The sequence below is a fragment of the Salibacter sp. genome (assembly GCF_031581065.1).
Taxonomy (GTDB): domain Bacteria; phylum Bacteroidota; class Bacteroidia; order Flavobacteriales_G; family Salibacteraceae; genus Salibacter.
In genome coordinates this window covers 1-50160 of the sequence record NZ_JAVLBN010000014.1, presented here as the reverse complement: position 1 = coordinate 50160, position 50160 = coordinate 1, and the positions used below count along the sequence as shown (strand labels likewise).

Below are 50160 nucleotides of genomic sequence, written 5' to 3'. Positions count from 1 at the left end.
GTATTATGGGAATCGGTCCGGTTTACGCAACGGAAAAAGCGTTGAAAAAAGCCGGCTTGACCATGGACGACATGGATATCATTGAACTCAACGAAGCATTTGCTGCTCAATCACTGGCCTGTACCCGCAAATGGGGAATTGCTGATGACGATGAGCGCCTCAACCCAAATGGCGGAGCAATTGCAATTGGTCACCCACTGGGAATGTCTGGTCAGCGCTTGTTGCAAACCGCTGCAATCGAACTCAACAAAACGGGTAAAAAATATGCTCTTTGTACGATGTGTGTGGGTGTTGGACAAGGATACGCTACCATTATTGAAAATGTAAATGCGTAATTAACTCATAGCAAATAACATGGCGAATATATACGAGTTTAACGGATACAAACCGGTCATTCACAAATCGGCATTTATTCATCCCAACGCTACGGTGACAGGAAATGTCATCATCGGGAAGGATGTTTATGTGGGTCCCGGAGCAGCTATTCGTGGCGACTGGGGCGAAATTGTGATCGAAGACGGATGCAATGTGCAGGAAAATTGTACTATTCACATGTTTCCGGGTACAACGGTTACGCTTAAAAAATCGGCCCACATTGGCCATGGAGCTATTATTCATGGCGGTACAATTGGCGAAAACACACTCGTGGGCATGAATGCTGTCGTAATGGATGATGCAGAAATAGGGAAGGAATGCATCATTGGTGCTCTGGCTTTTGTTCCGGCAAAGACAAAGCTCGAAGACAGGAGTTTGGCTGTTGGAAATCCGGCTAAAGTCATCAAAAAAGTTACGGATGAAATGGCCGCCTGGAAAACGCGCGGAACCGAATTGTACCAAAAACTTCCTCAGGATTGCCGCGATTCACTAAAACCCTGCGAGCCATTGAGAGAAAAACCAAAATTCAGACCCAAACAGGACGACATTTACCAAACCTGGATGGACACAAAATCAACTGACAAAAAATGAAGCACACAATATTTTTCATCAACAAAAACCCTGAATGGAATCAGGAACTGGCCGATCGCAGATACAAAGGCGAAGAGAGTGAACACAACCTCCACATACTTTGGGAAGACGAAATCGACTTAGATGGCGAGCCCATGAGCTTTGAAATTCTTGAAGAGGAAACCTTCACGGTCAGAGCCGAAAAAGACGGCTCCCCAATCGAGATCAAAGTTCCGGAAACAACAATTTTCCGTTACAACTATGCAGATGGCAACTCGACCGATTTAGCTGTCTCTTCCTCTATCATAGAAGAAATAGACCGCAGGCGAATCAACAACGAAGAAGTTGTTTACGTGTACATGAAAGCTGAAAAAGAAATATTTAGGCCTTATGCAGGTTTGTATTTGGAGGAAGAGCCTGAGATTTAATCAGAATAATTCTCAAATATCTCTTCAATTTGGATTTGATTATCAGGGAGGTAATTTGTAGCAACATCCCAGATCACTTCGTAGTCTATTCCAAAATATTCATGTGAAATTTTGTTTCTCATGAGATACATTTCTGCCCATGGAACATCAGGGTTTGATTGTTTTATTTCAGTAGATAGGTTTTTTGAAGCTTCTCCGATAATCTCAAAATTCCTGATCACAGCATCAACGGTTTTGTGATCATTTTGAAATTCATTGAAAGACATTTCAAAAATGTACTCCTGAATTCTGGACATAGATATTAGCATATCCTCGAGATACATTTTATATGACCGTCTTTCTTTTTTCACCAGGCGTATTTGGCTTTCTCTAGAATCTGCTTTTTCATCTCTTTCCTAAGAGCTTTTTTGGTTACAAGATCAATATCCCGACCAAATACCTTTTCGAGATAAAGCTCAAGAGAAAAGAATTTCCAACCTATTGGTTTTTCGAGATCAATTATCAAGTCAATATCGCTATCCGCTGTATTGGTTTCATCGTTGAAAGAACCGAACAAACCAATTTTTTTCACTGCGTATTCACTACTCAAAGTTGGCTTGAGCTCGTTGAGTTTTGACAATATCTCTTTTTTGGATAGCATATCTTCAAAATTATAAAAATATAGATTTAATCTCACTAAAATTTAGTGATAGACCCCACATCACCTAATCCAACTAATAACAAAGTGTTTCTATCGATTTCACTATTTTTGAAACCAAACGTAGCGTTTCAACCATAATTAATAAATTGATTTCAATAACTTGCAACCCTATCAACTGATATAGAAATGAAGAAAGCATTATTACTCTTTGCAGCTGCTGCAAGTCTCGTAGCCTGCAATCAATCACAAAAACAGGAAAAAAAGGCTAAAGCCGAGTGGAAACAATTTGACGTGAAATATCCCGAAACAAAAAAGGTAGACACGGTAGATGAGTACTTTGGCGTAAAAGTGAAAGACCCTTACCGCTGGCTCGAAAACGATACCGCCAAAGACACCGAAGCCTGGGTGGAAAAACAGAATGAAGTAACTTTCGGGTATCTCGACAAAATACCTTACCGCGATTCTATTAAAAGTCGCTACACTGAGTTGATGAACTACCCAAAAGTATCGGCTCCCAGAAAAGTTGGCGATTACTTCTTTATCTATAAAAATGATGGACTACAGGATCAAAGTGTCATTTACTACAAAAAGGGTAAAGATGGCGAGGAGAAAGTGTTCATGGATCCCAACAAAATGAGCGAAGACGGAACTGTTACAGTTTCTCTCATGGGAGCCAGTGACGATGACAGGTACATGGCGTATCGATACTCTGAAGCCGGATCTGACTGGGGCGAAATTCGCGTTCGCGATATCGAAAAGAATGAAGATACTGGCGATATCCTCAAGTGGGTGAAATTCTCCGGTGCTGCCTGGTACAAAGATGGCTTTTACTACAGTCGCTACCCTGCACCAAAGGACGGACTGGAATTATCTGCTAAAAACACATTCCACCAGGTTTACTACCACAAACTGGGAACTTCACAGGATAAGGATAAATTGATTTATGCCAACAAAGAGAATCCGAAACTGTATCACAACATAAGCGTAACGGAAGATGACGAATACCTCATCCTCAATGTTTCTGAAGGAACAGAAAACAACGATATTTATTTCCGCAAAACAGCTAATGAAGGTGGCGAATTCAAACCACTAATCGATGGATTTAAAGCAAAGAGTTCTGTCACTGATCACAAGGACGGAAAGTTCTATGTTGTTACTGATCTCAACGCGCCAAACAATCGTTTCGTAGCCATTGACGTCAACAATGTTGATGAAGCTGGCTGGGAAAACATTCTGGATGAATCGGAGAGTAAACTGAATGGTGTTTCCAAAGGTGGCGGATACTTATTCGCTCAATACATGGAAAACGCTACCGATAAAGTTTACCGCATGAATTATGACGGATCTGACCGTGTTGAAGTAAAGCTTCCCGGAACTGGTAGCGCTGGCGGATTCTACGCTAAAAAAGAAGAAGACAAACTCTATTACACGTTTACCTCATTCACTTATCCTAACACGATTTTCGAGTACAATATCGAAAAGAACGAGAGCAAAGAATACTACCGTCCAGAATTGAAATTCAACCCTGAAGATTACGTTGAAAAACAAATCTGGTACAAGTCGAAAGACGGCACTGATGTTTCAATGTTCATCGTTCACAAAAAAGGAATTGAGCTAGATGGAACGCATCCAACGATGTTATACGGATATGGCGGATTCAACATCAGCCTTACGCCTTCGTTCAGCACTTCAAATATCATTCTGCTCGAGAATGGCGGTGTTTACGCTATGGCAAACCTCCGCGGAGGTGGCGAGTACGGAGAAAAATGGCACAAGGAAGGTATGCTGATGAAAAAGCAAAACGTATTTGACGATTTCATCGCTGCCGGTGAATACCTCATCAAAGAAGGCTACACAACGAAAGACAAATTGGCGATTGCCGGTGGTTCAAATGGCGGATTGTTAGTTGGCGCAAGCATGACACAACGTCCCGATCTCTTCAAAGTAGCTTTCCCTGCTGTTGGCGTGATGGACATGTTGCGCTACCACAAATTTACTGTCGGCTGGGGATGGGTACCGGAATACGGATCAAGCGAGCAATCGAAAGAAATGTTTGAGTACCTCAAAGGATATTCACCACTTCACAACCTGAAAAAAGGAACTGATTATCCCGCTACGATGGTTACAACTGCCGATCATGATGATCGCGTAGTGCCTGCTCACTCGTTCAAGTTTGCCGCAACATTACAGGAAAAACACGCTGGTACCGACCCAGTATTAATTCGTATCGCGGTCAGAGCCGGACACGGTGCCGGAAAACCGATCAGCAAAATAATCGAAGAACAAGCCGACAAGTGGTCGTTTATGTTCTGGAATATGGAATACGCTGATCTTCCGGGAGCAGAATAGTCCTTTTCAATAGTTTAAATTCTAAAGCCCAGATGTGAATTTCATGTCAGGGCTTTTTATTGGATTCACTCATATATTTAAGTCTGTCTAAAACAAGTCTTTTCCTTTCATTGGCTGTGTATGGGTTTATGTGGCATTCAATAATTTCATCTCTAGATGAATCTGAAAGTATTTCATTGCTCATTTTACTCAAAAACATCCTAACTCCCTCATGATCTGACTCATCAAAATGCTCGATTACATTTTTATTATTGTCGATCACATAAATAATATCTTCCAAATCGTGACTCATTCTGGGATCTTTACCTCTGCTTTTGTATGCCTCCCACTTTGTAGCTATATAAAATGGTAAAGGCAATATTTTTATTGATTCAGCTCCAACTTCAATATTTCTAGCATATTCAAAGCCCGGTTTCAACCATGAATTTGTAGGACCTAAAGAGGTCGATTCCCAGGGAATAAAGTCAATTTGTATCCCATCATATGAATAGCGATATAAGACACCTCCTTGTGAACTTGGGTATATTTTTCTTTTTCTGAGTTTTTCCTGAAACTTATTCATTTCAAGATATGAACCAATCTGAACCGAAATATCAATATCCTTAGTTGGCCTTGGGTGTTCAGCACCTTCATCTGTTGCATACAAGCTAACAACAGCTCCTCCAACATAAATAATCTCTTCGTTTAACTCTCCTAAAACACTTGCAACTTTTTCTATAACTTTTAGGTTAATCGTTTGATTCTTGAGCATTCCGCAGCATTTTTTTGAGTTTATCAACCGCCATTTTCTTTTCTCTTGCCCTACCCACTCTAATTGAATCGGTCAATGCAATAAATTTATAAAATAATTCATCCTTCATACATGCTTCTGGAACACTAGGATGGAGTGGTTCTATCATTTGCCCTCTAATATCACCTTTTGCATACGGAATTACATAATTCTCCTCGCTCATTATTAACTCATTAAGAGGTTCTGCAGAATGAGCTGTTGCAATTCCTCTTACGATTGCTCCGGGCCTCTGAGGGTAAATGTACATCAACCCATATTCAAGGAAATCTATTAAAGCCAGGTAGTTGAGTTTTTTCTTATCCCTCCCTATTAAACCTGAAAATGCTGATCTATTTAAACTCTCGCTTATTTCACTGGAACTAATTCCCAATTCATAAGCCAGGTCTTTCATGAACCACTCTCCTCCTCTTTTACTGGCTATCTTAAGAAGTACGACTATGTCATGGGGTCTCATCCCATTGTGTTTCTTCATGTCAAATTAATTTAACACAAAAGTATGTAATAATTTGCAATTCGCGAATCGCGAATTACGAATCAGCAATCACGCACTAATAATTTCACCACTCCGTCACTTTACTATAATTTAGTGCCTCCAATAGAAAAATTGCGAGGAGATGAAGAAATTACAAAACTACGCCCATGGTCAATGGGTTGAAGGTACAGGTGACGGAAAAACACTATATAATTCAATAACAGGTGAACCAATAGCAGCAGCTACGAGTGAAGGACTCGATTTTGGCGAGATGATGGACTACGGCCGCAGGGTTGGTGGTCCGGCTTTACGCAAAATGACTTTCCACGAACGCGGACTCATGTTGAAAGCGCTGGCCATGCACCTCATGAAAAAGAAGAAAGACTTCTACAAGCTCAGTTGGGCTACCGGGGCTACAAAACCAGACTCCTGGTTTGATATTGACGGAGGATTCGGGAACCTTTTTGCCAATGCGAGTTTGCGCAGGCAATTCCCTAACGAATCGTACTACGTGGATGGCGAAATGCACAACTTTTCACAAAGTGGTCAATTTGTAGGTCACCACATCATGGTTCCAAAAGAAGGGGTTGCAATTCACATTAATGCCTTTAACTTCCCGGTTTGGGGAATGCTCGAAAAATGTGCTGTCAACTGGTTTGCCGGAGTTCCTGCAATCGTTAAACCGGCAACGCTCACTTCTTACTTAACTGAAGCTGTTGTTAGAGAAATTATCGACTCAAAAATACTACCTGAAGGTGCGCTTCAACTTATTGCAGGTAGCGCTCGCGGAATTATCGATCACGTTGAATCGCAGGATATCGTGACATTTACCGGATCTGCCAGTACGGGCAAAATGCTCAAGTCAAATCCTAGATTGGTCGAAGAAGCTGTTCCGTTTAACATGGAAGCCGATTCACTAAACGCATCAGTACTTGGTGAAGATGCTGCTCCGGGAACTCCCGAGTTCGACATCTTTGTGAAAGAGGTTCGGAAAGAAATGACGGTAAAAGCCGGTCAAAAATGTACGGCTATTCGTAGAGCGATCGTACCGGAGAAATATGTCGATGACGTTCGCAAGGCTCTGACCGAGCAACTTCAAAAAACAACTGTTGGAGACCCGAATATTGACGGAACAAGAATGGGTGCCCTTGCCGGACAGGAACAACGCACTGAGGTTCGCGAAAAAGTAAATCAGTTACTCGCTGAGCAGGAACTCGCTTACGGAAGTCTCGAAACAGCTGAACTCAACGGAGCCGATTACGAAAAAGGTGCTTTCCTCTCTCCTATTCTCATGGTAAACAGCGATCCGTTCAATAAAAAAGCCTGCCACGATGTAGAAGCGTTTGGTCCGGTTGCTACGATTTTACCTTACAAAAACAACGATGAGGCAATCGAGTTGACGAGAATGGGAAAAGGTTCGCTTGTAACTTCTATTGCTACGGCTGATGACAAAACTGCGAGAGATTTCACACTCGGAACCGCAGCTTACAACGGCCGCATCATGATTCTCAACCGCGATTGTGCAAAAGAAAGTACAGGTCACGGTGCTCCACTTCCACTTCTCGTTCACGGTGGACCGGGAAGAGCCGGAGGCGGTGAAGAAATGGGTGGTAAACGCGGTGTTTTCCACTACATGCAACGTACAGCAATTCAGGGATCGCCAACAACGCTGACTGAAGTAACAAATCAGTATCAGTACGGAGCAAAACACAAAGATCCCGGTAAGCACGTGTTCCAAAAACATTTTGAAGAACTCGAAGTAGGTGAAACAGTTTTCACGCACAAACACACCGTTACAGAAACTGACATTACCAATTTTGCCAATGTAAGTGGAGATAACTTCTACGCTCACATGGACAAAACTTCACTTGACGGAACAATCTTTGAAGATCGCGTGGCACACGGCTACTTCATTCTTTCAAAAGCTGCCGGATTGTTCGTTGATCCTAAAAAAGGTCCGGTTCTTTTGAATTACGGAATCGATAATTGTCGCTTCACAAAGCCCGTTTATCCGGGAATGACGATCGGAGTTCGTTTTACGGTTCAGGAAAAAATCGAAAACGATAAACTGGGCGATGAAAATGTAGCCAAAGGAATCGTAAAATTCATGGTCGATATTTACGATGACGAGGACGAAACAGTTGGACTGGCAACAATCCTTACAATGGTGAAAAAACTCGATCAATCAGCTGCTGAGGAAGCTGCCAAAGAAGCTGAAAACGAAGAGTAAGATAATTTTATTAGTTAATTAGAGGGGCGTGTATCAAAACCGAAAAGTGAGATTTTTCGGTTTTAAAAGGCTAGCCTTAAAAAGTTTAAACAACTATAAATGTTGGCTAAAGCTCCTTCAATCATAAACTTATGATCTCGTAAACGCCTTTTGATACACCCCCTTTTATATTCACACACATGAAATCTGATATAGAAATTGCCAACAGCGTTGAGGCAAAAAACATTTCTGAGATAGCTGAAAAGCTCGGTATCGGTCAGAGCCAAATTGAGCCGTACGGTCACCACAAAGCCAAGCTCCCGCTCTCTTTGATTGATGACGAAAAAGCGAAGCAGTCAAAACTGGTGCTCGTAACCTCTATCAATCCAACTCCATCAGGCGAGGGAAAAACAACCAGCGCGATCGGACTGAATGACGGTTTAAACCTCATCGGTAAAAAATCAACTGTCGTGTTGAGAGAACCTTCACTTGGCCCGGTTTTCGGAATAAAAGGTGGAGCTGCAGGAGGCGGAATGTCACAGGTAATCCCAATGGAAGATATCAACCTCCATTTTACCGGTGACTTTGCAGCTATTGAAAAAGCGAACAACCTCCTCGCTGCTATCATTGATAACGATGTGCAAAAGAAAGATGGCGGACTCGGGATTGATCCGCGAACAGTTACCTGGAAACGCTGCATGGACATGAACGATCGCGCTCTGCGCAATATCGTTTCAGGACTTGGCGGAAAAGCAGGTGGTTTCCCAACTGAAACAGGCTTTAACATTACTGCCGCTTCTGAGATCATGGCTATTTTATGCATGAGCAACACATTTGCTGATCTCAAAGAAAAACTTGGAAACATCTACATTGGCGACACCCGAAAAGGCGAACCCGTTTTCGCGAAAGATCTTAAAGCAGAAAACGCGATGGCCATTTTGCTCAAGGATGCTATCAAGCCAAACCTCGTTCAAACGCTCGAAGGAAATCCGGCCATTATTCACGGAGGTCCGTTTGCGAATATCGCACAGGGAACCAACAGTATTATTGCAACCAAAACAGGATTGTCACTCAGCGATTACGTCATCACGGAAGCAGGATTTGGAGCTGATTTAGGAGCAGAGAAATTCTTCAACATCAAGTCTCGTCATGCCGGTGTTTCACCATCAGCCGTTGTGATTGTAGCTACGATCAGAGCCCTGAAATACCACGGAGGCGCAAAGCTCGACAACCTCACTGAGCCGGATTTTGAGGCTCTGACCGAAGGATTAAAAAACCTTCAAAAGCATATTCAAACGATACAGAGTTTTGGCATTAAGCCGATTGTGGCAATCAACAAATTCGTTGCAGATCAGGACAGCGAAATCAATAAGGTCTGTGAATTTTGCGAGAATGAAGAGGTTAAAGCTGTATTAGCCGATAGCTGGGGAAAAGGCGGAGAAGGAAACCGTGAATTGGCTAACGAAGTAGTAACACTTTGCGATGAAAATCCATCAACTTTCAACCCACTTTACAATTTAGATGATGATATAGAAAGCAAGATCAACAAGATTGCAAAAGTGGTTTATGGAGCTGGTGATGTGAAGCTGAGCGCTAAAGCTCAAAAACAAATGAACCGATTTGAAAAACTCGGCTTTGACAAATTGCCTGTTTGTATTGCAAAAACACAAAAATCTCTTTCTGATGACGCTTCATTAATCGGTCGACCCTCAAATTTCACTTTTAACGTGAGAGAATTTGAAATTGCAGCAGGTGCAGGATTTGTTATCCCAATTGCCGGGAATATGCTTAGAATGCCGGGACTGCCCTCTACTCCGGCTGCTGAGAAAATGGAAATCGATGGTGAGGGCAACATCTCAGGTTTATCTTAATTTTGACAACAAAAGCAACAAATTATGAGTGATATCACACAACAGGGATATGTTGAAACAACTGTAAAAGACGGAATTGGAACTATTGAATTCATGCATCCGGCCAGTAACTCATTGCCGGGGAAGCTACTCGCTGAATTAGCTCAAAACATTACCGATGCCGGTAAGAATGACGACATCAAAGTAATTGTACTCAAGTCTGCCGGTGAGCGCGCTTTTTGTGCAGGGGCATCATTTGATGAGCTACTAGCAATTGATGACTACCCAACCGGCAAAAAGTTCTTCATGGGATTTGCCAATGTGATCAATGCTGCTCGCAAATGTCCAAAACTCATTATCGGTCGGATCCAGGGTAAAGCCGTGGGCGGTGGAGTTGGAATGGCGAGTGCCGTAGACTATTGCCTGGCGACAAAATACGCTTCAGTAAAGTTGAGTGAGTTAGCGATTGGGATTGGTCCTTTCGTTGTAGGCCCTGCTGTGGAACGCAAAATTGGTTCAGCAATGTCTCAAATGGCGATCAACGCTACCGAATGGCGAGATGCTCAATGGGCTCAGGAAAAAGGTCTTTATGCTGATATTTACGAAACCACTGAAGAACTCGATGAAGCAGTAAATGAGTTATCAGGTAAATTAGCAGCTTACAATCCCGAAGCTATGCGTCACCTGAAAAATGTATTTTGGGAAGGTTGTGAAGACTGGGACGTACTTTTAGAAAAACGTGCTGAGCTCAGCGGTGAACTCGTTTTGGGAGAATTCACCAAAAACTTCATCAACAACTTCAAAAACAAATCGAAGAAATAAACTGAATTCGATTCAATATTCAATCCCGATTGGTTTCATCTATCAATCGGGATTTTTGTTTTAGTCCCAATATTTTTACGAAATTTACCAATTGATACCAGTAAAGTAATTTAGAATTTAATTTTCAGATAAAAGTTACTTACTTTTAAATCAGCTATTTTGCAACCTTATTTGGTGAACACAATTTGACGCTATGACAAAAGCCGATCTCAACAAACAGTTGGAAGAGCTCCTCGAGAAGGAGATGAACAATGAAACCGCTATATCTGCAAAAGATATACTGGCCAATTATCAAACCCTGGCCGCAGCCGATCACAAAGCCCAACTTGAAAAGCATCTCGAAGAAGGCGGTAAAAAAGAAGAGTTCTCCCCAAAGCGCGATACTGATGATGAACGCTTTGATGAATTGTGGGCGAAGTTTTCTCAAAAGAAAAAAACCTGGGAAAAGGAATTAGAAAATGTCCAACAGGATAATTACAAAAACAAACTCAGTATCATTGACGAGATCAGGGATCTGACCGAAAATGAAGAAAACGTAAAGCGTGCTTTTGAGCGCATGCGTGAGCTCGAAGAAAAATGGAAAGAAATTGGCTCTGTACCCTCACAAAAATTCAGAGAGTTACAGAATAAATACAGCAGAATGCGCGATGAGTTTTTCTACAACATGCGCATTTACAAGGAGCTCCTGGAACACGATCTCAAGCGCAACCTCCAAAAAAAGGAAGAACTTGCCGAAAAAATGGAGTCGCTCAAAGAGAAAAAGAATATTAAAGAAGTGGATACACTGCTCAAGACTTACCTTAAAGAATGGGATGAGATTGGGCCAACATTTCGTGAAGAATGGGAAAAAGTTCGCGATCGGTTTCGATCAGCACAGCACGAACTTTTTGATAAAATCAAGCAGCACTACCAACAACTCAAAGATCAGCACCTCGAAAATCTGGAACGTAAAAAGAAACTTGCTGATCAACTCGAAAAAATCAACGAAGAAGAAATTGAAACACAAAAACGCTGGCGTAAGCTCACTGATAAAGTTAAAAACATTCAAAAAGAATGGAAGACAATTGGCTTTGCACCTAAAGAAGAGAATCAGGAGGTTTGGGAAAGATTCCAAAAAGCGGGTGACGATTTCTTTGAAGCTAAAAGAGAATATTTCGCAAACCTGAAAGTTGAGCAGGACAAAAATAAAGAGCTCAAAGAGGAGATGATCAAAGAAGCTCAGGCTCTTGAAGACAGTGAAGACTGGAAAGAGACAAAAGACAAACTCATCAAACTGCAAAAGAGATGGCAAAAGGTTGGCAATGCACACCAGCGCGATGAACAACGACTTTGGAAAACATTTAGAGCATCGTGCAACAAGTTTTTCGACCGTAAAAAAGACTACTTCGCCAATAAAGACCAACGAGAAGCAGAGAATTTAGAAAAGAAAAAAGCGGTTATTGAGAAGATTGAAAAGTTTGAACCATCAGGTGATAACAATCAAGATCTACAATCTTTGGAAACCCTGACTCATGAATTCAATGAAATAGGGTTCATACCTATGAGTCAAAAATCTCACATAGCTAATGCCTACAAAAAAGCCTTGAAAAATCAATACGCTAAACTCGGGCTCGATGAGGAAGAAACCAAAGAACGACTCTACCAAAATAAGATCAAAGACTTAAGTCATTCCAGCAATAGCGACCAGGTTTTAGAAAGAGAAGAGCAAAAAATTCGCGAAAACATCGGGAGACTGAAATCTACTCTCAACAGGTACGAGACTAACATCTCCTTTGTAGAGAGTTCAAAAGGTGGAGAATCACTCCTCAAAGATGTGAAAGCGAAGATCGTGTCAACTCGTAAACAATTACAAATCGAAGAGAAAAAACTCGATATGCTCTACAGGGCGCAGGATGAAGAAGAAATCTCAGAAGAAGAAAAAGAAGGTTCTGACCAGTAAACAGCTACAATAAAATAGTTTTTATTTTCGCGCCCAAACTAAATCATATATGAAAAGAATCACACTTGTAGTCGTTATTGCGCTAACGACACAAATATCTTACGCTCAATTAGATTCGCTCGTGAAAGACACCGCCTGGACCCTGGAAGGCGTACTATCAATCACCGGATCACAAGTTTCTCTTACTAACTGGCAGGCCGGTGGTGAAAACTCAATATCAGGTAATGGTTTTTTCAATTTAACAGCCGATTACAACAAAGACAAGTTAACCTGGGAAAGTTACATTGAAGGAGCTATTGGTGGTACCAGAATTGGTGGAGATGACCTCCGTAAAACTGATGACCGCTTTGAAATTGGAACCAAATTCGGTTACCAACTCAGTAGAGATTGGCAGGCAACCGGCTTCTCAACATTCAGAACCCAATTTACCGAAGGTTTCGAACTGCTAGGTGACACAGCCCGAAGAAGAATTTCTCACATCATGGCTCCCGGCTATTTATTTGCCGGTCTCGGTGCTCAGTACTCACCTGTAAAATGGTTCAGAATAAACATTGCTCCACTTTCATCAAAAATGACTTTTGTTCGCGTTCAGAACCTCGCCAACCAGGGAGCTTTTGGTGTAGAGCCGGCAACTTATGATGAAAACGGTGAAATTATTTCTGAAGGCGAAAACACACGAGTTGAGCTAGGTGGTTACGTTAAAATTTGGGCGAAAAAGAAAATCATGGACAATGTAACCATGGAAACAAAAGCCGACTTCTTCTCTAACTACCAGGAAAACCCTCAAAACATCGATATCACATGGGATGTAATGGTTAACCTCAAAGTAAACAAATGGCTATCGGCTAATATCACAACCAACCTCATCTACGATGATGATATTATGGTTGAAACCGGCACAAACGAAATGGGCGAAACAACTACCGGCCCAAGAGTTCAGTTTAAAGAAGTATTTGGAGCCGGATTGAGCGTGAATTTCTAATCAAAAAAGCGAAAAAGCTATATCAAGCCAACTTTTATACTGAAGTTGGCTTTTTTTATGCCTCAAAATTCACACACCAGCAAAACAAACTTCTAATATATTCTGAATAAACAACAGTAAGCCAAAATATAATTCTAATACACTCTCATAAAACAATCCCATATTTCGCATTTTCACATTATTTCAAAAAGAGAAGTAGAAACCGTACATTTACCCGCTCAAATTAGAAGGCTATGAGTGAAGGAAAGTCTAAGGTTAAGAAAACGACAGTTTCTCAGGATATACTGAAGAAGGCGTGGAAACTGATGTGCGAAGCTCGCGCAATGAGCGACTTATTTGAAGAACACAAACAGGTCACATCAAAATACGTTCACGCCTGTTCGCGCGGTCACGAAGCCGTACAACTGGCTCTTGGCCTACAACTCAAACCCCAGGATTGGGTTGCGCCCTACTATCGTGACGATTCCATTTTATTGGGAATCGGTATGACTCCATACGATTGCATGCTACAGCTACTCGCTAAACGCGATGACCCATTTTCGGGTGGCAGGACTTACTACTCGCACCCATCTCTCAAGGATGATGACAAACCCAAAATCCCGCATCAATCCAGTGCTACAGGGATGCAGGCAATTCCAACAACAGGAGTTGCAATGGGCGTTCAATATCTCGAGAAACAGAAAATCGCTGAAGACTTTAATGGTCAGAACCCGGTGGTTGTTTGCTCAATTGGCGATGCTGCAATGACCGAAGGTGAGGTTTCTGAGGCTCTCCAAATGGCAGCACTCAAGCAGTTCCCCATCATGTATTTTGTTCAGGATAACGAATGGGATATCTCTGCCAACTCAAAAGAAACTCGTGCTCAAAACGCGGCCGAATTCGCAAGAGGATTCAAGGGAATTGAAGTCATTAAAATTGAAGGAAACGATTTTATCGAGAGTTACGAAAAACTCGAAAAAGCAATCCACATAATCAGAACCAAACGCAGGCCTGTTCTCATCCATGCGAGTGTTCCGCTGCTCGGGCACCACACATCTGGAGTGAGAAAAGAATGGTACCGCGATGACCTGGAAGAACACGAAAAGAGAGATCCGCTACCAAAATTCAGGGAAACGCTGCTGGGTATGGATCTGACCGAAAAAGAACTCGAAGAAATTCAAAATAAAGCAATCGAAAGTGTTCAGGAACAATACGACAATGCTACTGAAGCTGAAGATCCAAAGCCTGAAGATCTTTTCGATTACGACTTTGCTCCTACTCCAATTACAGAAGAAAAAGGAGAGCGCGAGCCTGAAGGAAAAGAAGCAACCGTAATGGTTGATTCTGCACTTTTTGCGATGCGCGAAATATTGAGTCAGCACCCTGAAGCACTGCTCTACGGACAGGATGTTGGCGGCAGACTTGGAGGCGTTTTTAGAGAAGCCGCTACACTCGCTCAACAGTTCGGTGACGATCGCGTATTCAACACGCCAATTCAGGAAGCTTTTATAATTGGAAGTACCGTTGGTATGGCAGCCACAGGCTGTAAACCAATCGTTGAAGTACAATTTGCCGATTACATTTGGCCGGGGCTCAACCAGCTTTTCACCGAATTGAGCAGATCGTATTACCTGTCTAATGGGAAATGGCCGGCTTCTTCTCTCATCCGCGTGCCAATTGGCGCATACGGAAGTGGCGGACCTTACCACAGTTCATCAATAGAGTCGGTATTGACTAACATACGCGGGATAAAAATCGCTTATCCATCAACAGGAGCCGATTTGAAAGGACTTTTAAAAGCCGGCTTCTACGATCCAAATCCCGTTGTCATGCTCGAACATAAAGGGCTTTACTGGAGCAAGATCAAAGGAACAGAAAAGGCTAAAACAATTGAACCGGATGAGGAATATGTCATACCATTTGGAAAAGGTAGAGTTGTCCTGGAAGCTGATGATAACCAGGTAGAAAAAGGAAAATCAATGGCGATCATCACTTATGGTATGGGCGTTTACTGGTCTACTCAAGCGGCTAAAAAATTCGATGGAGAAATTGAAATCATCGACTTGCGCACATTAGTTCCCGTTGATGAAAAGTTGATCTACGAAACGGCTAAAAAGCACAGCAAAATACTGGTTGTAACAGAAGAGCCTGAAATCAACACGTTTGCGCAGGCGCTTTGCGGATTGATTCAGCGCAACTGTTTTGAACACCTCGATGCTCCGGTTGAAATCATCGGATCTGAAAATATGCCTGCAATTCCGCTCAATAGCACACTCGAAGCTACAATGCTTCCAAACGCTGATAAGGTTGCAGAAAAAATCAAAGGAGTTCTCAATTACTGATGGCAATTGTCAACCTGGGAGATATCAGGCTGCACTTCAAGTGGGTAAACGAAAAAGCTCCCGGCTCTATCATCATCTATTTGCACGAGGCTCTCGGCAGCATTGGTCAGTGGAAAGATTTCCCTGAACTTTTGTGCAAAGCCACAAACTGTCGTGGCTTAATTTATGAGCGACAGGGCCATGGTCAATCGTCAGGTTTAAATTCGGTCAGAACCTCAAACTACATGCACGATTACGCATGGCAAGAGTTGCCGGCACTACTCAAAGCAGTTGGAATTGAAGAAAAAGTACATCTATTTGGCCACAGTGATGGTGGAAGCATTGCACTGTTATTCGCGGCTAAATTTCCTGAAAAAGTTGATAAAGTAATCACCGAAGCAGCTCACGTAATTGTTGAAGATGTCACACTTGAAGGAATAAAACCCGTTAGAGAATACTTTCTTTCAAATCCTGATTTCAAAGAAAAGCTTGCTCGCTATCATTTTGACAATACTGAATCAATCTTCTTTGCATGGTGCGACACGTGGCTATCTTCAAAATTCAAAAACTGGAACATTACTGAAGAAATCAAAACGATTAAAGCTCCTCTTCTCTCCTTTCAGGGATCAAACGATGAATACGGCACCTACAAACAGTTAGATCTGATTAAAAAATCAGTTGGTCAAAACGCTGAAATTAAAGAACTCGCTGGTTGTAAGCATATTCCACATCTCGAAAAAAAGGAGGAAGTCCTCGAACTAACTCGTGACTTCTTAGTTGAATAAAGCTGACTTTTAAAAAAACTTCATTCAAAACTCAAGATTCATCATCATTATAATCACTCCGCCTTCACAAAAGCATTTGTTTGTTTTTCAGTTCCAATAGTCGTTTCAGGGCCGTGACCACAGTAGACTTTATAATCATCTGGCAATTTGTACATCTTTTGCTGAATACTCTTAACCAACGTATCAAAATCACCACCGGGTAAATCTGTTCGCCCTATACCTCCGGCAAATAAAACATCTCCATTGATCACACTTTTACTCTCGTGATGAACTAATGCTATATGACCCGGAGCATGACCGGGGACGAAAAGCACTTCCAGGCTCTGACCGCCAAAAGAGATAACATCTCCTTCCTCCCAAAAAACCTGAGGTGCCGGGGAAGGTTTATACCCACCAAATCCGTACATATTAGCACTGGGCTCAGCCATTTGATAAGTAGGCAGTCCGGCTTTATGACCTTCTACTTTTAGATCGTACTTTTTCGCTACAAATTGATTGCCTAAGATGTGATCGAGATGAAAGTGTGTGTTGATGAGTTTTACCGGTTTGAGATTTTTTGACTCGATAAATGCAACCAATTCCCCCTCTTCAAACGTTTCATAACAACCGGGATCAATGATTACAGCTTCCTTAGAATCATCATATAGTACGTATGTATTTTCCTGAAATGGATTAAATGTAAACTTTTGTATCTTCAGCATCTTAAATTGTTAAGTATTCAACAATAGTTTACAGCCAAAAATGTTATTGTATTATAGTTTGTATTTTTGGCTTTCAACTAAAAAATATTGATCGACAAAACTAACATATACCTGACGAAGGGACTGTTTCTTCTATCGATTATCTCCCTTGTGCTATTTACTGCAATCCCCACAAAAGGGCAGTTTTACAGAGGGAGCTACCAAACGTTTGGAAAAAACAGAGTCCAGTACGACCCTAAACAGTGGGAGCATATAGATTTTGAGCATTTCAATGTTTATTTCTACGGTGCCGGTCGAAACCTGGCTGTTTATTCCTCACAAAGTGCAAAACGGAACCTCAAACAACTCGAAAGTTTTTTCGATTACCGCCTGCAGGGAAAGGTTTACATGCTTGTCTTCAATAATCTCCAGGAATTTAGAGCCAGCAACATTGGACTCGAACATACTGAAGAGCAAAATATTGGCGGTAAAATTCAAATTCAGGGAAATAAAATATTTGTTTACTACGATGGTGATCACTCGCATTTAGACAAACAAATCAGGGAGAACATAGCGCGTGTTCTCTTTTTTCAAATGGGCTACGGACAAGACTGGAAAGAGGTAATAAAAAACTCAGCCCTACTCACCATTCCCGATTGGTACTCTGAAGGACTGGTTTCCTACGCAGCAAGTCCATGGAATGTTGAAGTTGACGACCGTGTTCGCGATATCATTCTCAATGAAGAGTTTGAAAAATTCAATCACAGAACAGGTGAAGACGCCAAAAACATAGGGCACGCAATGTGGCATTACATCGCTCAAATTTACGGGGAGGATGTGATTCCAAACATTGTGTACATGTCTAAAATCAGCAGGAATATCGAAAATGGATTTCTTTATGTATTAGGCGTTCCGCTTGAAACGTTAATCAAAGAAGCCAGAGCATATTACCAACAGCGCTACGATTACGATGAAAAAGTAAGAACACTCCCGCGGTCAGAACCGCTCGACATCAAGAACCGAAGAAACAGAATCTACCAAAAGTTCACGACCAACAAATCCGGTGACATGGCAGCATATGTAACAAATAAAGCCGGTCAGCAAAGAGTTTACCTCTACGACATTGAAAACGATAAACGCAAGAAAATTCTCAAAATCGGTCATCGCCTTGATCGTATTCCCGAGCTAACTTATCCATTGATAGAATGGCATCCTACTGAAAATATCTTAACAGCTATATACCGCAAAAAAGGCGAGATAATCCTTGGAATGTATGATGTTGAAGAAAAAGAATGGGACAAACGCGAATTGAGACAGCTCGATAAAGTACTCTCATTCAATTATTCACCAACCGGCAAAGAACTCGTTTTTTCAGCTGTGAGCGAGGCCCAAACTGACCTTTATCTCTACAAAATGCTCACTCAAAGCCAGGTCAGACTCACAAATGACTTATTTGCCGATTTGGAACCCAGCTTCACGGCAGACTCATCTGGAATTGTCTTTACTTCTAACAGGCCTACTGACACAATTGGCAGTATTCGCGGCAAAAAAGAGAGACGTATTGAGAATGTTCAAATCATGCCTACTTACGATGTTTTCAGGTATGATTACCAAACAGAGAATGAGGTTCTGACCAGAATTACTGACACTCCTGAATTCACTGAAGAACAACCATATTCTACCAAAGGTGGTCAATACATTTATCTGAGTCCGAAAAGCGGAATAATGAATCGCTATATCGCTTCTAGAGATAGTGCAATTAGCCGTATTGATACAACTATACACTACCGCTATTTCACTAATTCAAAACCGCTTACCAACTACAAACGCAACATCATTCATCACGACATCAACCCTGAAGCAAATCAGGTACTCGATTTGCTCCAGTACGAAAATAAATATAAGTTCTACATCACTCCGCTCGAAAATCTATCGGCTCTGAATAAGTTAAAAGGATCAGCTTTCAACGAGGAAAACAAACAACAAAAAGAAAACGAAGAACTCCCCGAGAGAATTGTCGTTCAAAAGGTTGAAGTTATTGAAGAGGAAGAGGAAAAAGAGCGCGAAGTCGATATCAATAACTATCGGTTTGAGTCAGATAAACAACAGGAAAATCAAAAAGACGCTGACTCTACACAAACAAAAGTTGCTGATAACGGCAGGGAACCTCTCAAGAATTCGCGTTTCATCGAACTCAAAAAAGCTCCTACTCCACGTAATGGTAGCGGCAAACCGGGAGACTCAATCAAGATACCTATTGCAGAAATTTACCGTCCGGCATTTTTAGCTAACGATCTCACAATTCAGTTAGACTGGAATTTTGCTAATAACCTGTACCAGCGATTCAATGGCGGACCTTACATCGCTCCGGGATTGGGAACTGTGGCTAAAACAGATGTAATCGACCTCATGGAAGACTACATTTTTGAAGGAGGTGTGCGATACGCAATCAACGGTAATAACACTGAGTTTTTTGCAAGATTTGCCAACAGGAGAAAACGCCTTGACAAAGAATTACTATTTCAAAGACAAACCACCACACAAGAAGTTCAGGCTTTCACGCTTCAAAAAACAATTATTCATAAAGCCAGCGTAATTGGTAAGTATCCTTTTAGTGAAGTAGCCGGGTTGAAAGCCACTGCCAGTTACCGAAATGATCAAAATGTTATTCAGGCTACAGATGCTAACTCGTTGAGGGAGGAAGACCAATACGATCACTGGGGCGGATTTAAACTCGAGTACATTTACGATAATACACGCCCACTCGGACTCAACCTCATGCAGGGAACAAGACTCAAAGTGTTTGGTGAAATGTATAATGAGTTTTCTGCTGATCAGGGCGATTTTTATGTTGTGGGAACAGACATTCGCCATTACATCAAAATTCACCGAAACCTCATTTGGGCAAACAGATTGAGTGGAAGTACTTCTTTTGGTAGCAGAAAACTCGTCTATTATCTCGGCTCTATCAACAACTGGATCAGTGGTGATGATATGTTCAACTTCAACAACAATGTAGCACGCAACCAGGGTTATTATTTCCAAACCATCGCTACACCAATGCGCGGTTTTATTCAGAACGCGAGAAACGGAAACAGTTTTGCGCTTTTCAACTCTGAAATCCGCTGGCCAATTTTCCAGTACCTCATCAGCAAACCCATCAAATCAGACTTCCTCAAACACTTCCAGATCACAGGATTTGGAGACATTGGAACAGCCTGGACGGGAACTGATCCATACAGCGATGAAAATGCCTTTAACACGAGAGAAGTCACTAACGGAGGTTCTTCAGTAAAAGTAAAACTCAAAAACCAAATTGACCCACTCGTAGGCGGTGTGGGCTTTGGATTGAGAACGAAAGCTCTCGGTTACTTTATCAAAATGGATTACGCCTGGGGAATTGAAAACGGCCAACTCAAAGATCCACGACCTTTCTTCTCACTCGGGTTAGACTTTTAAAAACAATGAAAGTGACAGAAATCATCATCTTTATCGCTATTGGCCTGGCTGCGGGAATGCTAAGCGGAATGTTTGGAGTTGGCGGAGGAATCATCATCGTTCCGGCTCTCGTTTTATTTGCCGGTATGTCACAACACACAGCGCAGGGAACCAGCCTTGGGCTCATGTTATTTCCCATCGGAATACTGGCAGCGTGGAATTATTACAAAGCCGGCCACCTCGATATCAAAGCCGGATTACTCATTGCAGCGGCTTTTGTCATTGGCGGATACCTGGGCTCAAAATTGTCGCTCACCATAAATCAGTTAACTTTGAAACGTATTTTTGGTGCTCTGATGCTCATCGTGGCAATCAGGCTCATTTTCTTTTCAAAGTAGCATGACCGATATCAAAAATAAAATTGAAAAAATCGTTGGTCAGAACCTGAACAAGGTGCTGGAAATAAGACGTCACATACATCAACATCCCGAGCTCTCGTTCAAAGAATTTGAAACATCGGGTTATATCAAGTCAATACTCGATGAACTCGAAATTTCTTATACTGATAACTGGGTGAAAACCGGAATTGTAGCAGAAATTGAAGGCGACCAACCCGGACCAACAATCGCACTACGTGCTGATATTGATGCCTTACCGATTGACGAAAAAACTGATTTGCCCTTTAAATCAGATAACAAGGGCATCATGCACGCTTGCGGACACGATATACACGCTAGCTCGCTGATTGGGGTTCTGACCGTAATCAACGAATTGAAAAGTGAATTTGCCGGAAAAGTGATTTTCATTTTTCAACCGGGTGAGGAAGAAATCCCCGGAGGCGCTTCATTGATGATAAAAGAAGGACTGCTCGAAAAATTTAAACCAAAATCAATTGTTGCTCAACATACCTTCCCCGATTTACCTGCCGGTAAAGTTGGCTTTTTCCCGGGGACTTACATGGCATCAAACGATGAGCTTCATGTAACCGTAAAAGGAAAGGGCGGACACGGAGCAATGCCTCACAAAACGGTGGATACAGTTTTGATGAGTGCGCATTTGATCACATCTCTACAACAGGTTATCAGCAGAACAAAAGATCCGTTTACACCTGCTGTGCTCACCTTTGGCAGAATTGAAGGATTGGGAGCTACAAACGTCATTCCTGATGAAGTTCATTTGCAGGGTACGTTCAGAACCATGGATGAAGCTTACAGGGAAAAAGCTCACGAACGAATGCTTTCCATTGCGAACGGAATCGCTGAAGGAATGGGTGGCTCGATCGACTTTGAGATAAGACGCGGTTATCCCAATGTACATAACGATGTGGATCTGACAGAAAAATGTATGAGTTGGGCTCGTGATTTTTTGGGTGATGAAAACGTAGTCAATCTTGAGCAAAGAATGACCTCTGAAGATTTTGCATTCTACAGTCAGGAAATTCCAGGCTGCTTTTACCGACTTGGAACCGGATTTGAAAATCGCGAGAACTTTGGTCTTCACCACCCAAAATATGAAGTGAATGAAGATGCAATTAGAACAGGAATAGAATTAATGTCGTATTTAACTATAAAACAATTGGAGCAATGAAAAAGATAATTACCGGAGTAGCCATACTGGCATTAGCTGCCTGTGGCAACAGTTCCAGCAAGAAAAAAGATGAAAATCAGGGTGAGCGCAAAAAGCTCATGGAGGAAGTAATGGCTTTGCACGATAAATATATGCCACAGATGGATAGCCTCAAAAACCTGAACAACCGTTTAGGTACACAGCTCGATTCTGCAGTGACAGACTCTACAATGACAATCGAATTTGAAAATGCCCGCACTCAACTCGAGAATGCATCTGAAGGTATGATGAACTGGATGCGTAACTTTGAAAAGCCTGCAGACTCTGTCAAAACTAAAAAAGCCATCAATTACCTCAATGATCAAAAGAAATTGATGGAAAATGTGGGCATTGAAATGGAACAATCAATGCACCGTGCCGATTCATTGTTGAACCATTCTAAGAAGTAATTAATGAACTGGAAATGGAGTGTTGTGGCAATTTTGCTCATCGCATCAATAAGTTGCATGCGCAATGCCAAAGAGAAGAAGGAGCTTCCTGTTTTGGGAGCAAAAGATGTTGTCAGGCAGGATGAAAACGGGGAGAATTATATTGACACGGTTTACGCCCAAATCGATGATTTTTCCTTTACTGATCAGGACAGTAACACAGTAACCGGTGATTACTACGATGGAAAAGTGAGAGTGGTGGATTTCTTTTTCACCTCTTGCCCTACCATTTGCCCTAAAATGAAAAAGCAAATGCTCAGAGCCTACGAGGAGTTTAAAGGAAATAAAAACGTCAAGTTTCTATCTCACTCTATTGACACACGTCATGACTCGGTTCCGGTTCTGAATGATTATGCAAATAAACTGGGTATTGAAGCCAATCAGTGGAAAATGGTAACCGGGCCAGAAGATGACATATACAGTATTGCTGATGAGTATCTCGTGAGCGCATCTGAGGACTCAACTGCTCCGGGTGGTTATGTCCACAGTGGTGCTTTTGTCCTCATCGATCAGAACCACCAAATCAGAGGCTATTACGATGGAACGCTTCCAAAGGACGTGGACCAAATGATGATTGATATCAAATCACTCCTGGAAGAAGAATGAAACTCAGAATCCTCATTATAGGGCTATTAGGCTTCGGTATTGTCATTGTTCTCTTGACACGCGGGTGTGAATCTCCTGCTAACAAAGGAGAAGCTTTGTATCAGTCAAAATGTGCAAATTGCCACGGTGAAAATGGTAAGGGGTTTTCAATTTATCCTCCACTGGCTAATTCAGATTATTTTCTTGAAAATAAAGATGAATTTGCCTGTATCGTTTATTACGGCATTGAAGGTGAAATAACAGTAAACGGCCAAAAATACAGCCAGCGGATGTTGGGAGATCCAACTCTTTCAGCTACCCAAATAGCAAATTTGATGAATTACGTTTACGGCAGGTGGGGAAACAAAAAGGTTGAAGTGAATAGTGAGGATATTGAAAATAGACTCAATAATTGTGACAGCGAGCTGGTGAAGTAACCACATAAAGTTTTCTAAAGAACATTTTTTTCTATTTTTGAAACCAAACAAAAGAATCATGAGCGGACACGACACACATCACGAGGAATCAGAAAAAAAATCATTGGTTAGTCAAATGTTTGATGAGTCAATAGCAGGCGGAGCAATGTTTTACAGCATTCTCGCTGTTGTGTTGATAATACTCATCCTCACCGGAATCATCCCGATGTTGTACTAATAACAGCATTTTGAAAAAATAAAACCCCGATCGATTTCTGAATCAATCGGGGTTCTTTTATTTGATCAATTATGTCTTATCTAGAATCTTAACGGAGATGTTTCTGAATTGACAACGCGTCAGATTTCAACTTCAGTGCTCCACAATATTTGCTGGCATCAAGACCTTTCGAGTTTTTCTTAGAGAATAACTTCTTAAGTAACTCTTTAATTCTACTTCTATCACTTCCACTTTGAATTGTAGTAACCATCTTAAAAAAATTGAAACCACTATAAAAGTAATGGTTCGAAACTATTTAAGCAAATGTACGGAAATTGATTTCAATTCGTTTACTCTGAGAATTACTCCCTCAAACCTGCACCGGTTTCTTTCTCGAGGTTGTGAAGAAGCTTACTCATCACTTTATCCACTTTCTTGTCAGTCAGCGTTTTTTGTTCATCTCTAAAGATAAAACTCACCGCATAACTCTTTTTGCCATCTTCAATTTTCTTGCCTTCGTAAACATCGAAGAGGTTCACATTCTCGAGAAGTTTCTTCTCGGTCTTTTCAGCAACCTCAACAATTGAAGAGAAAGGCACTTCTTTATCTACGATCAGAGCCAAATCACGTCTCATTGACGGGTATTTGGAAACCGGCTTAAAGCGGACTTTAGCCTGACCGGCCAGTTTCATGAAATTCGTCCAGTCGATCTCAGCAAAATAGAGATCTTGCTTAAGACTGAATTCTTTTAAAAGATCACCACTGATAATTCCCAAATCAGCAACATGGTTTTTATTGATGGTAATACTCAATCCCGAACTCAAAAATCCGGCTTCGCTCTCTTTCCAATGTACATTGAACTTGTCCAGTCCAAATGCATCGATTAGTGCAGAAACGGCTCCTTTAATAAAATCAAAACCTACTTTTTTAGATTGTGTATTCCAGGCTTCAGGCTCTTGATTGCCGGCTACTGCAATGGCGAGTTTTTCGCGCTCTTTGCTTTTGTCGTTTTTGACTGAATATGTTCGGCCAAACTCGAAGAGCTTGATATCTGTTGACTGCCGGTTCTGATTGAATTGTGCTGCTTCCAGTAAATCAAAAACGATTGAAGTACGAAGTACATTCAATTCAGAACTCAATGGATTCGCAATTTTCACGATCCCCTTTGAGTCTATTGATTTGAACTTTTCGTAATAATCTGCCTTTGTCAAAGAGTTACTCATCGCCTCCAAAAATCCACGTGACACGAGAAGCTCACTCGCTCTGTTCCGAATCACCTCAGGATTTGGTTTGGGAGCATAGCTCAACGAACTCGATAGCTTTTGCGGTATTTCAATGTTATCGTATCCGTAAATGCGAAGCACTTCTTCGATCACATCAATTTCACGCTGAACATCGACTTTAAATGGAGGAACAAGTAATTTTAACTCACGTCCGTTTTCTTCATCGATAACGATTTCGAGCTTGGTCAGGATTGCTTTAACGAGCTCAATATCGAGTGACTTCCCACCTATTCTATCGAGATTATCCATGTTGAACGTTATCTCAAACGACTCGTGTTTTTGAGGATATTCTTCAACGATTTCGCTCGAAATGGATGCGCCACAAAATTCTTTCATTAAAAGTGCTGCGCGCTTGAGAGCGTAGATAGTATTGAGCGGATCAACTCCTCTTTCAAATCGGAAAGATGCATCAGTACTCAATCCGTGGCGTTTTGCTGTTTTGCGCACCCAAACCGGATCAAAATATGCCGACTCCAGGAATACATTTACCGTTTCTTCTTTTACTCCGGAATCAACTCCGCCAAAAACTCCGGCAATGCACATCGGTTTATCATCATTGCAAATCATCAGGTCTTTGGCTGATAACTCGCGCTCTTCTTCATCGAGTGTCGTGAATTTGGTTTTATCGGCCACGGTTCTGACCGTAACCTTATTGCCTTTAATCTTTGAAGCATCAAAAGCGTGTAGTGGCTGTCCCGTTTCGTGCAAAACGAAATTGGTGATATCAACTACATTGTTAATGGGCGCCAGCCCTATCGAGCGGAGCTTATTTTGTAGCCAATCTGGCGATGGGCCTACCTTCACATTTGTCAAAGTAACTCCGGCATATCGCGGACAGGCTTTGGTATTTTGAACATCAATCGCGATTTCGAGATCGTGATTATCAACTTTAAAATGATCAACTTTTGGCCAGTTGATACTCTTATCTTTCAATTCATCTTTCACTGCCCCAAGCGCAACGAGATCGCGAGCTGTACCAATATGACTTGCTGCATCGGCTCTGTTTGGGGTTAGACCGATTTCAAAAACGTGATCATTTTCAACTTTGAAGTACTCTGCTGCCGGTGTTCCGGTTTTAGGGTTATCGGTCAGAACCATAATACCATCGTGGCTAACTCCTATACCGAGTTCGTCCTCAGCGCAAATCATTCCTTCAGAACGTTCACCACGAATTTTGGCTTTCTTGATTTGGAAAGGGTCTCCACCGGTAGGATAAATTGTAGAACCCACAGTAGCAACAACTACTTTTTGACCTTTATCAACATTTGGTGCCCCGCAAACAATTTGTTTGGTTTCACCGTTGCCCAGATCAACCTGAGTAACTTTGAGCTTATCAGCATTTTGGTGCTTCTCGCAAGAAACCACCTCTCCGATAATGATGCCTTCTAATCCGCCCGGAATTGATTGTACTTTCTCAACACCTTCAACCTCCAAACCTGTTGAAGTTAACCAATCTGCTACTTGTTGAGCGTCAAGATCAATATCGATGTAGTTTTTAAGCCAGTTGTATGAAATCTTCATAATGCGCAGTACTGAATTGAAATGATGCGCGCAAAACTAATGGATATTTGGGATAATAAGGAGTTAATCCAGTAATTGAATTACTGCTTTATTGATAAGCTTGATGTCTTTTTGGTTAGATCGACTAGACTCAAACTTCAAAGAGGTATTAGACTTCACGACCTCAATAACCCAGTTTTCATTTTGAAAAATCTCTTTAATATCAGTGTTTGGGATTTTTGAAGTAAAACGTGATTGATAAATATCTTGAGATTTTAACTCAACGAATAAACTTTCAATTTCGTCTGGTTTTACTGTTGTTTTATTACTATTAGAAATAGTGAATGAGTCAAGCTCTTTAAATGGCTTTTCATGAAAGATTGAAAAGTTTAGAACTGCTGTATCCCCTTTGTTAGACTCAATATTAAAGTCTATGGTTAAATCAGCGTTTTCTCCCTTAAACTCTATAGGTTTAATAAAATACCTTAACCCATTACCATCTAAATAAAAGCTTCTGTACAGTTTATCAGACTTTGCACCGCCAAAAACAGCACATCCAGCAATCATAGTCATGAAAACAACTCCAAGTAGTAATCGAATTCTCATTATAGTTCCTTGTATTTTATTCGCTTTGAAAATGCAGTATCATTCATTAGAAAAGCAACATTAGCTGAATCTTTAGACAAAATTGAATACGTCCAAAAAAAGTCCTCTCTTTCAGATAATACAGTTACTATATAACCATCCCCTTTTTTGTAGAAAATACTTTGGTAATGATCGTGGTTTTGGTGTCCAACAACCCTATTATTTGTGTCATTTTCAATATAATCAGCCAACATTGGCCTTTTGATTTTGACGGGGATACTTATAAATCCTTTGTATGATTTTGATGTATCAGTCAATACTTTGTATAAAGGCCAATTAAAGTTTTTTTGATTATTAAAAATAGAATCGTGTAGATTAATAATTGTTTCGTCTCTTGCTAGTTCTTTTTCGTTATCCTGAATATGGTATTCAACTCCGTTTAGAAGAGAAATTTTATTATCATTTTCACTTCCCCCCATATTACAGCTAACAAAAAGCAGTGCGATTATAACTGACACACTTAGAGTTCTACCCATAACATTTTTAATAAAAAAAGGCGCCCTAAATAGAGCACCTTTAATCTGATTGATTTTATTCTTATTCGCCAGTTACGATTGTCTCATAAGTCTGGATAATACCAAGAATATCACCTTGCTTAATATCAACAGTTGAAATCTTAGAAATTCCACCGTTTTTGGCAGCAGTTTGAATACTTGCATCTTGGTTGAAGAATAATACACGAAGGAAACCCGTTGCTTTTGCAGTACCTACTTTGTCACCAACTGGGTTGCTAGTAGCATCAACTGGCATAGTAAGTGAACAACTTGACATGAATCCTACAACTGCAACTATTGCAGCTAAAGCTTTGATTTTTCTAAGCATAATAATTAAAATTTAGAGTTAACATTAATGATTGTTCTCAAAAATAAAATAAAAAACGAGTTATAAGAAATATGAGGATATTTTTATCGAAAATTATTGAGCAATCTTTTTTCATTCTTAATAAACTGCCCCCCAGTTAGTATTATGAAATCCTGCCCCAGTTTGGCCTTTCTTTTTGAACTTTAGCATAGCCTTTGGCTATATTGCTGTTTTGGGATAGCTTTAGATTGGGATCTTCTTTCAGAACCTGAATTGCAGCATGACGAGCAACTTGCAATAATTTCCCGTCTTTAGCCAGGTCTGCAATTTGAAGGTTGAGAACTCCACTTTGTTGGGTTCCCATAATATCTCCGGGGCCCCGCAATTCGAGATCAACTTCGGCTACTTCAAAGCCGTCCTGGGTTCTGACCATTGTTTCCATTCTTTTGCGCGCTTCTGCTGATAGTTTATTGCCGGTCATCAATACACAATACGATTGCTCTGCTCCTCTTCCAACTCTACCGCGCAACTGGTGGAGCTGCGATAATCCAAATCTCTCGGCACTTTCGATAACCATGACACTGGCGTTTGGAACATTTACACCTACCTCAATAACGGTTGTGGCAACCATGATTTGGGTATTCCCATCAACGAATTGTTGCATCTCGTAATCTTTGTCTTCTGCTTTCATCTTGCCGTGGACAATTGAGATGCGATAATCTGGCGGTGGGAAGGTTCTAGAAATGGCCTCGTAACCATCCATTAAATCTTTGTAGTCCATCTTGGCAGATTCCTCAATCAATGGATAAACGATGTAAACCTGCCTTCCCTTTTCGATTTCTCTTTTCAAAAAACCAAATACTTCAAGGCGATGTTGATCGCGCTTGTGAATGGTTTCGATGGGTTTTCTGCCGGGAGGTAACTCATCGATGACTGATACGCTCAAATCTCCGTAAAGCGTCATGGCCAATGTCCTGGGTATAGGCGTTGCCGACATCACAAGCACATGAGGTGGTTTTGTGTTTTTACGCCACATCTTTGATCGTTGGGCAACACCAAAACGGTGTTGTTCATCGATCACGACTATACCCAAATTTGCAAAGCGGACTGTATCTTCCAGCAAGGCGTGGGTTCCGACCAAAATATTGGTTTCACCCGCTTCGAGCTTTTCGTGAATTGGTTTTCGGTCAGATTTCTTGATTGACCCTGTAAGTAAATCGACATTTATTCCGGTTCCTTCTAGCTGTTCTTGCAGGGTAATATAATGTTGATTAGCTAATATTTCAGTAGGAGCGATCATCGCGCACTGATAACCATTGTCTATTGCGATGAGCATGGTAAGCAATGCAACCATCGTTTTACCGCTTCCCACATCACCCTGGAGTAACCTGTTCATTTGCTCTCCTTTTCCCAGGTCGCGTCTTAACTCCTTCATGACGCGCTTTTGCGCCCCGGTTAGCTCAAAGGGCAAATGGTTCTGATAGAAATTATTGAAGTTTTCTCCTACTCGTTCAAAAACAAATCCTTTGTATTTTTCCTGCCTGCTGAGCTTACTCCTCAATATTTGCATTTGAACGAAAAACAGCTCTTCAAACTTGAGCCTGTAACGCGCTATTTGCAAGCTCCGTGAGTCGGTTGGCTGATGGACAATATGATAAGCTTTTGTTTTGTCGATTAGCTTGTAATGCTCCATCAACTCATTGCTCATGGTTTCTTCAAACTTGATTTCACCTGAATCGAGTACTGTTTTGATCAATTTAGCCAACCCTTTGGAGTGAAGTCCAACACCGGTTAGCTTCTCTGTTGTGGAATAAACTGGCTCTAAACCGGGTTTATTCTTCGCGTTGGCTTTTGAAAGAGGCTCCAGTTCAGGGTGAGCAAAGTTGATTTTACCTTTGAAAGTTGAAGGCTTTCCAAAAAGAACATAATCTACTCCTTCTTTCAGACCCTTTTTCACCCACTGCACTCCTTTGAACCAAACGAGTTCCACGGTGCCTGTTTCATCTACAAGTTTAGCAGAAAGCCTCCTTTGCCTTGGCTTTCCAAATTCCTGAATATGCCTGAGTTTTCCGATTATTTGGACATTGGGCATATCGGGATGGAGCTGGTTTACTTTGTGGAATTGACTCCTGTCGTTGTAACGAAATGGGAATAGGTTTAGCAGATCTTCGCATTTCAAAACTCCCAGCTCGCTCTGCAGCTTCTCACCTCGCTGCGGACCTACACCTTTCACATATTCGATGGGAGTCGATAGATTCATGATTGACGAAGATAAAGTGAATTGAAAAAAATTATCACAAAAAAAGCCCTCCTTTTTTGGAGAGCTTTCTTCTATATCTGTTCAAAATGCAATTTAAGCAAGCATCGTAACCGGATTCTCGAGCATTGACTTAAATGTGTTGAGGAACTCAGCCCCTTTAACACCATCAACTACTCTGTGATCACATGACAATGTTACTTTCATGCGATTACCGGGCACTACCTGGCCATCTTTTACAACTGGCTTTTCTACAATACCTCCAACTGCTAAAATACAAGAGTCTGGCGGATTAATAATTGCCGTAAACTCTTCTATTCCAAACATACCGAGATTTGATATCGTAAACGTATTTCCTTCCCAATCTTCAGGTTGAAGTTTTTTGTCTTTTGCTTTTTGAGCGTATTCCTTAACCTCAGAAGAAATTTGAGAAAGTGTTTTACCATTAGCATGGCGAACAACCGGTACGAGCAGTCCTTCTTCAACTGCAACAGCAACGCCCATGTGAACGTGCTCATTGAATCGAATTTTATCTCCTCTCCACGATGCATTCACATAAGGATGTTTCGTCAATGCGATAGATGCAGCCTTAATAACAAAGTCATTAAATGAAACTTTAGTTTCAGTTTGCGCATTTACCGCTTTTCTCGCATCCATTACATTGTCCATGTCAATCTCAACAGTGAGATAGAAATGTGGAGCTGAGAATTTACTTTCAGAAAGACGTTTTGCAATCGTCTTGCGCATTTGAGAAACATTCTGTTCGCTATAACTTTCCTGACCGATTGCGGCTGGTTGAGCTGTTGCTGATGGCTTGTAGTTATCGATATCGCGTTTCACGATTCTACCGCCATCGCCAGATCCTTCAACATTCTCCAGGTCAATTCCTTTATCTTCAGCGAGCTTTTTCGCTAGAGGTGAAGCTTTGATTCTGCCTGATGAAGTGCGAGGAGTTTCTCTTTTAGCCGGCTCTTCTTTTTGAGCTGTTGGCTTTGGCTCAGCCTTCTTAGTTTCCTCTTTAGGCTCTTCTTTTTCAGACCCTTTATCTTCTTTCTTCTCTTCTTTATCGTCACTGTCAGAACCGGAATCAGCTTGTTTCTTCTTCTCTTCCTCGAGAATATCTGAAACATCTTCACCCTCTTCACCGAGAATGGCTAATATTGAATCTACCGGAGCAGAATCTCCTTTTTCCACACCGATGTGCAGAAGAGTTCCTTCCTGGAAAGACTCAAACTCCATTGTGGCTTTATCGGTTTCAATTTCAGCGAGTAAATCACCTGATTCTACCTGATCGCCAACACTTTTGTGCCATTCCGCAACAACACCTTCTTCCATGGTGTCGCTCAACTTGGGCATACGTACAACTTCAGCCATATGCTAAATTTTTTCTGTATTAATATTTATTGTCTCTGATGTAAGGATAATCCTCCTGCATGTAAACATCCTCATAAAGCTCTTCTGGCTTTGGTGCAGGCGATTCTTCAGCAAATTTAACTGCCTCGTTCACAGTTTCTTTTACTTTATCCTGTATTTCTTTGATTTGCTTTTCTGTAGCGTATTTTTTCTTCTCAATAATATCGAGAACAACACTTACAGGGTCTTTACTCTTGTACTCTTCAACCTCTTCCTTGCTGCGGTACTTTGCCGGATCTGACATTGAGTGACCTTTGTAACGATAAGTCCTGATTTCAAGAAGGTAAGGCCCTTTTCCTGAACGTGCATGCTCTGCTGCTTTTTCAATTGCATTGTGCACTTCCTCCACGCTCATTCCATCTACTGCCAATGCAGGCATGTCGTAAGACTCGCCTAATTCAGACAGGTCGGTAACGTTTGATGTACGCTCAACTGAAGTTCCCATTGCGTAGTTGTTGTTTTCGATGAGGAAAACGACTGGTAACTCCCAAAGCATTGCCATGTTAAACGTCTCATGAAGAGCTCCCTGTCTAACGGCTCCATCACCCATTGAGCAAATGGTTACGTTATCAGTTTCGTTGTACTTTTCAGCAAATGCAATACCGGCTCCTAATGGAATTTGGGCTCCGACTATACCGTGCCCTCCCATTAGGTTTTTCTCTTTGCTGAACATGTGCATAGAGCCACCTTTTCCCTTGACGAGACCGGTCGTTTTACCGTAAAGCTCTGCCATCATGTATTTTGGATGGATTCCCATTGCGATGGGGTGTGCGTGATCACGATAAGCTGTAATGTGCTTATCCCCTTCTTTAGTAGCGGATACTGCTCCTGCTACAACGGCTTCTTGTCCTATATATAAGTGACAGAATCCTCCAAATTTCTGCTGAACGTATAGTTGTCCTGCTTTTTCTTCAGTCTTCCGCATGAGCAGCATGTCTTCATACCATTTCAAGTACTGCTCTTTGGAGAATTTTGATTTCTTTTTTGTCGCCATATTTATTCACTTTGAGGAGTGGCAAATTTAGTTGCAGAATTCCCAATTGCCAAATAAACATTCACTTTGGTTAGATGTTGAGACTTTACTGAATTTTAGTTGTGAAAATCGAAAGAAAATATAAGTGGTAGAAGATCGGTAGCTGAATTGAACCTGAACACCTTACCCGTTTCCCCGTAGAGCAAAAGTTCAAAAGGCTGCCCAAATTTATTCGTGTACTCTGCCATTACCTGGCGGCAATCTCCGCACGGTGAAACGGGTTCATCGAGTTCTTCTGACGGACTTTTTGCTGAAATGGCCAGTTTCACAAATGGATCATTTGGGTTTTGGGCTGCTGCTGAAAACATGGCTACTCGCTCAGCACACAATCCTGAAGGAAATGCTTTATTTTCCTGATTGGCTCCGTTTACAACTTTTCCAGACTCTAGCTTTATCGCTGCTCCAACTTTAAAGTTACTGTAAGGAGAATGACTGGCTTTTGTGTTCTGAATAGCCTGTTCGATCAAACTACGGTCTTCATTAGATAGTTCTTCAACACTATCAAAAACTTCAAATTCGCAGTTTATTGATTGCTTGTTTTTTGCCATTATTGGTTGATGGGTGCAGGTTCGCCTGAATCACTACCTCCATTGTTATTAAAGTTGAAGGTCAACGAAAAGCGTAGTGTATTTTGCAATGGAGAGTTTGTAATTGTTCTTTGATCGCCAACGTAAAATGGAACGAGGTAACTCATGTCAATACCAATTGCATTGTATTTAAGGCCTAAACCAAAAGTCATGAATTTACGATTTCCCTTTAGTTCGTGCTCGGTGAAATACCCAAGTCGAGCTGCAAAAAGCTTGTTGTACCAGTACTCTGCTCCAACTCCTAAGTATATTTCACGGAGCTCTTCTCTCAAAACACTCCCGTCTTCTACTTCGGCTTTGCCATCAGGGCCTGTTACATAATCTCCGTTTGAATCAGTGAATGGATTTCCCGGTGCATCGTAGAATGAAGTAAACATAGCGTTTGCAACACTTCGATCCTGAGACATGCCTGCTATCACTTCTCCATTGTCAAAAATTGGTGGAGATGGCACTAATAATTTATTTACGTCAAAGTTCACTGAAATATCATTGTAATCGTCAAGGTGCAGTGTCATGCGCGAGCCCAACCTCAGGTTTGTGGGCAAAAAGTCCTGCTCATCGAGGTTTGAGTACGAAATCTTGTTTCCGATATTTGAAATCACAGCTCCAAATGCGAGTGTCGCATCTGTTCCGTTTAGATTGAGGTCATCGTTTTCGTAATAAACACTAACATCGGTTGCTGCTGCTAGTCCTGCTTTTGTTTGTGCCGACTGAACATCAGTTCCTCCTGTGAGATTTGAATAGATAAATTTAAGGTTGATCCCTCCTGTTAATCGGTCAGAAAGTACGCGTGAGTATCCTGCTCCTACTGACCATTCATTAGGCCTGAATTGCTGTATATCATTTCCGAATTCATCTGTGAATTGAATATCTCCAAGTGTAAAGTAACGAAATGAAACACCGATGGCGTTCATATCATCTATCTTGTAAAACCCGGTAAGATGCGAGAGGCTGATATCTGACACGAGATTCCTCAACCAGGGTGTGTAGGAAACGGCCATTCCAAAATCTTCTTCATTTTTCACCATCTTGGCCGGATTCCAGTACATGGAATAAACATCAGCGCTGGTTGCCGCTCCTGCATCACCGAGTGCTCCATGTCTCGAGTCTGGCGCTATTGTCATAAACGGTACGGCAGTTGTAATGGAGTTCACCTGTTCGGCTCCGGTAACGGTACCTACTGACTGCTGGTTCTGACCGTAATTGATTTGGCTAACTGCCAATGCGCCTATCAAAGCAACTGTTCCTCTTGCGATTAACTTCATTCTATCCAAAATTGAAATGGCAAATATAATGATAAGGTTGAGTTCTTATTTTATTCTAATTTAAAAGTACTAATTTCTCGAATTTGTTCACAGTTTTTCCGGTGGGAGCGGTAACTTTTACTTTGTAAATATAAACTCCCTTCCCGATTTCATCGCCAAACTCATCGCGACCATCCCAGTATATGGGTCCGGCACGGTAGCTGTTAGACGCAAATATAGCATCTAAGGTTTTAACGAGTTTCCCACTCACTGTAAAAACCTGTATGCGAACATCCAATTCCTGTCCGGGTGCATTGTGATCAAAGTAAAAAGCTGTGTTTGTGGTAAATGGATTTGGGTAATTCAAAATGTGATCAATTGCTAGTTCGCTGTTATCAGCTACAATAAACTCAGTAAATGCCTTTCCTGAATTGTTGTAAACATCCCAAACCTTAAGGCTCAACGTGTGCTTTCCTTCTTCCAGCTTATCAAAAGGATATGTTATTGTTCCGCTTTGGTAAGAATCGAGATCAGACTCGTAATAATCATTGAGTACAATTGCATTGGCAGTGTTTTCATCCAGTATTGCGGTAATATCGTGGCCAATACCATTTCCCACTGTGTTGATTCCATTTTCATCAAAAACTTTAGCGAATAAATTTGGGTTTTGATCAGTCATTCCGCCAACGACAAAACTTTCATCGTTCATCCATAAATTCACCTCTGGTCCTTTTTGGTCAGATCCGGCATTTTCAGATCTACCGCCAATAACCATTTTTTCATAGGCTCCGTTAGCGTCAATAGTGCCATCATCTGCATAGTAGCTTATTTTTGACTTGCCAAAATCAAAGATGATATCTTTAGGTACCACAAATGTGAATGAAAACTCACCATTTTTCACGGTAGATTTACCTTTAAATATAATACTCTCTTGTGAGTTGTATTTGAAGACTCCTTCATCATCGTTATCGAGTGTGGAAACTTCTTGTGGTTGATCATAAACGGTAACCTGCACGGTTCCGTTAAAATCTTCAACTTTTGCTCCGTACTCATCTGCAATCATGCCATCAACAGTTACTTTTTCAAGTGCCTTGATTGTATCGGGTGCATTTGTGGTCATTACATTGTACTGTGGGTAGGCTAACCGTATAGCTGGATCTCCCAGCAAAGCGAAATTCCTGTAATTGACTCCGTTGCTGTTATTGATAAAACTCACATCTTTTGAAAGCATAAGGAGTTCTCCAAGAGTAGGCACTTCACCGTCAACAGCCTCAAAGGCGTAATCGGTAAATGTTTGAGATAATTCATAATTTGGAGAGGAGTAAACGAGCCTTGTTGTGGTCATTAGGCCAATGCCTCCTCCATCTGGATTGAGCAATACAAATTCTCCTGCACTGGTTCTTTCTGGATCATCGTACCTACTGAACTCACAGGTTGCTGTGAGGAATAACGGCATGTAATCTCTATTAGTCCAGTTATTGACATCATTGACATTTAACACTCGTTCATGAGCCCAGCCGGTTTCCCCACCGTGCCCAACATAACACATAAAAAGTGTTCCTCTTTTCATCGCGTTATTGATTTCTTCGTTGACATCGGGGTAGCTTTGGCCACCAGCTGTTGCTACTTGTTTGTAGGCATCAAACAATATTTTATTGACGTTGTAATCCGGATAATTAGTATCGATCTTTCTAGCTAAATTATTTGCCTGACGCATGTGGATATTGCGATCTTCATCATCACCTATGAAAGTAACTGAGTTTCTCCAGCTATCAAAAGTGGTGGGGGTGTTGTGATAACGAATTATCTTGTTGACTACTCCTCTTGCTTGTGCGTTACTGCTAACCGGCAACCTACCTATACCAATATCTAATGAACTAACGAGCTCATCACTTTCTCCATCATCGAGAAATCCAAAGTAGTCATCACTTATAAATGAAGCGGTTGGCCTCATCGAGTTTAAACTCTGATAGGCAGGCACAAAGTTTGTGTTCCCTGAAATTCGTGACTTATAATCATAGCTGGCATCACCAAAGAGTAAAAGATATTGTGGCATTTCCTCTTCATTGAGTCCGGCTCTGTCATAAAACATTTTCACAAAATCTCTAATTGCGGTAAGATCCTGAGCTCCTGAAGAATACTCATTGTAAATTTGATTGGTGGTAACCACATGAACAGATAAATTGCTGTAATCACGGTGGAAATCAGCTAATCGCTCAGCCTCACTGAGGAATTTAGGGTGACTTACAATCAAATAGTCGGCAGCAGACAAACCGTGTAAATTTTGGTTTTTGACTTTCCCTGAATATGAAGGTGTCAAAAGGTTGTTTTGATTGAAGGCTACAAATTCTTCGAGCTTGTTGCTGGCAGACTTAAAGCTAATTTGGTTCTGACCATTACTGATTGATGGCTTTTCAGGCTCAATTGGATTTGTGACATCCCATATCTCAACACCGTTGAGCTCTCCACTTAACTGATACTCAACAATATTACTGGTATCACTCTCACTATTTCTAAAAACGAGTTGGTCAGAGCCTAACTCGAGCCTGCGTTTTCCTATTAGCTCAATGTAATCGAGCCAGCCATTATCGACTGAATTGGCATTATTATACCTTACATTAATGGCAAGGTTTGGTGAAGATGCTGTGAAGGTGTTTTCATTGTCTCCGTATCGGGCAAATTGATTGGCGTAACCGGCTACTACTCCATTAGAAAATGAAATTCCTAAAACCGGGTTGCTGTTGTAGCTAAAGGTGAATGAACTGCTGCGTCCAATCGCTCTGCTGGCTACCGCTGCTCTTATTGTAACCGGTTCTGAAGTGATGATATTGGGCATCGTAAAGGGGATGGTGTAGTTGCGCTTGACACTGAATTGCTCACCAAACCATCGCCTACCTGATTTTATTAGATTGCGCTGATTGATTTCGTGGAGTTGATGATCATCGAATTGGTTTACTACAACATCAGCTGATCCTGAAATTTGGCTCTGATTGCTAACCCTTTTGGGTTGGCCAATTTGGTAATCAGTTGTGATGAAATAATAGGTGGTATCTGCGTAAATATTGGTTTCATGACGGTAAGTACCATTGTTATAGGTCCACTGATTTTGGCTCTGACCATAAAACATGAAATAATCTGCCTGATCGAATTGGCCATTATTATTTACATCGACAATTTGAATGTTGTTTTCCGTGAGGTCATCTAATCGTGGTTCGCTGTTCAGCATAGGTAGCATCCCACCTCCGTTACCAAATAACCTGATAGAATTTGTTGGGAGACCAACAACGTCAATTCCCATGTTAGCCATCATGTTGTAGCTAACTTTGTGGACTCCGTTCTCTGTTATACCTATTTTATACCAGTTTCCTGAACGAAGTACAGAGCTTACCTTATATGATCTGGAAGCGCTCTTCCTGGTTGTTTGCCCTTTTTGAAAATCAAACTCAAGTTTAAAGGATGTCAGTTTCTCAAGCCTGTTTGAAGTGGGGTTTCTCCTCAATGGTACAAATGCGAGTTTTGCGAAATTTATTTTCCTTGACACTGAGATATAAGAATTGAGCTCGAGTGAAGAGGGTATTTTTAATTCGTTTTGTTCAATTACTGCTTGTTCTTCCTGGGAAAGCGGCTCCCATGATTGTTCAGATAATATAGCATTTACATCTTTTACATTTTGTTGAGCTTTTTCAGAATAGGAATAAACCGGTAATAGGTTTTGATTTTGATCGTAAACAGCGCCATCAAAGGATATATAAGACTTTTCATCACCGTTGAAATCACGAAAAGTTTGAACTCCTGTCCAATTAATTTTGTGAATATTACGAACGTGCTTACCTTTAGACCGTTTAAAATCTAAACTGCTTTGAGAATGAAGGTTTAACCCGATTAAAAGCAGAAAGATGATGAGTAAGAATAAATTGTTTGTATTAAAAGAAAACTTCATTCGTTATAGTTTGTGTAATTTCCACAATTGTTATTGAATTTTACACCACAACGTTAACAATTTCCTTTTATTATAATATTGCAAATTGTTTCAACAGACTGTAATCAGCCCAAATAATAATGGAGTTTTAATAAATTAATTCGTATAATTGCGATTGATGATCGAATAAACATGTTCAAAAGCCTTGGAAATAAGCTAACTGGTACGCTATTGGTCTCGGGACTATTAATCGCTTTGAGCGGGAACGCCCAGGATCCTCAGTTTACTCAATTTTACGCAAACCCTCTTTATTTGAATCCTGCGTTTGCCGGATCTAAAGAGTGTCCGCGCGTACACTTGAATTACAGAAATCAATGGCCCGCAATACAGGGTCAATTTGTCACTTACAGTGCTTCCTATGATCAGCACATAGATGCGATTTCTGGTGGTTTAGGCGGTCTCGTAGTTGCCGATCAGGCAGGTAACGGTACGCTTCAAACTATCAATGCATCGGCAATGTATTCTTATACATTACCTGTGAGTGAAAATTTCAGCATAAAAGCCGGATTTCAGGCAACGTACTTCCAGAAGTCTATCAACTGGGATGATCTCAAATTTGGTGATATGATCGATCCTCGATACGGATTTATCTATCAAACGAATGAAACTCCGGGTACTAACCAGGTAAATGGTGCTGACTTCAGTGCAGGTTTTCTCGGATATTCAAAATACGTTTTTGCTGGTGTATCAGTACATCACCTGACAGAGCCCAGTGAATCTTTCTTTGAAAACGACAATGCTAAACTTTACCGTAAATTTACAGTTCACGCAGGTGGTAATATTCCTTTAGAAGAAGGCTATGATAATCCTGCTACTATTTCGCCAAACATTCTCTATCAACAACAAGGTAGCGCACAGCAATTGATGTTTGGTCTTTACGGTAAAAAAGGTCCTCTCGTGGCAGGATTGTGGTACAGAAATAAAGATGCTTTTATCGCTCTTGTTGGTGTGCAGGTTGAAAAGTTTAAGTTTGGTTACAGCTATGACCTCACTACTTCAAGACTCACAAACGAGCCGGGCGGATCACACGAAATATCAATGGCAATTCAATTCAATTGCCCTCCTGAAAAAAGAAAATTCAGACCGCTGAAATGTCCTGAATTTTAAATTGAACAAATAATATTATTTTTACGCTTTCGTTGAATCATAAACTCAACAGCATGAAGAACGCATTAGGAATCTTTATCATTACAGCTCTTTTAGCTGTTTCCTGTAGCTATGAAAAGTCATCGATCACGGGTTGGAACTACAATGACCCTAAAAACGGTGATTTTCAAAAGCTCCCTTATGTAGAACAGGAAACTGGTCCTAACCTCGTACTTATTGAAGGAGGTACTTTTACAATGGGCCGCGTTACTGATGACGTAATGGGTAACTGGGACAATGTTCCAAGAAGAGTAACTGTTTCTTCTTTCTATATGGATGAAACTGAAATATCCAACTTACACTGGTTAGAATATCTTTACTGGGTAAAACGTGTTTACGGTATGGATTACCCCGCAGTTTACGATGCTGCTCTACCAGATACTTTAGTTTGGAGACGTAAGCTAGCTTACAATGAGCCTTATGTTGATTACTACTTGAGACATCCGGCTTACAGAGACTACCCTGTTGTTGGTGTCAGCTGGAAACAGGCAAGTGAATTTTGTCTTTGGAGAACAGATCGTGTTAACGAACAAATATTAATTCGGGAAGGTCTTTACAATCACAATCCTAATCAGATCGCTGACGATAACTTCAACACTGATGCTTACCTAAATGGTCAGTATGAAGGTAGTAAACGTAAAGATGGTATTCCATGGGAAGGACCAAACAGCCCAGGTTACAGACGTGTAAAAATGGAAGATGGTATTCTACTTCCTGATTATCGTTTGCCTACTGAAGCTGAGTGGGAATTTGCTGCTTATGGATTAATCGGCAATACACTTGGGGAAAACATTGTAGAAGAACGTCAATGGCCATGGAATGGTCACGCTGTTCGTAACCCTCAGCCTGAGTATATGGGTGAAATGCTCGCTAACTTCATGAGAGGTAGAGGAGATAACATGGGTGTAGCTGGAAGTCTCAATGATAATGCAGATATCACTGCTCCTATTTATGCTTACTGGCCAAATGATTACGGACTGTACAATATGGCTGGTAATGTTTCAGAGTGGGTAATGGATGTGTATCGACCCCTATCTCACGATGATGTAAATGAATTCCGTCCATTCCGCGGTAACGTATACAAGAAAATGAAACGTGATGAAGATGGAATTATCGCTCAAAAAGATAGTTTAGGCCGCATGCAAAAGGTTGAAGTTGAATCTGAAGATGCCGTAGATAGAAGAAATTACAGACGTGCAGATAATATCAACTACGAAGATGGTGACTACCAGTCTCAATTGAATGAAGATGATGCATGGCAAAACTTCAAAGACCAAAAAGGTCAGGGTCATAGTGACGAGGAGACTTACGGTATGTATGAATTTGGTGCTGAAACAGGATCGTTAATCAGTGACCGCTCAAGAGTTTACAAAGGTGGCTCATGGAGAGACCGCGCTTATTGGATGCATCCCGGAACCAGAAGATTCCTCGATGAAGAATATTCAACAGCATACATTGGCTTTAGATGTGCAATGGATCGCATGGGTAGTCCAGAAGGTCTGGGTGGTGCATACTAAACAATGTTTTCAATAAATTTTAACCCCTGTACATTATCGTTCAGGGGTTTTTTTATGGATGAAAAATGGAAATAAAAGAATTACATAAACTTTTCCTGGCTTCTAATGGAGTATGTACTGATACTCGGAAAATCGAACAGAAGTCAATCTTCTTTGCTCTAAAAGGAGAAAACTTCAATGGAAACAAATTCGCTTCTGATGCGCTGAAAAAAGGTTGCTCTTATGCTGTAGTCGATGAAAAAAGAGCAATTGAAAATGCGAATAACGGTCAGAGCCAAATCATTCTTGTCGATGATGTACTCCAAACTCTACAGAAACTAGCAAAATTCCATCGCAATTTCCTGGGATCAAAAGTAATTGGGCTGACAGGCTCTAATGGTAAAACAACTACAAAGGAACTTTTACAAGCTGTACTCCGCAAGAAATTTAAAACCTACGCTACTCCCGGAAACTTCAACAATCATATTGGGTTACCCTTGACTATTCTTCAAACTCCGCACGATACAGAATACCTAATACTGGAAATGGGGGATAATCAACCGCGTGATATACAGGAGTTGTGTGAAATATCAGATCCTAACTGCGGTATCATTACAAACATCGGGAAAGATCACATTGAAGGTTTTGGTAGCATGGAAGGCAATGTGAAATCTAAAAAAGAGCTTTTTGACTACCTTTCTGAAAGAGGGAGAACTTGTTTTTACAATGGAGTAAACGAGTATAGCAATCAATTAATTAGTGGAATACCCAATACTATCGACTTTAGTTCAAAAAACTCGCTGTCGATTGAAAAGCAAAACCCTTTTATCGTCTATCGTTCTGAAAATGACAATACCTACCAGACTAATTTAATTGGGGCTTACAATATCGACAACATCAACTGTGCTTACATAATTGGAAAGTTCTTTGATGTTCTTGATGAAAAAATACATGAAGCTATTACCACTTATACACCATCAAACAATCGTTCTCAATTTATAGAAACAAAAGACGGAAACCAGATTTTCCTTGATGCTTACAATGCCAATCCAACGAGCGTTGAAAAAGCACTTAAGAGTTTCAGCGAAATGGGATCTGACCATGAAAAATGGGTTTTCCTGGGAGATATGTTAGAACTGGGTTCAATTAGTAAAACAGAACACAGGAATACATTATCTCTATTAGAAAAACTGAATTTTAAAAATGTTGTGCTTGTAGGAAAAGCTTTTTACGAATTCAAAGACGAGTTCCCATTTTCGTTTTTCGACAAAAAAGAAAAGGCTATTGAGTTTGCCCAAAATCAAAAACTGAAGAATGCATTAATCCTGTTAAAAGGCTCCCGCGGACTAAAAATGGAAGAATTCACTGATGTAATCCCTTAACACAGCGTTGATTTGTCTTCATAAAAAACAGATCCCTCTCCTCAGCCTTGACCTCAAACTTGATCTCCCTTCTCGTTTTGAGCCACGCTAAAAACATATTTCCTTATTTCGTTCTTGAACTTGCGAAAGGACACATCTCCTCTCCCCTCACTCCCACTCTCAACCTCGACATCAACCCTCAAGCGAATCCCAAACTTTCCAGTCAACCAAAACGACAATACGTAGCTCCCGTCTCATCAGTCAGCGATACGTAGCGGATGTGCGTAGTCGCGTTTCGAAGCGGAATCCATTCCTAACCTCGGCAATTAGACAGCTAACACCAACAATTGCTAATTACCAAACCAACACAGCTAATTGAGCAAGAAACAAAGCGCGAAGCACACAATCCGACTACGGTTTTCGCAGCGAACGCGGAGAAAAATCGCATCTGATGAGACTTGATTTTTTCTATCTTTTTAATCAAGAAAAAAGATTTTAAAGTCTCGTTTTGAGCAAAGCGAAAAAATATTTCCCTATTTCGTTCTAGAGCAAAGCGAAAGAACATATCTCATATCCTCTGATTCTCACTCATCACTCATAATCCATCACTCATCATTCATAACTTCCTATCTATCTAACTTCTAACCCCAACTTTCCAACTTCAAACCAATTAACAATTTGAGCACCCAACAACCCCAAAGTAAAATTTGAACGCACTTCACCTCGACCTCGGCCTTAACTCTTAGTGAATCTTAGCCTTTGGCCCCAGCCAAAGCTTAGATGAACTTAGACCCTCGTGACGCGAGGAACGGGACTCAACCTAACTCCTAAACCAAAAAAAAACCCTCAGCTTTCACTGAAGGGCTTTACAAAATCTATAAAACTCTATTTTATTCAGCCAACAACCCTCGACTAATAACAACTTTCTGAATTTCAGAAGTTCCTTCATAGATCTGAGTAATCTTGGCATCACGCATGAGGCGCTCAACATGATACTCTTTAACGAAGCCATAACCACCGTGAATCTGAACAGCTTCAGTAGTCGCATCCATCGCTGTTTTTGAAGCGTACAGTTTCGCCATAGCACTAGCGTGACCAATTGGCTTACCTTCATCTTTCAATGAAGCAGCTTTGAGGCATAATAAACGTGAAGCCTCAATTTCAGTTGCCATATCAGCAAGCTTGAATGAAATAGCCTGGTGTTTGTGAATTTCTTTTCCAAATGCTTTGCGTTCTTTAGAATAAGCTGTTGCCAGTTCAAGAGCTCCGGCTGCAATACCAAGTGCTTGAGCTGCAATACCTATTCTACCACCTTCAAGTGTTTTCATCGCAAATTTGAATCCGAATCCATCTTCACCTATTCTGTTTTCTTTTGGAACCTTTACATCATTGAAGATCAAAGTGTGAGTATCGCTACTGCGAATTCCCATTTTATTCTCCTTTGCTCCAACAACGAAACCATCCATATCGCGCTCAACGATAAATGCATTGATTCCTTTATGTCCCTTTTCAACATCAGTTTGAGCGATTACGAGGTAAATGCTCGCACTTCCACCATTTGTAATCCAGTTTTTTGTACCATTTAGTACGTAGTGATCACCTTCATCTATAGCGGTTGTACGCTGTGATGTTGCGTCAGATCCTGCTTCCGGTTCTGAAAGGCAAAAAGCTCCAATTTTCTCACCTTTAGCGAGCGGAACTAAATATTTTTGCTTTTGCTCCTCAGTTCCAAACTTCTCAAGTCCCCAGCAAACCAATGAATTGTTTACTGACATACATACCGATACAGAAGAATCAATTTTACTGATCTCCTCCATTGCCAACACATAGGAAACAGTATCCATTCCACTTCCTCCGTACTTTGGGTCTGTCATCATTCCCATGAAACCCAATTCTGCCAGCTGCTTGATTTCCTCTTTCGCAAATTCCTGTTTTTCATCACGCTCGATAGCGCCCGGTTTCAGTACATTTTGCGCAAAATCACGCGCAGCTGCTTTCACTGCCTGTTGTTCTTCTGTTAATTGAAAATCCATTTTCTTAAAATTTCGTCATTTTATGGGTTCGCGAATATAGTTTATCTGCCTTAATTTCGCTAACTTAACACCGTTATGATGAAAAACAATAAAACTGAACTTAATGTTTTGGGAGTGATGTCAGGAACATCTCTCGATGGACTGGACTTGGCTTTAAGCCGATTCAATGGATCTGATCACGAAGTACTTTTTACAAAATTCATCCCTTATTCTAAACAGCAGCAAAGTTGGCTAAAAAGTCTCTATGACGCTAAGGGTGACCGCTTACAACACGCACATTTAGAGTACGGTAAGTTTTTGGGAGAAACGGTGAAAAAGCTCATCAGGGAGGAAAAACTAGCGGTGGATTTAATCGCATCACACGGACACACAGTTTTTCATGAACCACGAAAAGGGTTTACTTTTCAATTAGGTCATGGACAAGCCATAGCTCAGGAGGCTTCGGTCAGAACCGTGGCCGACTTTCGTACTCAAGACGTACTTCTTGGAGGAGAAGGAGCTCCGCTCGTGCCCATTGGAGACGAACTGCTCTACAATCAATACGATGCTTGCTTAAACATGGGCGGAATTTCGAATATTTCGTTCAATGACGGTAAAAAAAGAAGAGCTTTCGATATTTCACCCTGCAATTATCTCATCAACCGTTTTGCCAGAGAATTGGGACAAGATTATGATGAAAACGGAGATATCGCTAGAAACAATGAGCCAATATCGGATCTGACCGAAAGATTAAATTCACTCGAGATTTACAGCGACAAATCCAATCCTTCGTGGAGTACAGAGCTGATTATGAGAGCAATTGAACCGCTTTTAATGCCTTTCATGACCCAGGAGGAAAAACTCATCTCTACATTCACACACCATGCAGCTCAAAAAATTGCTGAAACACTCAACTCCATTAAAAAGAACGGAGAAGTTTTACTCACTGGTGGCGGGACTTACAACAAATACCTCATCGAATTAATCAAAGAACAAACCGATTGGAAACTTGTAATCCCGGATAAAGAACTCATCGATTTCAAAGAAGCAATTGTTTTTGGCTTAATGGGTTACTTACGAGTAAAAAATGAGATAAATGTCTTTGCATCAGCAACCGGAGCTCAAAAAGACCACATTACAGGAGTTGTTTACGATGAAGCATAAGAGCTAGCTTTGAGCTGTTTGCTTAAACGCTAATCTTACTAGTATTTATGTAAACCATTAAGAAAATAAACTTCATTAAGATGCAGGTCAAGTTTTGAGGCCTCGGGAACTAAAAAGTAGAATTTCAAAAAAGGACTAAGGTCAAGGTTAAGGTCGAGTATAGATCGCGGTAAACTCATATTTAGGGTTAATAACCAAAGTATTCATAAAAACCTGACCCAAAAAATTCCATAAATTTCATTAAAACCCTCTCGACCTTGACCTCGGCCTCGACCTCCACCCCCCAAACCACCCAACACCAAACTCCCCAACCTCCCAAACGTGAGCGACAGCGAACACGCTGCGACCTCCGCGTTTTTCAGCAGAGCTAACATAAAAAAACCTTTGCGCTCGCTGCGATACAAACACCCAAACCTCCCAACAACCAAGCCCTTAAAATACTAAAAACACTATTAGAACTTCCCTCAACCTTAACCTTACACCTCAGCCTTGACCTCAACCTCCTAACTCATCATTCATAACTCATCATTCATAACTTCCTCACTCTCGACCTCAACCCAAACATTAAACTTTAAACCATTAAACTCAAACAATAAACCCTAATTATTACATTTGCCAGCGAATTTGAAAGATTAACATCATTATAAATTTCTTGAAATGAAGGAACTACTCGACAAGTTCGAAAACAAAGATCCCGAAATCGTATTTGAATGGTCAGATCCTGAAACAGATGCAAAAGGCTGGGTTGTGATTAACTCACTTCGCGGTGGAGCTGCAGGTGGCGGCACACGCATGAGAAAAGGGCTCGATAAAAGAGAAGTTGAATCACTTGCCAAAACAATGGAAGTGAAATTTACCGTTTCTGGTCCGCCAATTGGTGGTGCCAAATCAGGTATCAATTTTGATCCAAACGACCCCCGTAAAGAAGGCGTTTTGAGAAGATGGTACAAAGCTGTTCGTCCATTACTCAAAAACTACTACGGTACCGGAGGAGATCTCAATGTTGACGAAATTCACGAAGTAATTCCAATGACCGAGGATGAGGGAATATGGCATCCTCAAGAAGGTGTTTTCATGGGACACTATCAGCCTAATGAAGCACAGAAAATCAAAAAAATAAGCCAGTTACGTAACGGTGTTATCAAAGTAATTGAAGATCCAAGATTCAGTCCTGATGTTGATCGCAAATTTGTTGTAGCTGATATGATCACCGGATACGGAGTTGCAGAATCTGTTCGTCATTACTACAGTACTTACCACAGTACTGATCTCAAAGACAAAAAAGTAATCGTTCAGGGATGGGGTAATGTTGGAGCTGCCGGAGCATACTACCTCGCTAAAGAAGGTGCTAAAATCGTTGGTATCATTGACCGTGTAGGCGGACTCATAAACGAAGACGGTTTTTCTTTTGAAGAAATTAAAGACCTCTTCCTCAAAAAGGACGGTAACAAACTCGTTGCCGATAACATGATGAGCTTTGACGAGGTAAACGAAAAGATTTGGTCTGTACCGGCTGATATTTTCATCCCTTGCGCAGCATCCAGACTCATAACTCGCAATCAAATCGATCAAATGATCGAAAACGGAATGGAAGTTATCTCTTCTGGAGCAAATGTCCCCTTTGCTGATTCTGAAATATTTTTTGGTCCGATCGCAGATTACACAGATAACCAAATTAGCGTAATTCCAGACTTCATATCAAACTGCGGAATGGCACGTGTATTTGGCTATTTAATGCAAGATGATGTTGCGATGACTGACGAGGCTATTTTCAGCGATACTTCCGTAACGATTGAAAAAGCGATTAAAGCTGCTCATGCAGATAGTAGCGACACAAAAAATATCGCAAAAACAGCATTTGAAATTGCGCTTAAAAAGTTAGTTTAGCGCCAAAATAAAATTTGCCCCCGGTAAGGAGCACACTTGTTAACACTCAATTTTCTTTGCCATGTATTTATTAATGGTTGTCATTTTTGTTTTTGGGTACCTTGGAATCGCCCTTGAACATAACATTAAAGTTGATAAAGCAGCATCTGCGCTTCTAACCGGGGTTCTTACCTGGACAATATTTGTTTTTGGAGCCAGCGATGTACTCAATGTTGATTACTCCTGGTCCATCCCTGAGTTTATAGCAAATTCGGGAGATTACGTAAAAGGACTCAAAAATTACGCCCTCGGACTCTCAGACGCTTCTATAGGAGCTGATGAAAATGTCAAAAGCCTCACCAACCATTTCATCATTCATGAATTAGAGCACCACCTAATCGAGATTTCTGAAATCCTCTTCTTCCTCATAGGTGCCATGACAATCGTTGAAGTTATTGATGTCCACGGTGGTTTCAGCGTGATCACTGACAGAATTAAAACAACAAAGAAGGTAAAGCTCATTTGGATTTTGAGTATCCTTACTTTCTTTTTTTCCGCAGCCCTTGACAACCTCACTACAGCAATTGTGATGGCTGCCCTACTCAAAAAATTAATTGCCGATAAAAAAGATCTTTGGCTTTTTGCCGGTGTCATCATTATTGCTGCCAATGCCGGTGGTGCATGGTCTCCAATTGGTGACGTAACAACCATTATGCTTTGGATTGGTGGTCAAATCACAGCCGGAAATATCATCGCAACGCTTATCTTGCCTTCTCTTGTCACACTTCTCGTACCACTCGGAATTCTTTCCTTTACAATGAAAGGAAATATCACAAGGCCTGATGATAGCAACGGTATTGATAAGGATCTGACCACTAAAAGTGAGCGAAATCTTGTTTTCATCCTGGGTGTTGCCTGCCTGCTCCAGGTTCCAATTTTCAAAACAGTAACACATATGCCTCCGTTTATGGGCGTTTTGCTTGGTTTGGGGATATTATGGCTCGTGACAGAAATCCTTCACAAGAATAAATCGCACAAGGATAAAACACAGCTATCTGTAGTGAATACTTTGAGAAAAATTGACACACCAAGTGTCCTTTTCTTCCTCGGTATTCTGGTTGCTGTAGCCAGTTTACAAAGTGCCGGTCACCTTATTGATCTGGCCGGAATCCTGGAATCGAGTGTTGGAAACCTGTATATTATCAACGTAATAATCGGATTGCTTTCATCAATTGTGGATAACGTTCCACTCGTAGCTGCTGCTATGGGGATGTACGAAATTGGCCCTGAGGTTGCCGGTATATCATACCCTGTTGATCACGTATTTTGGGAATTCCTCGCTTACTGTGCCGGTACAGGCGGAAGCTGCCTCATCATTGGCAGTGCAGCTGGTGTAGCCGTAATGGGAATCCTGAAAATTGATTTCGTGTGGTACCTCCGCAAAATCAGCTTCCTCGCATTAGTTGGCTACCTTGCCGGAGCCGGAGTATTCTATATCCTCGCCCAAACATTGTACACACACTAAAAACTCACCATTTTAACCATATAGCGCCAGCGAATTCGTTGCATGCGCTGCGTTTTTCAGCAGTGCAAACATTCACTTACTCGTTGCGCTCGCTGCGTTACAAACTTCCAAACCACCCAACTCCAAACCCTTATCCAACAGTGAGCGACAGCGAACCCGCTGCGACCTCCGCGTTTTTCAGCAGAGCTGACATCCAAAAAGCACCGCGCTCGCTGCGTTACAACCTTAAATACCTCAAGCATCAAACAAACCAAAACCACCATTAGAACCTTCACTCTCATCGCTACCGCGCGATTGTATCGCGTGTTTTATGATTAACTTTCCAACTCAATAAATTTGACCCCACTTAGCAGCAGAACATTTCGTTTTAATAACAAACTTCCAAATCTTAGTGAATCTTAGCCTTTGGCCCCAGCCAAAGCTTAGATGAACTTAGACCTACTGACGCTACGGTCAGCACTTTCAGCTACTGACGCTATCGGTCAGCACTTTCAGCTACTGACGCTTCGGTCAGCACCTCCGGCTTGACCTCAACCCTATTAAACCAACTAAACAGCTCACTCAACATTCATCACTCATAATCCATCATTCATAATCCCAAAACCACCATTAGAACTTCTCTCGACCTCGACTCTTAGTGAATCTTAGTCCTTGACGCAAGTCAAGACTTAGATGAACTTAGATCCTCGTGACGAAGGAACGGGACTCAACCCTACACATCAATCACAAAAACGCTTTCTGTAAAAAACATTTTATATTTTTGCTTTATAATAAAAACAAACCATGAACCTGTTAATCGAAAAATCAAAAAAGAAACTAACCCAGCTAAACGCCAAATCAAAACGTTACCTGTACAATCAAATCGATTGGTCTCAAAAGCTCATCATCATTAAAGGATATCGAGGTGCAGGAAAAACAACTATGGTTCTGCAAAAACTATCAGAATC

General features: G+C 41.1%; 39 protein-coding genes and 1 pseudogene. 24 read left to right on the top strand and 16 right to left on the bottom strand.

The genetic code is table 11. The features are described 5' to 3' along the window. The 3 genes and pseudogenes from RI557_RS05445 to RI557_RS05435 all read left to right on the top strand — a co-directional run. Positions 1-335, top strand: a pseudogene (locus RI557_RS05445) (3-oxoadipyl-CoA thiolase); the annotation flags it as partial. Positions 336-354: 19 nt separating this feature from the next. Beyond that, on the top strand, positions 355-966 hold the full coding sequence (locus RI557_RS05440; protein WP_310667601.1) for a transferase hexapeptide repeat family protein: 612 nt from the start codon (positions 355-357) through the stop codon (positions 964-966). Beyond that, positions 963-1373 (top strand): hypothetical protein, encoded by a 411-nt coding sequence (locus RI557_RS05435; protein ID WP_310667602.1) that lies wholly within the window; start codon positions 963-965, stop codon positions 1371-1373. Before RI557_RS05440 ends, RI557_RS05435 begins: the two co-directional genes overlap by 4 nt. Here RI557_RS05435 and RI557_RS05430 read toward each other — a convergent pair. Further along, on the bottom strand, positions 1370-1723 hold the full coding sequence (locus tag RI557_RS05430; RefSeq protein ID WP_310667603.1) for a DUF86 domain-containing protein: 354 nt from the start codon (positions 1721-1723) through the stop codon (positions 1370-1372). The two genes, RI557_RS05435 and RI557_RS05430, sit on opposite strands and share 4 nt — an antisense overlap. Next, positions 1720-2013 carry a nucleotidyltransferase domain-containing protein gene (locus tag RI557_RS05425; RefSeq protein WP_310667604.1) on the bottom strand — a complete coding sequence of 98 codons (294 nt, stop codon included), beginning with the start codon at positions 2011-2013 and terminating at the stop codon, positions 1720-1722. The genes RI557_RS05430 and RI557_RS05425 overlap by 4 nt, the downstream gene beginning before the upstream one ends. 186 nt (positions 2014-2199) lie before the next feature. Here RI557_RS05425 and RI557_RS05420 point away from each other — a divergent pair, with 186 nt between their 5' ends. Then, positions 2200-4362: a prolyl oligopeptidase family serine peptidase gene (locus tag RI557_RS05420; protein WP_310667605.1), complete on the top strand. Its 2163-nt coding sequence runs from the start codon at positions 2200-2202 to the stop codon at positions 4360-4362. A gap of 46 nt (positions 4363-4408) precedes the next feature. Here RI557_RS05420 and RI557_RS05415 read toward each other — a convergent pair whose 3' ends face one another. Both RI557_RS05415 and RI557_RS05410 read right to left on the bottom strand, forming a co-directional pair. After that, a complete protein-coding gene (locus RI557_RS05415) occupies positions 4409-5113 on the bottom strand; it encodes a hypothetical protein (RefSeq protein WP_310682617.1) in 705 nt (234 codons plus the stop codon). Then, positions 5091-5624, bottom strand: a complete 534-nt coding sequence (locus RI557_RS05410) for a hypothetical protein (protein WP_310667607.1) — start codon at positions 5622-5624, stop codon at positions 5091-5093. The genes RI557_RS05415 and RI557_RS05410 overlap by 23 nt, the downstream gene beginning before the upstream one ends. Before the next feature lie 142 nt (positions 5625-5766). Between RI557_RS05410 and paaZ the strand changes: the two genes are divergently transcribed. The 7 genes from paaZ (at position 5767) to RI557_RS05375 (ending at position 16511) form a co-directional block, all read left to right on the top strand. Continuing rightward, the gene (gene paaZ / locus RI557_RS05405; RefSeq protein WP_310667608.1) at positions 5767-7854 is read left to right on the top strand and encodes a phenylacetic acid degradation bifunctional protein PaaZ; all 2088 of its coding nucleotides are present in this window, start codon (positions 5767-5769) and stop codon (positions 7852-7854) included. Positions 7855-8033: 179 nt separating this feature from the next. Next, entirely contained in the window at positions 8034-9704 is a 1671-nt protein-coding gene (locus tag RI557_RS05400; protein WP_310667609.1) for a formate--tetrahydrofolate ligase, read from the top strand. 24 nt (positions 9705-9728) lie between these two features. Next, complete coding sequence (locus RI557_RS05395; protein ID WP_310667610.1) at positions 9729-10505, top strand: enoyl-CoA hydratase/isomerase family protein; 777 nt, start codon at positions 9729-9731, stop codon at positions 10503-10505. Positions 10506-10698: 193 nt separating this feature from the next. Further along, positions 10699-12444, top strand: a complete 1746-nt coding sequence (locus RI557_RS05390) for a DUF349 domain-containing protein (protein WP_310682615.1) — start codon at positions 10699-10701, stop codon at positions 12442-12444. Between the two features lie 49 nt (positions 12445-12493). Beyond that, positions 12494-13426, top strand: coding sequence for a DUF3078 domain-containing protein (locus RI557_RS05385; protein ID WP_310667612.1), 933 nt, complete (start codon positions 12494-12496; stop codon positions 13424-13426). A 233-nt stretch (positions 13427-13659) separates the two neighbouring features. Next, positions 13660-15747, top strand: coding sequence for a thiamine pyrophosphate-dependent enzyme (locus RI557_RS05380; RefSeq protein ID WP_310682613.1), 2088 nt, complete (start codon positions 13660-13662; stop codon positions 15745-15747). Further along, positions 15747-16511: an alpha/beta hydrolase gene (locus tag RI557_RS05375; protein WP_310667614.1), complete on the top strand. Its 765-nt coding sequence runs from the start codon at positions 15747-15749 to the stop codon at positions 16509-16511. The genes RI557_RS05380 and RI557_RS05375 overlap by 1 nt, the downstream gene beginning before the upstream one ends. 53 nt (positions 16512-16564) lie before the next feature. Here the strand turns inward: RI557_RS05375 and RI557_RS05370 are convergent, their stop codons facing one another. After that, positions 16565-17212, bottom strand: a complete 648-nt coding sequence (locus tag RI557_RS05370) for an MBL fold metallo-hydrolase (RefSeq protein WP_310667615.1) — start codon at positions 17210-17212, stop codon at positions 16565-16567. Positions 17213-17362: 150 nt separating this feature from the next. Between RI557_RS05370 and RI557_RS05365 the strand changes: the two genes are divergently transcribed. From RI557_RS05365 to RI557_RS05335, 7 genes are read left to right on the top strand one after another with little or no spacing between them, the layout of a single operon-like run. Further along, positions 17363-20650, top strand: coding sequence for a hypothetical protein (locus tag RI557_RS05365; protein WP_310682611.1), 3288 nt, complete (start codon positions 17363-17365; stop codon positions 20648-20650). 5 nt (positions 20651-20655) lie between these two features. Further along, entirely contained in the window at positions 20656-21027 is a 372-nt protein-coding gene (locus RI557_RS05360) for a sulfite exporter TauE/SafE family protein (protein ID WP_310682609.1), read from the top strand. 1 nt (position 21028) lies between these two features. Further along, on the top strand, positions 21029-22216 hold the full coding sequence (locus RI557_RS05355) for a M20 family metallopeptidase (protein ID WP_310667618.1): 1188 nt from the start codon (positions 21029-21031) through the stop codon (positions 22214-22216). Further along, on the top strand, positions 22213-22644 hold the full coding sequence (locus tag RI557_RS05350) for a hypothetical protein (RefSeq protein ID WP_310667619.1): 432 nt from the start codon (positions 22213-22215) through the stop codon (positions 22642-22644). The genes RI557_RS05355 and RI557_RS05350 overlap by 4 nt, the downstream gene beginning before the upstream one ends. Positions 22645-22647: 3 nt before the next feature. Beyond that, positions 22648-23289 carry an SCO family protein gene (locus tag RI557_RS05345; RefSeq protein WP_310667620.1) on the top strand — a complete coding sequence of 214 codons (642 nt, stop codon included), beginning with the start codon at positions 22648-22650 and terminating at the stop codon, positions 23287-23289. Beyond that, a complete protein-coding gene (locus RI557_RS05340; protein WP_310667621.1) occupies positions 23286-23705 on the top strand; it encodes a cytochrome c in 420 nt (139 codons plus the stop codon). The genes RI557_RS05345 and RI557_RS05340 overlap by 4 nt, the downstream gene beginning before the upstream one ends. A 58-nt stretch (positions 23706-23763) precedes the next feature. Continuing rightward, entirely contained in the window at positions 23764-23922 is a 159-nt protein-coding gene (locus RI557_RS05335; RefSeq protein WP_310682607.1) for a hypothetical protein, read from the top strand. 341 nt (positions 23923-24263) lie between these two features. Here RI557_RS05335 and pheT read toward each other — a convergent pair whose 3' ends face one another. From pheT to porU, 10 genes are all read right to left on the bottom strand, one after another. After that, positions 24264-26705 (bottom strand): phenylalanine--tRNA ligase subunit beta, encoded by a 2442-nt coding sequence (pheT, locus tag RI557_RS05330; RefSeq protein WP_310682605.1) that lies wholly within the window; start codon positions 26703-26705, stop codon positions 24264-24266. A 63-nt stretch (positions 26706-26768) separates the two neighbouring features. Then, positions 26769-27290, bottom strand: a complete 522-nt coding sequence (locus RI557_RS05325) for a hypothetical protein (RefSeq protein ID WP_310667624.1) — start codon at positions 27288-27290, stop codon at positions 26769-26771. Then, positions 27290-27805: a hypothetical protein gene (locus RI557_RS05320; protein WP_310667625.1), complete on the bottom strand. Its 516-nt coding sequence runs from the start codon at positions 27803-27805 to the stop codon at positions 27290-27292. The genes RI557_RS05325 and RI557_RS05320 overlap by 1 nt, the downstream gene beginning before the upstream one ends. A 61-nt stretch (positions 27806-27866) precedes the next feature. Continuing rightward, the gene (locus tag RI557_RS05315) at positions 27867-28151 is read right to left on the bottom strand and encodes a TRL-like family protein (RefSeq protein WP_310667626.1); all 285 of its coding nucleotides are present in this window, start codon (positions 28149-28151) and stop codon (positions 27867-27869) included. 142 nt (positions 28152-28293) lie between these two features. Beyond that, positions 28294-30390, bottom strand: a complete 2097-nt coding sequence (gene recG / locus RI557_RS05310; protein ID WP_310682603.1) for an ATP-dependent DNA helicase RecG — start codon at positions 30388-30390, stop codon at positions 28294-28296. Between the two features lie 93 nt (positions 30391-30483). Beyond that, a complete protein-coding gene (locus tag RI557_RS05305; RefSeq protein ID WP_310667628.1) occupies positions 30484-31761 on the bottom strand; it encodes a pyruvate dehydrogenase complex dihydrolipoamide acetyltransferase in 1278 nt (425 codons plus the stop codon). 19 nt (positions 31762-31780) lie between these two features. Further along, positions 31781-32794 (bottom strand): pyruvate dehydrogenase (acetyl-transferring) E1 component subunit alpha, encoded by a 1014-nt coding sequence (gene pdhA, locus RI557_RS05300; protein ID WP_310667629.1) that lies wholly within the window; start codon positions 32792-32794, stop codon positions 31781-31783. A 95-nt stretch (positions 32795-32889) separates the two neighbouring features. Next, positions 32890-33381, bottom strand: coding sequence for a cytidine deaminase (locus tag RI557_RS05295; protein ID WP_310667630.1), 492 nt, complete (start codon positions 33379-33381; stop codon positions 32890-32892). Next, positions 33381-34685, bottom strand: coding sequence for a type IX secretion system outer membrane channel protein PorV (gene porV, locus RI557_RS05290; RefSeq protein WP_310667631.1), 1305 nt, complete (start codon positions 34683-34685; stop codon positions 33381-33383). Before porV ends, RI557_RS05295 begins: the two co-directional genes overlap by 1 nt. Before the next feature lie 55 nt (positions 34686-34740). After that, positions 34741-38604, bottom strand: coding sequence for a type IX secretion system sortase PorU (gene porU, locus RI557_RS05285; RefSeq protein ID WP_310682601.1), 3864 nt, complete (start codon positions 38602-38604; stop codon positions 34741-34743). A gap of 171 nt (positions 38605-38775) precedes the next feature. On the opposite strand from porU, the gene RI557_RS05280 reads away from it, so the two are divergent. The 3 genes from RI557_RS05280 to murF all read left to right on the top strand — a co-directional run bounded on the left by RI557_RS05280 (position 38776) and on the right by murF (position 42667). Then, positions 38776-39750 (top strand): type IX secretion system membrane protein PorP/SprF, encoded by a 975-nt coding sequence (locus RI557_RS05280; RefSeq protein ID WP_310667633.1) that lies wholly within the window; start codon positions 38776-38778, stop codon positions 39748-39750. A 53-nt stretch (positions 39751-39803) separates the two neighbouring features. Further along, positions 39804-41306 (top strand): gliding motility lipoprotein GldJ, encoded by a 1503-nt coding sequence (gene gldJ, locus RI557_RS05275; protein ID WP_310667634.1) that lies wholly within the window; start codon positions 39804-39806, stop codon positions 41304-41306. Positions 41307-41371: 65 nt separating this feature from the next. Further along, entirely contained in the window at positions 41372-42667 is a 1296-nt protein-coding gene (gene murF, locus RI557_RS05270) for a UDP-N-acetylmuramoyl-tripeptide--D-alanyl-D-alanine ligase (protein ID WP_310682599.1), read from the top strand. An 869-nt stretch (positions 42668-43536) separates the two neighbouring features. Here murF and RI557_RS05265 read toward each other — a convergent pair. Next, on the bottom strand, positions 43537-44679 hold the full coding sequence (locus RI557_RS05265) for an acyl-CoA dehydrogenase (protein ID WP_310667636.1): 1143 nt from the start codon (positions 44677-44679) through the stop codon (positions 43537-43539). A 75-nt stretch (positions 44680-44754) separates the two neighbouring features. Here RI557_RS05265 and RI557_RS05260 point away from each other — a divergent pair, with 75 nt between their 5' ends. The 3 genes from RI557_RS05260 (at position 44755) to nhaD (ending at position 49213) form a co-directional block, all read left to right on the top strand. Then, entirely contained in the window at positions 44755-45822 is a 1068-nt protein-coding gene (locus RI557_RS05260; protein WP_310682597.1) for an anhydro-N-acetylmuramic acid kinase, read from the top strand. 657 nt (positions 45823-46479) lie between these two features. Further along, complete coding sequence (locus tag RI557_RS05255) at positions 46480-47709, top strand: Glu/Leu/Phe/Val dehydrogenase dimerization domain-containing protein (protein ID WP_310682596.1); 1230 nt, start codon at positions 46480-46482, stop codon at positions 47707-47709. A 61-nt stretch (positions 47710-47770) separates the two neighbouring features. Continuing rightward, entirely contained in the window at positions 47771-49213 is a 1443-nt protein-coding gene (gene nhaD, locus RI557_RS05250) for a sodium:proton antiporter NhaD (protein ID WP_310682594.1), read from the top strand. Positions 49214-50160: the final 947 nt, after the last annotated feature.

Coding starts and splice junctions, on each gene's coding strand:
- RI557_RS05385 (WP_310667612.1), top strand. CDS start 12,494: ATGAAAAGAATCACACTTGTAGTCGTTATTGCGCTAACGACACAAATA.
- RI557_RS05350 (WP_310667619.1), top strand. CDS start 22,213: ATGAAAAAGATAATTACCGGAGTAGCCATACTGGCATTAGCTGCCTGT.
- RI557_RS05370 (WP_310667615.1), bottom strand. CDS start 17,212: ATGCTGAAGATACAAAAGTTTACATTTAATCCATTTCAGGAAAATACA.
- RI557_RS05265 (WP_310667636.1), bottom strand. CDS start 44,679: ATGGATTTTCAATTAACAGAAGAACAACAGGCAGTGAAAGCAGCTGCG.
- RI557_RS05260 (WP_310682597.1), top strand. CDS start 44,755: ATGATGAAAAACAATAAAACTGAACTTAATGTTTTGGGAGTGATGTCA.
- RI557_RS05440 (WP_310667601.1), top strand. CDS start 355: ATGGCGAATATATACGAGTTTAACGGATACAAACCGGTCATTCACAAA.
- RI557_RS05415 (WP_310682617.1), bottom strand. CDS start 5,113: ATGCTCAAGAATCAAACGATTAACCTAAAAGTTATAGAAAAAGTTGCA.
- RI557_RS05395 (WP_310667610.1), top strand. CDS start 9,729: ATGAGTGATATCACACAACAGGGATATGTTGAAACAACTGTAAAAGAC.
- RI557_RS05320 (WP_310667625.1), bottom strand. CDS start 27,805: ATGGGTAGAACTCTAAGTGTGTCAGTTATAATCGCACTGCTTTTTGTT.
- RI557_RS05380 (WP_310682613.1), top strand. CDS start 13,660: ATGAGTGAAGGAAAGTCTAAGGTTAAGAAAACGACAGTTTCTCAGGAT.
- RI557_RS05410 (WP_310667607.1), bottom strand. CDS start 5,624: ATGAAGAAACACAATGGGATGAGACCCCATGACATAGTCGTACTTCTT.
- RI557_RS05375 (WP_310667614.1), top strand. CDS start 15,747: ATGGCAATTGTCAACCTGGGAGATATCAGGCTGCACTTCAAGTGGGTA.
- RI557_RS05355 (WP_310667618.1), top strand. CDS start 21,029: ATGACCGATATCAAAAATAAAATTGAAAAAATCGTTGGTCAGAACCTG.
- porU (WP_310682601.1), bottom strand. CDS start 38,604: ATGAAGTTTTCTTTTAATACAAACAATTTATTCTTACTCATCATCTTT.
- paaZ (WP_310667608.1), top strand. CDS start 5,767: ATGAAGAAATTACAAAACTACGCCCATGGTCAATGGGTTGAAGGTACA.
- RI557_RS05315 (WP_310667626.1), bottom strand. CDS start 28,151: ATGCTTAGAAAAATCAAAGCTTTAGCTGCAATAGTTGCAGTTGTAGGA.
- RI557_RS05345 (WP_310667620.1), top strand. CDS start 22,648: ATGAACTGGAAATGGAGTGTTGTGGCAATTTTGCTCATCGCATCAATA.
- gldJ (WP_310667634.1), top strand. CDS start 39,804: ATGAAGAACGCATTAGGAATCTTTATCATTACAGCTCTTTTAGCTGTT.
- RI557_RS05255 (WP_310682596.1), top strand. CDS start 46,480: ATGAAGGAACTACTCGACAAGTTCGAAAACAAAGATCCCGAAATCGTA.
- pdhA (WP_310667629.1), bottom strand. CDS start 32,794: ATGGCGACAAAAAAGAAATCAAAATTCTCCAAAGAGCAGTACTTGAAA.
- RI557_RS05335 (WP_310682607.1), top strand. CDS start 23,764: ATGAGCGGACACGACACACATCACGAGGAATCAGAAAAAAAATCATTG.
- RI557_RS05360 (WP_310682609.1), top strand. CDS start 20,656: ATGAAAGTGACAGAAATCATCATCTTTATCGCTATTGGCCTGGCTGCG.
- RI557_RS05340 (WP_310667621.1), top strand. CDS start 23,286: ATGAAACTCAGAATCCTCATTATAGGGCTATTAGGCTTCGGTATTGTC.
- recG (WP_310682603.1), bottom strand. CDS start 30,390: ATGAATCTATCGACTCCCATCGAATATGTGAAAGGTGTAGGTCCGCAG.
- pheT (WP_310682605.1), bottom strand. CDS start 26,705: ATGAAGATTTCATACAACTGGCTTAAAAACTACATCGATATTGATCTT.
- RI557_RS05305 (WP_310667628.1), bottom strand. CDS start 31,761: ATGGCTGAAGTTGTACGTATGCCCAAGTTGAGCGACACCATGGAAGAA.
- RI557_RS05420 (WP_310667605.1), top strand. CDS start 2,200: ATGAAGAAAGCATTATTACTCTTTGCAGCTGCTGCAAGTCTCGTAGCC.
- murF (WP_310682599.1), top strand. CDS start 41,372: ATGGAAATAAAAGAATTACATAAACTTTTCCTGGCTTCTAATGGAGTA.
- RI557_RS05295 (WP_310667630.1), bottom strand. CDS start 33,381: ATGGCAAAAAACAAGCAATCAATAAACTGCGAATTTGAAGTTTTTGAT.
- RI557_RS05325 (WP_310667624.1), bottom strand. CDS start 27,290: ATGAGAATTCGATTACTACTTGGAGTTGTTTTCATGACTATGATTGCT.
- RI557_RS05280 (WP_310667633.1), top strand. CDS start 38,776: ATGTTCAAAAGCCTTGGAAATAAGCTAACTGGTACGCTATTGGTCTCG.
- RI557_RS05390 (WP_310682615.1), top strand. CDS start 10,699: ATGACAAAAGCCGATCTCAACAAACAGTTGGAAGAGCTCCTCGAGAAG.
- RI557_RS05435 (WP_310667602.1), top strand. CDS start 963: ATGAAGCACACAATATTTTTCATCAACAAAAACCCTGAATGGAATCAG.
- nhaD (WP_310682594.1), top strand. CDS start 47,771: ATGTATTTATTAATGGTTGTCATTTTTGTTTTTGGGTACCTTGGAATC.
- RI557_RS05400 (WP_310667609.1), top strand. CDS start 8,034: ATGAAATCTGATATAGAAATTGCCAACAGCGTTGAGGCAAAAAACATT.
- porV (WP_310667631.1), bottom strand. CDS start 34,685: ATGAAGTTAATCGCAAGAGGAACAGTTGCTTTGATAGGCGCATTGGCA.
- RI557_RS05425 (WP_310667604.1), bottom strand. CDS start 2,013: ATGCTATCCAAAAAAGAGATATTGTCAAAACTCAACGAGCTCAAGCCA.